50 protein-coding genes, 1 tRNA gene and 1 riboswitch (1 of these 52 running past the window's edge) are annotated in these 57,671 nt (G+C 48.7%); of the genes, 24 read left to right on the top strand and 27 right to left on the bottom strand.

What is annotated here, in order from left to right; translation table 11 throughout:
* From KJA68_RS02845 to bcsS, 3 genes are all read right to left on the bottom strand, one after another.
* A protein-coding gene (locus KJA68_RS02845) for a nucleotide sugar dehydrogenase (RefSeq protein WP_213035418.1) crosses the window boundary here: on the bottom strand, nucleotides 1-115 show its 5' portion. It extends 1,055 nt beyond the left edge of the window; 115 of the gene's 1,170 nt are visible here — the first part of the coding sequence; the start codon lies at nucleotides 113-115; its stop codon lies off the left edge, out of view.
* Nucleotides 116-121: 6 nt separating this feature from the next.
* Nucleotides 122-1,087, bottom strand: coding sequence for a UDP-glucuronic acid decarboxylase family protein (locus KJA68_RS02840; RefSeq protein ID WP_213035417.1), 966 nt, complete (start codon nucleotides 1,085-1,087; stop codon nucleotides 122-124).
* Between the two features lie 276 nt (nucleotides 1,088-1,363).
* Nucleotides 1,364-1,978 (bottom strand): cellulose biosynthesis protein BcsS, encoded by a 615-nt coding sequence (bcsS, locus tag KJA68_RS02835; protein ID WP_213035416.1) that lies wholly within the window; start codon nucleotides 1,976-1,978, stop codon nucleotides 1,364-1,366.
* A gap of 334 nt (nucleotides 1,979-2,312) precedes the next feature.
* On the opposite strand from bcsS, the gene KJA68_RS11085 reads away from it, so the two are divergent.
* Nucleotides 2,313-2,570: an acyltransferase family protein gene (locus tag KJA68_RS11085; RefSeq protein WP_420887621.1), complete on the top strand. Its 258-nt coding sequence runs from the start codon at nucleotides 2,313-2,315 to the stop codon at nucleotides 2,568-2,570.
* Entirely contained in the window at nucleotides 2,471-4,381 is a 1,911-nt protein-coding gene (locus KJA68_RS02830; RefSeq protein WP_420887623.1) for an acyltransferase family protein, read from the top strand. The genes KJA68_RS11085 and KJA68_RS02830 overlap by 100 nt, the downstream gene beginning before the upstream one ends.
* Before the next feature lie 161 nt (nucleotides 4,382-4,542).
* Here KJA68_RS02830 and KJA68_RS02825 read toward each other — a convergent pair whose 3' ends face one another.
* The 8 genes from KJA68_RS02825 to hrpA form a co-directional block, all read right to left on the bottom strand.
* On the bottom strand, nucleotides 4,543-5,478 hold the full coding sequence (locus KJA68_RS02825) for an acyltransferase family protein (protein ID WP_213035414.1): 936 nt from the start codon (nucleotides 5,476-5,478) through the stop codon (nucleotides 4,543-4,545).
* A 266-nt stretch (nucleotides 5,479-5,744) separates the two neighbouring features.
* Nucleotides 5,745-5,821: transfer RNA gene (locus tag KJA68_RS02820), tRNA-Met, on the bottom strand.
* Between the two features lie 317 nt (nucleotides 5,822-6,138).
* Entirely contained in the window at nucleotides 6,139-6,720 is a 582-nt protein-coding gene (locus tag KJA68_RS02815; protein WP_213035413.1) for an SPOR domain-containing protein, read from the bottom strand.
* A gap of 89 nt (nucleotides 6,721-6,809) precedes the next feature.
* Entirely contained in the window at nucleotides 6,810-7,541 is a 732-nt protein-coding gene (locus KJA68_RS02810; RefSeq protein WP_213035412.1) for a type III pantothenate kinase, read from the bottom strand.
* On the bottom strand, nucleotides 7,538-8,527 hold the full coding sequence (locus tag KJA68_RS02805; RefSeq protein ID WP_213035411.1) for a biotin--[acetyl-CoA-carboxylase] ligase: 990 nt from the start codon (nucleotides 8,525-8,527) through the stop codon (nucleotides 7,538-7,540). Before KJA68_RS02805 ends, KJA68_RS02810 begins: the two co-directional genes overlap by 4 nt.
* Nucleotides 8,528-8,561: 34 nt before the next feature.
* Nucleotides 8,562-9,731, bottom strand: a complete 1,170-nt coding sequence (locus KJA68_RS02800; RefSeq protein ID WP_213035410.1) for a patatin-like phospholipase family protein — start codon at nucleotides 9,729-9,731, stop codon at nucleotides 8,562-8,564.
* Between the two features lie 21 nt (nucleotides 9,732-9,752).
* The gene (locus KJA68_RS02795; protein WP_213035409.1) at nucleotides 9,753-10,010 is read right to left on the bottom strand and encodes a hypothetical protein; all 258 of its coding nucleotides are present in this window, start codon (nucleotides 10,008-10,010) and stop codon (nucleotides 9,753-9,755) included.
* 170 nt (nucleotides 10,011-10,180) lie between these two features.
* The gene (gene hrpA, locus KJA68_RS02790) at nucleotides 10,181-13,945 is read right to left on the bottom strand and encodes an ATP-dependent RNA helicase HrpA (protein WP_213035408.1); all 3,765 of its coding nucleotides are present in this window, start codon (nucleotides 13,943-13,945) and stop codon (nucleotides 10,181-10,183) included.
* On the opposite strand from hrpA, the gene KJA68_RS02785 reads away from it, so the two are divergent.
* Nucleotides 13,945-14,178: a hypothetical protein gene (locus KJA68_RS02785; protein ID WP_213035407.1), complete on the top strand. Its 234-nt coding sequence runs from the start codon at nucleotides 13,945-13,947 to the stop codon at nucleotides 14,176-14,178. The genes hrpA and KJA68_RS02785 overlap by 1 nt on opposite strands.
* A gap of 7 nt (nucleotides 14,179-14,185) precedes the next feature.
* Here the strand turns inward: KJA68_RS02785 and pmbA are convergent, their stop codons facing one another.
* The gene (gene pmbA / locus KJA68_RS02780) at nucleotides 14,186-15,541 is read right to left on the bottom strand and encodes a metalloprotease PmbA (RefSeq protein ID WP_213035406.1); all 1,356 of its coding nucleotides are present in this window, start codon (nucleotides 15,539-15,541) and stop codon (nucleotides 14,186-14,188) included.
* Nucleotides 15,542-15,557: 16 nt separating this feature from the next.
* On the opposite strand from pmbA, the gene yjgA reads away from it, so the two are divergent.
* The 6 genes from yjgA (at nucleotide 15,558) to KJA68_RS02750 (ending at nucleotide 22,077) form a co-directional block, all read left to right on the top strand.
* A complete protein-coding gene (gene yjgA, locus KJA68_RS02775; RefSeq protein ID WP_246487040.1) occupies nucleotides 15,558-16,145 on the top strand; it encodes a ribosome biogenesis factor YjgA in 588 nt (195 codons plus the stop codon).
* 145 nt (nucleotides 16,146-16,290) lie between these two features.
* Nucleotides 16,291-16,998, top strand: a complete 708-nt coding sequence (gene aat / locus KJA68_RS02770) for a leucyl/phenylalanyl-tRNA--protein transferase (RefSeq protein ID WP_213035405.1) — start codon at nucleotides 16,291-16,293, stop codon at nucleotides 16,996-16,998.
* Nucleotides 16,982-17,716, top strand: a complete 735-nt coding sequence (locus KJA68_RS02765) for an arginyltransferase (protein WP_213035404.1) — start codon at nucleotides 16,982-16,984, stop codon at nucleotides 17,714-17,716. Before aat ends, KJA68_RS02765 begins: the two co-directional genes overlap by 17 nt.
* 1 nt (nucleotide 17,717) lies before the next feature.
* The gene (locus tag KJA68_RS02760; protein ID WP_213035403.1) at nucleotides 17,718-18,734 is read left to right on the top strand and encodes a quinone-dependent dihydroorotate dehydrogenase; all 1,017 of its coding nucleotides are present in this window, start codon (nucleotides 17,718-17,720) and stop codon (nucleotides 18,732-18,734) included.
* 424 nt (nucleotides 18,735-19,158) lie between these two features.
* The gene (locus KJA68_RS02755; protein ID WP_213035402.1) at nucleotides 19,159-21,462 is read left to right on the top strand and encodes a penicillin-binding protein 1A; all 2,304 of its coding nucleotides are present in this window, start codon (nucleotides 19,159-19,161) and stop codon (nucleotides 21,460-21,462) included.
* A 6-nt stretch (nucleotides 21,463-21,468) separates the two neighbouring features.
* Entirely contained in the window at nucleotides 21,469-22,077 is a 609-nt protein-coding gene (locus tag KJA68_RS02750; protein WP_213035401.1) for a nucleotidyltransferase family protein, read from the top strand.
* A 131-nt stretch (nucleotides 22,078-22,208) separates the two neighbouring features.
* Here the strand turns inward: KJA68_RS02750 and mltA are convergent, their stop codons facing one another.
* Nucleotides 22,209-23,231, bottom strand: a complete 1,023-nt coding sequence (gene mltA, locus KJA68_RS02745) for a murein transglycosylase A (protein WP_246487039.1) — start codon at nucleotides 23,229-23,231, stop codon at nucleotides 22,209-22,211.
* Nucleotides 23,232-23,991: 760 nt separating this feature from the next.
* The gene (locus KJA68_RS02740) at nucleotides 23,992-24,144 is read right to left on the bottom strand and encodes a hypothetical protein (protein WP_213035399.1); all 153 of its coding nucleotides are present in this window, start codon (nucleotides 24,142-24,144) and stop codon (nucleotides 23,992-23,994) included.
* Nucleotides 24,145-24,321: 177 nt separating this feature from the next.
* Here KJA68_RS02740 and KJA68_RS02735 point away from each other — a divergent pair, with 177 nt between their 5' ends.
* A complete protein-coding gene (locus KJA68_RS02735; RefSeq protein ID WP_246487038.1) occupies nucleotides 24,322-25,281 on the top strand; it encodes a magnesium and cobalt transport protein CorA in 960 nt (319 codons plus the stop codon).
* A 40-nt stretch (nucleotides 25,282-25,321) separates the two neighbouring features.
* Here KJA68_RS02735 and ubiA read toward each other — a convergent pair whose 3' ends face one another.
* The 7 genes from ubiA to hemL all read right to left on the bottom strand — a co-directional run bounded on the left by ubiA (nucleotide 25,322) and on the right by hemL (nucleotide 32,498).
* On the bottom strand, nucleotides 25,322-26,185 hold the full coding sequence (gene ubiA, locus KJA68_RS02730; protein ID WP_213035398.1) for a 4-hydroxybenzoate octaprenyltransferase: 864 nt from the start codon (nucleotides 26,183-26,185) through the stop codon (nucleotides 25,322-25,324).
* A complete protein-coding gene (locus tag KJA68_RS02725) occupies nucleotides 26,182-26,802 on the bottom strand; it encodes a chorismate--pyruvate lyase family protein (RefSeq protein WP_213035397.1) in 621 nt (206 codons plus the stop codon). Before KJA68_RS02725 ends, ubiA begins: the two co-directional genes overlap by 4 nt.
* The gene (recG, locus tag KJA68_RS02720; RefSeq protein WP_213035396.1) at nucleotides 26,795-28,840 is read right to left on the bottom strand and encodes an ATP-dependent DNA helicase RecG; all 2,046 of its coding nucleotides are present in this window, start codon (nucleotides 28,838-28,840) and stop codon (nucleotides 26,795-26,797) included. The genes KJA68_RS02725 and recG overlap by 8 nt, the downstream gene beginning before the upstream one ends.
* A gap of 21 nt (nucleotides 28,841-28,861) precedes the next feature.
* Complete coding sequence (locus tag KJA68_RS02715) at nucleotides 28,862-29,251, bottom strand: RidA family protein (protein WP_213035395.1); 390 nt, start codon at nucleotides 29,249-29,251, stop codon at nucleotides 28,862-28,864.
* Nucleotides 29,252-29,434: 183 nt separating this feature from the next.
* A complete protein-coding gene (gene hemB, locus KJA68_RS02710; RefSeq protein ID WP_213035394.1) occupies nucleotides 29,435-30,439 on the bottom strand; it encodes a porphobilinogen synthase in 1,005 nt (334 codons plus the stop codon).
* Between the two features lie 153 nt (nucleotides 30,440-30,592).
* Nucleotides 30,593-31,216: a ribosome biogenesis GTP-binding protein YihA/YsxC gene (gene yihA / locus KJA68_RS02705; protein ID WP_213035393.1), complete on the bottom strand. Its 624-nt coding sequence runs from the start codon at nucleotides 31,214-31,216 to the stop codon at nucleotides 30,593-30,595.
* Nucleotide 31,217: 1 nt separating this feature from the next.
* A complete protein-coding gene (hemL, locus tag KJA68_RS02700) occupies nucleotides 31,218-32,498 on the bottom strand; it encodes a glutamate-1-semialdehyde 2,1-aminomutase (RefSeq protein WP_213035392.1) in 1,281 nt (426 codons plus the stop codon).
* Between the two features lie 359 nt (nucleotides 32,499-32,857).
* A riboswitch (cobalamin riboswitch) is annotated at nucleotides 32,858-33,201 on the top strand.
* A gap of 133 nt (nucleotides 33,202-33,334) precedes the next feature.
* Here hemL and KJA68_RS02695 point away from each other — a divergent pair.
* From KJA68_RS02695 to KJA68_RS02675, 5 genes are all read left to right on the top strand, one after another.
* A complete protein-coding gene (locus KJA68_RS02695; RefSeq protein ID WP_213035391.1) occupies nucleotides 33,335-35,407 on the top strand; it encodes a TonB-dependent receptor in 2,073 nt (690 codons plus the stop codon).
* A 464-nt stretch (nucleotides 35,408-35,871) separates the two neighbouring features.
* Nucleotides 35,872-36,801, top strand: a complete 930-nt coding sequence (locus KJA68_RS02690) for a formylglycine-generating enzyme family protein (protein WP_213035390.1) — start codon at nucleotides 35,872-35,874, stop codon at nucleotides 36,799-36,801.
* 227 nt (nucleotides 36,802-37,028) lie between these two features.
* The gene (locus KJA68_RS02685) at nucleotides 37,029-38,243 is read left to right on the top strand and encodes a formylglycine-generating enzyme family protein (protein WP_213035389.1); all 1,215 of its coding nucleotides are present in this window, start codon (nucleotides 37,029-37,031) and stop codon (nucleotides 38,241-38,243) included.
* 202 nt (nucleotides 38,244-38,445) lie between these two features.
* The gene (locus KJA68_RS02680) at nucleotides 38,446-39,525 is read left to right on the top strand and encodes a formylglycine-generating enzyme family protein (RefSeq protein WP_213035388.1); all 1,080 of its coding nucleotides are present in this window, start codon (nucleotides 38,446-38,448) and stop codon (nucleotides 39,523-39,525) included.
* Nucleotides 39,526-39,859: 334 nt separating this feature from the next.
* On the top strand, nucleotides 39,860-41,017 hold the full coding sequence (locus tag KJA68_RS02675) for a formylglycine-generating enzyme family protein (RefSeq protein WP_213035387.1): 1,158 nt from the start codon (nucleotides 39,860-39,862) through the stop codon (nucleotides 41,015-41,017).
* Nucleotides 41,018-41,311: 294 nt separating this feature from the next.
* Here the strand turns inward: KJA68_RS02675 and KJA68_RS02670 are convergent, their stop codons facing one another.
* A complete protein-coding gene (locus tag KJA68_RS02670) occupies nucleotides 41,312-41,494 on the bottom strand; it encodes a rubredoxin (protein ID WP_213035386.1) in 183 nt (60 codons plus the stop codon).
* 57 nt (nucleotides 41,495-41,551) lie between these two features.
* Between KJA68_RS02670 and thiD the strand changes: the two genes are divergently transcribed.
* The 4 genes from thiD to mepK all read left to right on the top strand — a co-directional run bounded on the left by thiD (nucleotide 41,552) and on the right by mepK (nucleotide 44,577).
* A complete protein-coding gene (thiD, locus tag KJA68_RS02665) occupies nucleotides 41,552-42,388 on the top strand; it encodes a bifunctional hydroxymethylpyrimidine kinase/phosphomethylpyrimidine kinase (RefSeq protein WP_213035385.1) in 837 nt (278 codons plus the stop codon).
* A complete protein-coding gene (thiE, locus tag KJA68_RS02660) occupies nucleotides 42,354-43,016 on the top strand; it encodes a thiamine phosphate synthase (protein ID WP_246487037.1) in 663 nt (220 codons plus the stop codon). Before thiD ends, thiE begins: the two co-directional genes overlap by 35 nt.
* An 83-nt stretch (nucleotides 43,017-43,099) precedes the next feature.
* Nucleotides 43,100-44,011: a L,D-transpeptidase family protein gene (locus tag KJA68_RS02655; protein ID WP_213035384.1), complete on the top strand. Its 912-nt coding sequence runs from the start codon at nucleotides 43,100-43,102 to the stop codon at nucleotides 44,009-44,011.
* Nucleotides 44,008-44,577: a peptidoglycan L,D-endopeptidase MepK gene (gene mepK / locus KJA68_RS02650; RefSeq protein ID WP_246487036.1), complete on the top strand. Its 570-nt coding sequence runs from the start codon at nucleotides 44,008-44,010 to the stop codon at nucleotides 44,575-44,577. Before KJA68_RS02655 ends, mepK begins: the two co-directional genes overlap by 4 nt.
* A gap of 173 nt (nucleotides 44,578-44,750) precedes the next feature.
* On the opposite strand, the gene KJA68_RS02645 is transcribed toward mepK, so the two are convergent.
* From KJA68_RS02645 to hemC, 4 genes are all read right to left on the bottom strand, one after another.
* Nucleotides 44,751-45,929: a heme biosynthesis protein HemY gene (locus KJA68_RS02645; RefSeq protein ID WP_213035383.1), complete on the bottom strand. Its 1,179-nt coding sequence runs from the start codon at nucleotides 45,927-45,929 to the stop codon at nucleotides 44,751-44,753.
* Complete coding sequence (locus tag KJA68_RS02640; protein ID WP_213035382.1) at nucleotides 45,926-47,020, bottom strand: uroporphyrinogen-III C-methyltransferase; 1,095 nt, start codon at nucleotides 47,018-47,020, stop codon at nucleotides 45,926-45,928. The genes KJA68_RS02645 and KJA68_RS02640 overlap by 4 nt, the downstream gene beginning before the upstream one ends.
* Nucleotides 47,017-47,847 carry a uroporphyrinogen-III synthase gene (locus KJA68_RS02635; RefSeq protein ID WP_213035381.1) on the bottom strand — a complete coding sequence of 277 codons (831 nt, stop codon included), beginning with the start codon at nucleotides 47,845-47,847 and terminating at the stop codon, nucleotides 47,017-47,019. Before KJA68_RS02635 ends, KJA68_RS02640 begins: the two co-directional genes overlap by 4 nt.
* A gap of 156 nt (nucleotides 47,848-48,003) precedes the next feature.
* A complete protein-coding gene (gene hemC / locus KJA68_RS02630) occupies nucleotides 48,004-48,957 on the bottom strand; it encodes a hydroxymethylbilane synthase (RefSeq protein WP_213035380.1) in 954 nt (317 codons plus the stop codon).
* Between the two features lie 112 nt (nucleotides 48,958-49,069).
* On the opposite strand from hemC, the gene ppc reads away from it, so the two are divergent.
* Both ppc and argH read left to right on the top strand, forming a co-directional pair.
* Entirely contained in the window at nucleotides 49,070-51,841 is a 2,772-nt protein-coding gene (gene ppc / locus KJA68_RS02625) for a phosphoenolpyruvate carboxylase (RefSeq protein ID WP_213035465.1), read from the top strand.
* A gap of 212 nt (nucleotides 51,842-52,053) precedes the next feature.
* Entirely contained in the window at nucleotides 52,054-53,442 is a 1,389-nt protein-coding gene (gene argH / locus KJA68_RS02620; RefSeq protein WP_213035379.1) for an argininosuccinate lyase, read from the top strand.
* A 57-nt stretch (nucleotides 53,443-53,499) separates the two neighbouring features.
* Here the strand turns inward: argH and grxD are convergent, their stop codons facing one another.
* Nucleotides 53,500-53,808 carry a Grx4 family monothiol glutaredoxin gene (gene grxD / locus KJA68_RS02615; protein ID WP_213035378.1) on the bottom strand — a complete coding sequence of 103 codons (309 nt, stop codon included), beginning with the start codon at nucleotides 53,806-53,808 and terminating at the stop codon, nucleotides 53,500-53,502.
* Nucleotides 53,809-53,965: 157 nt separating this feature from the next.
* Between grxD and ybeY the strand changes: the two genes are divergently transcribed.
* The 3 genes from ybeY (at nucleotide 53,966) to ribD (ending at nucleotide 57,177) form a co-directional block, all read left to right on the top strand.
* Nucleotides 53,966-54,421, top strand: a complete 456-nt coding sequence (ybeY, locus tag KJA68_RS02610) for an rRNA maturation RNase YbeY (protein ID WP_246487035.1) — start codon at nucleotides 53,966-53,968, stop codon at nucleotides 54,419-54,421.
* A gap of 171 nt (nucleotides 54,422-54,592) precedes the next feature.
* Nucleotides 54,593-55,837 (top strand): serine hydroxymethyltransferase, encoded by a 1,245-nt coding sequence (glyA, locus tag KJA68_RS02605; RefSeq protein WP_213035377.1) that lies wholly within the window; start codon nucleotides 54,593-54,595, stop codon nucleotides 55,835-55,837.
* A gap of 206 nt (nucleotides 55,838-56,043) precedes the next feature.
* Nucleotides 56,044-57,177, top strand: a complete 1,134-nt coding sequence (gene ribD, locus KJA68_RS02600) for a bifunctional diaminohydroxyphosphoribosylaminopyrimidine deaminase/5-amino-6-(5-phosphoribosylamino)uracil reductase RibD (RefSeq protein WP_213035376.1) — start codon at nucleotides 56,044-56,046, stop codon at nucleotides 57,175-57,177.
* Nucleotides 57,178-57,671 lie beyond the last annotated feature (494 nt).

Below are 57,671 nucleotides of genomic sequence, written 5' to 3'. Positions count from 1 at the left end.
TCAGCATTGCCACTTTTTCCGGGATAATGTCCAGTGCCACAACTTCATGGCGCTGCGCGAGCAATATTCCGTTTGATAAACCGACGTATCCGGTCCCTGCGATTGCAATTTTCATTCTGGTTTATTGTTGATCTTGGTGTAATACGATTTTTCGAAAATAATCGATGGTTTTCCCTAGCCCTTGATCCAGACTGATTTCCGGGGCCCAGTCAAGATGCCGCCCGGCTAAAGCGATATCCGGTCGCCTCTGCCTGGGGTCGTCAGCGGGAAGCGGCTCGAATACCAGCCTGCTGCGGCTTTCCGGCAATATTGCAAGGATCTTTTCTGCCAGTGCGCGGATCGTGAATTCACCGGGATTCCCCAGATTGACCGGGCCGCTGAAACCCTGAGTGTTATCCATCATACGAATCATACCTTCCACCAGATCATCCACATACTGGAAGCTGCGGGTCTGGGAACCCTCGCCATATACGGTGAGGTTCTGGTTGGTCAATGCCTGGACGATGAAATTTGAGACAACCCTGCCATCATTGGGATGCATGTTGGGGCCGTAGGTATTGAAAATCCGGACTACGCGAATTTCGATGCCATGTTGGCGCTGGTAGTCGAAAAACAGGGTTTCCGCACAGCGCTTGCCTTCATCGTAGCAGGAACGGATGCCAACCGGGTTGACGTGGCCCCAGTAACTTTCTGACTGCGGGTGCTGTTCCGGATCGCCATATACTTCGCTGGTAGAGGCCTGAAGTATGCGCGCCCCGGTACGTTTGGCCAGGCCCAGCATATTCATGGTCCCGAGGACGCTGGTTTTCAGGGTATGTATGGGGTCATGCTGGTAATGTGGAGGGGAAGCAGGACAAGCCAGATTATAGATGCGATCCACTTCCAGATACAGCGGGAAAGTGACGTCATGGCGAATAAACTCGAATTTTGGATTATTCAGCAAGTCGCGGATATTCTCCTTCCGGCCGGTGAACAGGTTGTCCACACAAATTACATCGTGACCTTCTGCCAGGAGTCGTCGGCATAAATGAGATCCAACAAAACCAGCGCCCCCAGTAACCAGGATGCGCAAAGACTGATATTTCATATAGTTGTTTTTTAATACTTGTTTTTCAACTGCTAACGCGAATTATAATCCACTAAAAAATTAGTTACAAATTTCCAATAATTTCTATTCCAGTAATCAATCCGCCGCTAAGTGTCCCTGGAAAGACAGGATACAACAAGGCAGGATACAAACAGTAAAGTGTACTGATATTTGAACAAACGCACTTCAGCAAGCTGGCGTTGACAGGATTGCAGTAATTTCGGACCGAGAAATTCCAGGAACCGCATTTCCATTACAGAAAATGACCACCTGCCATCAGTCAAAATATTTATACAGGCTCATGCCGCCGCTGAATGGGGAGTCGGTGCCGTTATTGGTTGAATAACCCAGATTGAACATGGCTCTCCAGTCGTGGCCTACATTGAAATTACCGACGAACCAGCCATACTGGTTGGACCGGAAATTGGAGTTTCCCTGAATGAGAAGTTCGGGGCCGGTTATGATGCTGGATCCAATCTGGTAACGCGCTCTGGTCCAGTAGTTGCTGTCTGAAGCATATCCGCCCGCCCACAGGGCGGCCTGGGAGTTGTTGAGATTCAGCCGGCTTTCAAACGTAACAGCGGCGGATGTTTTATTCCCTTTCTCGGTGTTGTGCACCTCACCCGGAGACAGAAGGGTATACCGGTTCTGCATGCCCAGATATGCACCCAATGAGTAATGATCTGTGGTTTTTCTGTAGCCGGCAGAATAACCAAGCGCAGGGGCGCTTGCAGTCACTTTGGTTGATCCATCCGTGTAATGATAGGTCATGTAATCCGCCGCGAATCGATGAACGTAACCGTTTGCCAGCTTGCTCCCTTCAAATGGAGTCAGGTATCCTGAATAATAAACACTGTTATATTTGGCCAGGTTGATGCCTGTGTAAATCATGGAGTCATGCGTAGAACTCCCGAAATCCTGTGCAATACTTGCCGCCGGGTGCAGTATTATCAGGGAACTTAAAAATTTAAATGTCAATGATCCGGCTCTATTCATACAAGGTGTACATGTTTTTATCGGTCAATGTTCAATTAAGAATTAACCCCGCCAGAAAGAATTTCATTCATGCCGAGGCTGTTTCCAGTTCATAAATCCGGATGTCCATACGGTCAGGAAAACGCCCGCTGTGCCAATGTTATATTATGATAAACCAAAAGCGCGTAAGCCATGAAATTCATCAGGCAGGATGCAAAGCGGATGGTAATGCCCGGGTAAATTATTTTTGATGAAAGCTCCTGCCGCGTCCCTCTCGCACCCCAAATATCGCCCGGATATCGATGGCTTGCGTGCCATCGCTGTGCTATCCGTTGTTGGTTTCCACGCTTTTCCTGAATGGGTGAACGGTGGATTCATCGGTGTGGACATCTTTTTTGTCATCTCGGGATTTCTCATTCCACTATCCTGTTCGCGAACCTGGAGAACGGGACTTTTCGCTTTGCGGAATTTTACGCGCGACGCATCCGGCGCATTTTTCCAGCGCTGATTCTGGTGCTGATGGCCTGTTTCGTTTTTGGCTGGCTGGTGTTGCTGGCGGATGAATACAAACAGCTAGGCAAGCATATCGCCGGAGGGGCAGGCTTTGTATCCAACTTCCTGTACTGGAACGAGGCGGGATATTTTGACAGCGCTGCAGAAACCAAGCCCTTGCTGCATTTGTGGAGTTTGGGCATCGAGGAGCAGTTTTACATAGTCTGGCCTTTGATGTTATGGGCAGCATGGAAGAAAAAATTCAACCTGTTCTATATTGCGGCGTTCCTGGGCGGCATATCGCTTTATTTCAATATGCAGGGGGCAGGCAAGGATGCCGTTGCGGCCTTCTATTCGCCGCAAACCCGTTTCTGGGAATTGCTGTGCGGAAGCCTGCTGGCATGGTTGACGCTCCATAACCCCAGTGCCTACGCTAACGCAAAGAGCCGGCTTGATGCCGGATTCACCAGGGTTTTTTCCAGGCATGCATCCGGGGCGAACGGCAGTACTCTGAACAACGTGCAGTCCCTGCTGGGTTCCCTGTTGCTGGCCTTTGGGTTTTGGCGGATTACCAAAGAAATTGCCTTCCCGGGCGGGTGGGCATTGCTGCCCACATTGGGCGCGACGTTTATCATTGCCGCGGGCGCACAGGCCTGGATCAATCGGACAATCCTGTCCAGCCGCATGCTGGTATGGTTTGGCCTGATCAGTTTTCCACTGTATCTATGGCATTGGCCCCTGCTGTCGTTTGCACGCATTCTGGAAAGCGAAACTCCGGACAGGAATATCCGCATTGCAGCGGTTGTTCTGGCTGTGGCGCTGGCGTGGCTCACATACCGTGCAGTTGAGAAACCCTTGCGTTTCGGGAAGCATGCCCAGGCAAAAACCATTGCACTGGTCGTGCTGATGTTCGGGATTGCCTGCGCCGGATATATCACCTATCTAAGAGATGGGCTGTTATTCAGAAAAATCATATCATCCCAGCAGAATACTTTGGTCCGCCAGTTATCCGAAATTACAGACGTATGGAAACATTATGACTCTAACTGGCGTTGGGGTAAATGCCTTTCTCCTCCCAACACTACAGCTATTCAACAGAAAATTCGTGATTGCGTAGATTCGCATAGGCCTTTAGTTTTTTTATGGGGGGACTCTTACGCGGCTGCACTTTACCCAGGGCTGTTGAAATTACAGAAAGATCAAGCCAATTCTTTTGGAATTGCTCAATTCACCAACACTGATGCGCCGCCTTTCTTTGACAAAAACAAGAAAGTCACATCCCCAGATACTCAATCTTTATATGATATAAATAGTGAAAAATTGCACATTTTATCCAGAATCCAGCCGTCTATAGTTCTATTGACATGTATGTATAACGGCAAAAATGGTATAAAAAATCAAACACAATTACTTGCTGCACTGGTTTCCACGCATAACCGAATTAAAAGTGTGGCGCCAGATACCACCGTTATTTTTATTGGCCCTGTACCACATTGGAAAGGAGATTGGCAAGGTTCACTGAAAGATGCCATTATTGAGTATGCAAAATCTCACAGAGGTCGGCCACCTCCAGCGTATACCAACTATAGCTTAAGAAAAATGCCAAAAGAATTGGATTCTTTTTTAAAGAATGAGCTGGCCAAGCTGAATATTCAGTATGTTTCTGCTTATGATGCCCTGTGTAGAGAGGATGGGTGCCTGACCAGGGTGGGCGATACATCACGCGAATTAACAGCGATTGACTGGGGACACCTGACTGCTGCAGGATCAGAATTCCTGATCAATCAAATCCGGAACGATATTCTGGAAAAACTAAAAAAACACTGAGATTCATTTGTCTCATTTGAATAAGAGTGCGTTTGCCCGGTATGTTGCGCATGCCAGGAATGGCGCGATCTGCAATGGCGGGAGTGCCAGAACAGGTGTGAAAAAACAGAAAATGCCTGATGCAGCGGATCGATGGTTTTCGTCAGTACTTGATCTTCATTCTAGAAATGCCGCCGGTATCGATTGATCGGTTCCTCAAAATAACGCCAGGACATTGCTGCAAGTGCTGTCGATATCAATATCATCGTCATTGCAGTGCCTATATCCGTCCATGCATTGGTCATGGAAAACAAGGTCTTCAATCTTGGTTCAAGTAAATATTGAACTGCCAAATGGAAGACATAAATTCCATAGCTGATTTTTCCAATACTTATCCAAGTTTTGTTTTGGAGAATTTTCCAGGGGGCACCCTCTGCTCCTTCAGCTGCACGGAGGACAACCCAGGAAGAGAAAATTGCGAGTAACGTTGGCCCTGTATGCGTCAGGATTTCTGATGATCCGAAAATGTGCCCACCAAATGCCGCAATCGTTACTCCTGACCATGCGCAAATTTTGAACCACCAGTCGTTGCTGGATATTTTTCCATGATGCGACAAAAGAGCCAGGAGGGCTCCCAGCATGAGTGCATCCAATGAATATGGGGGGAGTACCCACATGGCAATTTCGGGCACACCCAGGACGGGACATAGGAAGCGGTAGGCCAAAACAGCCGGCACGGCCATCAGAATGGAGGTGAATATTGTTTTTTTCGGCAGGAAAAGCATGACCAAAGGCCATACCAGATAGAACTGGAATTCGACAGCCAGCGACCAGAAATGCGCCACGTATTCTTGCCAGCTATTCGTGATTGCGAAATGAATGTTAGACAGATAGAGAATGTGCCACCAGAATGTTTCCCTTGCGTTGGGCACATTGAAGGCGTACATGAGTAATAGCGCCAGATAAAAAACCGGGGCCAGGCGCAGGAAGCGTTTGATATAGAATTTTTTATGACTCGCCATCGCTCCCTTGCGGATACTGGACAGGATTCCCGCTTGTGCAGCAGGATTTGCGTCATCAGGAAACCACTGATAATAAAGAATACCCGCACTGCCCATCCACCCCAGTGTATTGAGAGAATCCAGTACGGTTTGGGAAGGTAATGGGTGTACATGACAGCAAGTACTAAGATAGCTCGAAGTCCATCCAGCTGTGGCATGTAGGGGGGAGATTTGAAAATGCCAGCTCCTTAATTTCCGGGGCGGATATTTACCATTGCCCCTGTAATAAGATCAAGATACCGGTACGGTCGAGGGAAATTCACTTGGTTCCCTCGGGAAATAAAAAACCCGCAGCGTGTTCATGCATGCGGGTCGCCGGTTACTGGTGGTGATAGGTGGATTTGAACCACCGACCTCAGCGTTATGAGTGCTGCGCTCTAACCACCTGAGCTATATCACCTGAAATTTCTTCCTGAAATCGCCCAATTTCCTGGGCGCCCAAGAATAATCAAATATTTTCCAGATTTTACCGTCGCTTGTCAATGGCACGGCTGGCTGCAATCAGTGCAGGTGCCGGTTCAGGCCGGATTCATACCGATTGAAGTCAAATGGAGGATGGAGCCGGAAAGATTGGATACCATCCCATGATCGCGGTTTTCCCTGGGAATAGGTGATTGCTTGCGCGGATTCATACAGGCTTGCTGCGGAGGGGGCTGGTTTTTATCTGCCACCTGCAAGGTTGGCTAAATCGGTCTGCTACGAGAAACATTCAGCGGCTTATTCTGCAGATGCTTCCTGGTGTTTCAGATCGCCCATGATGGCCGTTTTTATTCCCTGTGCATGAAGGCGGTTCAACGCCTTGCGCGCTGAATTGCTGCTCTGGAATACCCCCAGCGAAATCGCGTTTTTCCACGGACCGGGTTTCTGCACAGTGTAAAAGTTTCGGATATTGCGTTTTTTGAGTTCGGCAATGGTTTTGTCCAGTTTTGCCCGGGTGGGCGCTGGGGGGATGTATACCCAATATCGAACCGGATTTTCAGCTGGCTGCTGAAGCAGTTGGTCTGCCAGTTTTAATGTAGTCAAGGCGGGCGGTTGCTCTGCAGGCCGGGTAATGGCGGCCTTGCCACATTCCGGGCAGGCTCCCGTTTTTTCCGGCATGGTTTGTGCCGCAGGCGGAACCGGGGAAGGCAAGGGGTCGGCCGGTGGCGGGGGAAGAGCATCCAGCAAGCGGATTTTATCCGTGTTCAGCCCTGCTGGGCGTGCATGGTTTTTGTGCTGATCTGTCCAGGGGTCTCCCCATTGAATCAATGCAGCAAAAGCCAGGCTAATCAGAACAAGTACCCCAAATAGCCACTTCATGAGCAAACCGCTTTCTATCAATGACTGTTGCAATGTGCAGGCATCTTGCAAAAAGGCATCCCACTTGTCCAACAGTTCAGGTTCATTCTTCAGGAATTATTTTCTTGGCTGATCAAGTATAAACCGCGCAATACCAGATTATCCACCCGTGAGAATGGCAACCGGAGGTGCGGCTGGATGGTATCCGCCGCGCCGCCACTCAGCAGGCAGCGCACATTTCCAGCTGCAGCCAGTGCATGTTGCTGCAACTGGATGGCTCCAATCGTTGCCTGTACTGAGCCACTGAAAATGGCATCGGCCGTATTGAGGGGGAATTCGCGCCATATCCCGGTTGCCCGTGGCAGTTGGGAGGTACCTGCGGCCAGGCTGTTCTGCATTAAATTTACCCCGGGAAGGATCAGGCCGCCCAGAAATTCTCCTGTGGCAGACAGTGCATCCACGGTCGTTGCGGTGCCGCAATTCACCACCAGACAGGGTGCTCGTTCCTGGTGCCAGGCCGCGATCAGTGCGGCCCAACGGTCGCTGCCCAGCTGGTCAGGGTGCGCATAGCCGTTACGTACACCGCATTGCACGGGTTGAGCGGTGATGAACTCGGCCTGGCAAGGCCAGGAAATGCAGGCTGCGCACAACCGTTGCGCCATATCTTCGCCAGCCACATTGGATATGAATATCCTGTCTGGAGGCGGCAGATCTGCGAATGCAACAGGTAATGCGGATATTTCCCTGTTGTCCAGCACGCCGTGGTGCGACCAGAGGTTTTCTTTTACCGTGGCCCACTTGATTCGGCTATTTCCGGCATCAATCAGCAATAATCTCATCATGCGCGCAAGCCGATTTCCCCTGAATGCAATGTCTGTATCCCGTCTGACGTTTCCAGAATCAGTGCTCCCTCGTCGTTTACCCCCCGGGTAATACCGGTCCGGGTGCTGCCATCCGGTAACAGCAGGCGTACCTTCTGGTCATGGAAAGCATGATGATGCTCCCACTCTTCGCGCAGCACGGGAAAACCGCCTTCGCCGAACCCGGAAAGAATGCTCCGCAACTCACGTAAAATACAAGCAAACAGGCAGTTGCGTTCCGGCACAGGGATGGGTGGCGGGCATGGAAATAGGTCGGCCAGGCTGGATACCGGCTGATTTATTCTGGGCAGAATCTGCGCTGGCAAGGACAGGTTGAGGCCGATGCCTATGACAATCGCACTGGGTCCCAGCATGTCACCCTGTGCCTCGATCAGGATGCCGGCCAGTTTTTCGTTGTTCCTGCCCACGACATCATTCGGCCATTTCAGCCGTGCAGCTGTCATTCCAAGCGAATGCAGGGCACGGATCAGCGCCACTCCAACCGCCAGGCTCAATCCGGACAGCGCCGATACCCCCAGATCGAAACGCCACAGGAGCGAGAAGGTCAGTGCGTTGCCGAGGCCACTATGCCATGCGCGGTCAAATCTCCCTCGCCCATTGCTTTGCCATTCCACCGCCAGCACCGTCCCGCAGGGGGCGCCAAGCTGTGCACGTTGCAGCAGCAGTGTGTTGCTGGACGGAAGGCTGTCGAAAATTTCAATTCGAAATGGATCCAACTGTGCGCCAAGATGCAGGGAAATCAATGCAATATCGAGCCATTGTGGCGGATGGATCAGGCAGTATCCGCGGCCAGGCACGCTATGTAATGTCAGGCCATAATTTTCCATCCCCTGGAGGGCATTGTTTACACTGGCCCGCGATACACCCAGGCGTTGCGCCAGCATTTCCCCGGAGTGATATTGTTCATCCGTCAGCAGACGCAACAGCGCAAATGTAAGCGGCTTCATTCCGGTTCGGGGCGGGTGTCCATGCCAGGTATTTTCATGGTTGCAGGCTTTCCGCAGGTTGCTTCTGCTGGTTTAAAAACATCAGTATTTCTTGCTTCTGGCGGAGCGCATCCTGATATCCCAAGTCGATTAATGCATTACAAAAATTTTTTTCGAATAACAGGTAGCTCATCAGGTTTGCCCCGCTATGGCGCATGGCACCGATCCCGCGTAGCAGAAACCGGATCGCCCAGGGTAAATTCCCGGAGTAAAGCTGGGCAATTTTCTCGATCGCCTGGCTGGGTTTGATGACCAGGACTTCTATATGGCGCAAGCTGGTGTGCTGCCTGGCATCCTCAGGTAATATGCCTATTGTGTGGTTGATGCGGCGTATGCGCTCCAGATCTCCTTTCATGCCATCGAGAAAAATGCTATCCATCACGTGACCGGAAATTTTTGCAAGAGAAGGGTAGTCAGCGATATCGCCGGAGTGGGATTGCTCATTTTCCTTATGCTCCAGGCTGATCACCAGCACGCGGGTAGCGCCAAGATGCAGAGCGGAACTGATTGGAGCTGTCTGGCGCATTGAGCCATCCCCAAAATATTCATGATTCAGCAGGACTGCGGGGAAAATAAATGGAATGGCTGAAGAAGCCAATAAATGTCTGGGTCCGATCGTGGCAGGGATGCCCATGCGGTGTGCGCGTTTCCAGGGCCGGATATCCTCAGCCCCCTGGTAAAAAGTTACCGAGCACCCTGAATCATAGCTCGAGGCGGTGACACTCAGGGCATACAGGTGTCCAGCATCGATATTTTCCTGGATTTTTTCATAGGGCAGCACGGTTTCCAGCATGGCCGCCATCGGTGTATTGTTTAGCAGAGAAACATTGCTTAATCGATCCATGCCCATGCTGCTGGAAATCAGCCCCGCAAACCACAGGGCACTATTTTTGAAAACTCCAACCGGATCGTTCCGATAAATATAGTTGACGTGGGAGTGTTTCCAGATGTCCAGAAGATGTTGCACGCCTTTGCGAAAAGATCGGGCACTCGTTGCCAGCGTGGCAGCATTCAGCGAACCGGATGAAGTTCCGCAGATAATGGGAAAGGGATTGTGGGCATGGCGCGGCAAAAATTCGGCAATCGCCTTGAGCACACCCACCTGATAGGCGACTCGCGCACCTCCTCCGGTCAGAATCAGGCCAAGTTTTTCAGGGGGGCTCATTTGACCGAATGCGTCCGGGATTTACCTGTCTCCGGATTCAATCTCGGCATGCACCATATCCAGTGCATCTTTCAGGGTTTCCTCAGGCAGGTCATTCACATATTTTGAAAGCATTTCGGCCGCTTCAGCTGCTTCCGGAGGCAGACTGAGGGCATCGGTATTGGCTACCAGAACAGCGGCCGCCCCTGCCACCTGCAGCAGGCTGGTACGCTCATTCATCAATATTTCCAGTTCTTCACGAAGCATGGAGGCTTCCTGAGTGTTTAATCTGTCCGACATGTGGCCTCCTTAAAGGGTAAGTGCCAGCCTTTTTGCCAGCGGAGCATGCAAAGCCCGGAAATTCCCTGACGGGAAACTTTCTGTTACCAGAATTGTGAAAATTATACCTGACCCTTACCGGTTTCCCGGTTTTCTTTCACAGGCAGCCTTTTCCTGAAGGAAGGCATGGTTCAGGGTGATAGGGTGGCCCAGAATTTTTCCAGCCTTTTTACCGATACAATCACGGGTGTCTTCAATTCCTGGGCAAACAGCGATACTCTCAATTCCTGTAACAGCCAGCCAAACTCTTCCATACGCGGATTCTGATGGTCCTTCCGTGAACCCGATTTGCGTTGCCAGGCCTGCTGCAGGGGTTGTATTTGCGCAAGCAGGCGAGCATCACGCGCGGCATCGGCCCGTAGTTTGTCCAGCCGCAGGCTGATTGCCTTGAGGTAGCGAGGGATGTGCTGTAAACGCTCGTAAGGAGTGTTTGCGATAAACTCCTTGTGCAGCAGCCATTCGCACTGCGTGCGGATATCCTGGGTGGCTTGCGTGTGTGATTTCGTCGTCAGCATTTTTTTATGCACAAGCTGATATTCCTCAAGGATGGTCCTGACTAACCGTGCGATTTCCTGTGCGATCAGCGGTAACCGGCTTTTGGCCTCGCTGCAGCGGGAAGAAAATTCGGTTTCATTGGTTGGCCATGGGGTATCCAGACAGCTGCGATTAAAAGCTGCTGTCAAAATCTGCTGCCGGAGTTCCTGGAGGTTTCCAATGGGCAAAAACTGTAGTGCCATGGCCTGTAAACCGAGATTTTTTTCCAGGAATTTAATCTGCTCCTTGAGTGCCAGCATGAACAAGCGCCGCAATCCGGCGCAATGGGCGGTCAGTGCTTCGTCGCGTGTATCGAATGCCCGCAAGGATACGGCGTCGCCTTCATCCACCAGCGCATTGAATAGCGTAACTGTTTGTCCGGCACGGGGTATTTCTGTTGTTTCTATAAATTCACCAAGGCCATTTTCTTTCGGGTCCCAGCGGGTGAATCGCCTCATTTCCTGGCCGGTGCCGGAATTCTGCTTGGCGACTGCCGCGACTTTGGGGGCAAGCTCGGCGCGCAGCTGGATAAAATTGCGCGATGCGCCAAGCTGGCGGCCATGTTCGTCGATGACATGGAAATTCATATACAGATGTTCTGGCAACTGTTCCAGCCTGAAGGCATCGGGTGGCACTTCCAGTTGTTTCTGTTCGCGAATGTAGCGTGTCAAGGATGAAAGCAGCGGTACCTCCGAGGGGGGTACGTCACGACAGAACCTTGCGGCGAATTCCGGAACCGGTACCAGATGGCGTCGCAGTTTCTGTGGTAAGGTTTTGATCAATTGCACTACTTTTTCGGCCAGCAGGCCTGGAACGAGATATTCGCAGTATGGAGCGGACACCTGATTGATCAATGCCAGCGGAACCGTGATGTTTATCCCGTCCTCGTTTCTCCCGGGAGAAAAATTATAGGCCAGTGAATAACGGATGTTGTTCATTATCAGGTGCGGCGGGAATTGATCGGTGGTGATACCGGCTGCCTCATGGCGCATCAGGTCGTCACGCCGGAGATACAGCAGGCGCGGACTACCACGTTCCGCTTCTTTGCGCCAGGCCTCGAATGTGATTCCATTGTGTATATGCTGAGGGATGAGGCTGTCGTAAAATGCAAAGATCAATTCCTCATCTACCAGCACGTCAGGCCGACGCGCCTTGTGCTCCAATGCTTCAATTTCTTGGATCAATTGCTGGTTGTGCGCAAAGAAGGGTGCGGGGGTATGCAAGTCCCCGGCTACTAAAGCCTGACGAATAAAGATTTCCCGTGATTCTGCAACATGCATCGGGCCGTAATGCACACGTTTTTTTGGATTGATGACCAGTCCGTACAATGTACTGCGTTCGAATGCAACGACCTGAGCCGCTTTTTTTTCCCAGTGTGGATCAAAATAGTGGCGCTTGATCAAATGCGCTCCCACTTCTTCCAGCCACTCCGGTTCGATGCGCGCCACACAGCGGGCATACAGTCTGGTCGTTTCGGTCAATTCGGCTGCCACAATCCATTTCGGAGGTTTTTTTGCAAGTGCCGAACTGGGGATGATAAAAAATTTTATTTCGCGGGCTCCCTGGTAGTAAGCTTCGCGGTCTACGTTTTTGCAGCCTATATTGCCCAGAAGGCCTGTCAGAAGAGCCTTGTGGATTTGCTCATAGCTGGCGGGCAGTTCATTCAGCCGCATGCCCATTTCTGCGACCTGGACATGCAGCTGATGGTAGAGTTCGTGCCACTCGCGCAGGCGGATGGGCGACAAAAATTTTTCGCGGCACTCAGTTGCCCAGATACGGTTGGATTTTTTATGTTTTACCGCTTTCTGGAACCATGCCCACAAATTTACATAGGCCAGAAAATCGGAGCGTTCGTCATGAAAACGAAGGTGCGCCTCGTCTGCGGCTTTGCGCCATTCGGAGGGGCGATCTCGTGGGTCCTGCAGGGACAGGGCGCTGGCAATGATGAGGATTTCCTGCAGGCATTGATATTTTTTTCCGGCCAGCAGCAGGCGGGAAATTCTTGGGTCGAGCGGCAGTTTTGCAAGTTCTCGTCCCAGGGGGGTTAGCTGCCGTTTTTCGTTGATCGCATTCAATTGCGTCAGTAACTGGTAGCCGTCGGCAATGGATCGTGATCCGGGCGGCTCGATGAAGGGAAACTGCTCGACCGGTCCCAGCCCCAGCGAGCTCATGCGTAAAATTACGGTTGCCAAGGAGACACGGAAGATTTCGGCATCGGTATATTCTGCCCGCGAGAGGAAATCCGCCTCGTCATACAGGCGGATGCAAATCCCGTTCATGACCCTTCCGCAGCGCCCGGCGCGCTGGTTGGCTGCGGCACGCGCAATTTTCTCGATATGCAACTGCTCGATTTTCTGGCGTATGCTGTACCGGTTGATGCGGGCCAGCCCGCTGTCGATCACGTAGCCTATGTTGGGTACCGTCAGGGAGGTTTCAGCAACGTTGGTGGCCAGAACGATCCGGCGTTTGCCGGACGGCCTGAATACGCGATCCTGTTCTGCAGCCGACATGCGTGAGAACAGTGTCAGGATTTCCACTCCGGCAGGATGATGCTTACGCAAGGTTTCTGCGGTTTCGCGGATTTCCCGTTCCCCCGGCAGGAATGCCAGAATGTCACCGCGCAAGCCCTCTGCTGCCAGTTCATCAAGGGCGGCGCTGACCGCCTCTGGAATATCCTGCATTTCGCCTTCTGCATTTTCTTGCAATGGGCGGTGTCGTATTTCGACCGGATAGCTCCGGCCAGTGACCGATATGCTCGGGGCGTCGCCAAAATGGCGTGAGAAGCGTTCCGCATCCAGCGTGGCAGAAGTGATGATGAGCTTCAGGTCGCGACGGCGGGGTAACAGTTGTTTGAAGTATCCCAACAGGAAATCGATGTTCAGGCTACGCTCATGCGCTTCATCAATAATGATGGTGTCGTATTTTTTTAGCAGTCGGTCATTCTGAATTTCAGCCAGAAGAATGCCGTCGGTCATTAATTTAATGCTGGTTTCTGCGGATACCTTATCGTTGAATCGTACCTTGTAGCCTACCAGTCCTCCCAACCCGGTTTTCAGTTCCTGTGCAATCCGGGCAGCCACTGACCGGGCCGCGACGCGGCGTGGCTGGGTGTGTGCGATCATGCCCTCCACACCTCTCCCCAGGTTCAGGCAAATTTTAGGGAGCTGTGTGGTTTTACCGGAACCTGTTTCTCCGCAGACGATGACCACCTGATTGGCCGCTATGGTTTTTTCCAGTTTCTCCCGTTGCAATACCACTGGCAGATCGGGCGGGAATTCGATTGGGGTGAGATGTTTGATACGTGCTGCGCGCAGCGCCGGGAGAGATTCTGTGTGAATGGTGTGGGACAGGGGAGCAGTCATTGTTTGAGATTGTACCCCAATCCTGTATGGCAGAAGAAATCACGCACCCAGAATGCGCTGGCAGCTGCGAGAATACAGGTTTCATCCAGCTTGTTCAGGTTTGTATTCTGGGCCAGAAGGGCAAGGGATGTCTGCCTGGAACAAGAGAGTGCCGGGACATCGGTATTTTGCGCCCGGTTACGGGGCGAGCCAAAGACTTGCTGGCCCCGGGTGTAATGCGTGTTTGCCTGTAGCCATCGGTCATTGCCCCGCTACCGTCATGTGTTCAATTAAAATGGAACCGCACTGCCTGGATCCTTGCACCAGCACATCATTGCCTACAGCAGCAATATGGGTATACATGTCTTTCAGGTTGCCGGCGATGGTGATTTCTTCAACCGGATACTGGATTTCCCCGTTTTCCACCCAGAAACCTGCAGCGCCACGTGAATAATCTCCGGTGATATGATTTACACCCTGCCCAAGCAGTTCCGTGACAAGTAGTCCGCGTCCCATTTGTGTGAGCAATCCTTTGAAATCCAGCTTGCCCGGGCGAAGGATGAGGTTGTGATTGCCGCCGGCATTACCGGTTGTCTTCATACCCAGTTTCCGCGCGGAATAGGTACCCAGAAAATAGCCCTGCAGGATGCCATCCTGAACGATGGAGCGGCGCAGCGTTTTGACACCTTCGTTGTCGAAGGGGCTGCTCGCCAGACCGCGGGCAATATCCGGAATGTCATCAATGCAGATATTTGATGAGAATACCGGTTTGCCCAGTTGGTCAAGCAGGAATGAGGATCTTCGATAGAGACTGCTACCGCTCACTGCACCGACAAAATGGCCGAGCAGGCTGGTGGCCACAGGGGCTTCGAACAGCACGGGAACTTGCATGGTACCGAGTTTCTGCGCATTCAGTCTGCGCACGGTACGTTCTGCGGCGATCTGCCCGATTTTTTCTGCTTCCAGCAGGTCATTTGCGGCACGCGCTTCGCTATACCAGTAATCCCGCTGCATGGAGTGATCCTTGCCGGCGATGACCGCACAGCTGATGCTGTGGCGAGAAGTGGGGTAGCCGCCAATAAAACCCAGGCTGTTGGCATAAATAAACTGGGATTCATGAATGTTTACCGTAGCGCCTTCGGAGTTTTCGATACGCTTGTCGGCGCTAAATGCAGCCTGTTCGCAGGTCCTGGCTATCTCGATGGTGTTTTCCAGATCCAGCAACCAGGGATGGTAGAGATCGAGATCAGGGAATTCGTTTGCCAGCATTTCCGGTTCGGGCAGTCCTGCACAGTCATCGCTCGCAGTATGGCGGGCAATGGATAGGGCAGCATTCACGGTGTCGCGTATAGCCTGAGGGGCAAAATCAGAAGTGCTGGCATTGCCTCGACGCTGATCGATGTACACGGTAATTCCAACGCCTTTGTCACGATTATATTCTATAGTTTCGACCTCGCCCTGGCGTACCGTGATGGATTGGCCGAATCCGTCCGATACTTCCGTCGCAGAGGCAGTGGCTCCCTGCTGACGAGCATACTCGATCATTTCTTGGGCAATCTGGCGCAGGGTATCTTCCGGGTGGGAAAAACGTGGTTCGGATAGGGTGGTTACATTCATAAGGTAAACGCTTTCGTTGGAAAGTTATATCATAACAATATCTATTTATTATTTTGTACCTATGTATCGCTACGACTACAAATCTGAAGACACAGACATCACTCTCAGTAAAACCAAGATCAAGAAGCAGATGCATGATTTGCAGGAGATTGGTGAGCAACTGGCAGAACTCGGTGTCGACCAGTTAAAGCAGTTCAATTTGCCTGATAGCTTGCTGGATGCCATCATGGAAATGAAGCGTATTCATAAATTTGGCGCCCGGCGGCGACAAATGCAATATATCGGGAAGCTGATGCGCGAGGTGGAAACCGGCCCGATTGTTGCTCAGCTGGAAGCTTTGCGGGGCAAGTCGGTTCAGCATATTGCCTGGCTTCACCAACTGGAGCGCTGGAGGGATCGCCTGCTGGAAAGCGATTCTGCTTTAACCGAATTGCTTGCCGATCATCCTGCAGCGGATGCGCAAAGGTTGCGGACGCTGATTCGGAATGCGCTCAGGGAAAAGGAACTTGCAAAGCCGCCAAAGAGCTATCGTGAAATTTTCCAGGTGTTGCGTGAGATTTTTCCGGAGAAGCCATCGCAGGAACAGGAGAATTCGGACATGTGACATTGATCATGGATGGAATGCGTATTATCCAGGAATGGAATAGCTTCTGGGCAGGTGGAGTTCAATGCCGTGCCTGTTAAAACCAGAACTGGGTGGGTTCACCTTGCAGATAATTTTTTCGGACGGTTTTTAGATAGTTGGCTAGATGCAGGATAAGATTGTTTTTCTGGATATGGACACCCCTTTCCCGCCAGTGGAGCAGGCTTTGCGCAGCCCCAATGGTTTGCTGGCGGCAGGAGGCTGTCTATCGGTGGAGCGGTTGCTTGATGCTTACCGGCAGGGCATTTTCCCTTGGTTCAATGAAGGGGAGCCCATTCTCTGGTGGAGTCCTGATCCGCGCATGGTGCTGATTCCAGATGAATTTAAGATTTCGCACTCGCTGCGCAAAACTTTGCGCACCAGAAAGTTTGAAATTCGCACAGATAGCGCTTTTGAGGAGGTCATGCTTGCTTGTGCCGCCCCACGTGGCAATCAGACGGGGACATGGATCCATGCAGATATGATTGCTGCCTATATCAGGCTGCATCACTTAGGCATAGCGCATTCCGTGGAGGCCTGGATGAATGGCAATCTGGTGGGTGGGCTGTATGGTATCAGTATCGGCCGCATGTTTTATGGCGAGTCGATGTTTAGTCGCGTTACGGATGCTTCGAAGATTGCTCTTGCCTATCTGACCGCACAATTGCATAACTGGGGTTATGGCATGATCGACTGTCAGATGAATACTCCCCATCTGGCTTCGCTTGGCGCGAGGGAAATTCCGCGGTCGGAGTTTATGCTCCGTTTGCAGGAATTGATACGCTGTTCAGACACCCTTCTGAAATGGAAATTCGAACATGAACCTGTTGCGTGATATTTCGTTGTCGGAACTGCAGCTGAATCTGACGGTCCCGTATCCATGCAGTTATCTGGTGGATCGGGTAGCGCGTTCGCAGGTCGTCATTCCCAGTTTGCTGATTACTCCAACAGTGTATTCGGAATTGGTCCGACAGGGGTTTCGCCGCAGCGGAACGTGGACCTACAGGCCAAGCTGCGATGCTTGTCAAACCTGCATTCCTGTCCGTGTTCAGGTTGCCTCGTTCATGCCTGACCGTACGCAGCGCCGTACCAGGCAGCGCCACATTGGTCTTGAGACATCGATGCATGCATTGCGGGACAAGGAGGAGCATTTTTGTCTGTATCAGCGTTATCAGAGGGAACGCCACCCGGATGGCGGCATGAAAAATGACAACCGAGAACAATACAGGAATTTTTTGCTCCAAAGCCACGTTGATTCCACGCTGGTAGAGTTTCGCGAAAACGGGGTGTTACGTATGGTGAGTATCATTGATATCCTGGATGATGGACTTTCTTCTGTTTATACATTTTATGAACCGAACGTGGCACAAGCCAGCTATGGCACTTACAATGTCCTGTGGCAGATAGCCAAATGCCTTGAACTGCAGCTGGATTATTTGTATCTGGGATACTGGGTAAAAGGGAGTGATAAAATGGCATATAAAGCCAGGTTTCGTCCGCTGCAAGGATTTGTACAGGGAAAGTGGCAGGAGCTTCCCGGTCACAGGGGATGATATGTATTCCCTGATCAGACCGCTGCTTTTTTCGCTTGACCCAGAAACTGCCCATCATATTACGCTTCAAACACTACAGTTGACCTACCGGCTTGGTTTTTTGCCATTGTTGGCTACCCATTCCCCGGATAATCCTCATCAATTGATGGGGCTGACTTTCCCCAACCAGGTTGGACTGGCTGCCGGACTGGACAAGAACGGTGAATATATTGATGCACTGGCTGCATTGGGTTTTGGTTTCATTGAAATCGGAACCATTACCCCTCGGGCCCAGCAAGGTAATCCCAGGCCGCGTTTGTTCCGATTGCGAGAGGCAGAGGGTATTATTAATCGTATGGGGTTTAACAATCACGGTGTGGATGCTCTGGTTGAAAACGTCAAGCATGCGAAATATCGGGGCATACTCGGAATTAACATAGGTAAAAATTTTGATACTCCGATTGAACATGCCGTTACTGATTATCTGATCGGGTTACGCCGCGTTTATCAACACGCAAGTTATGTCGCCATAAATATTTCTTCGCCCAATACCAGAAATCTGCGTCAATTGCAGGAAGGTAATGAGTTGGATGTTCTGCTCCGGCAGTTGAAGGCAGAGCAAGAAAAACTGGCTGACACACATGGAAAATATGTTCCGCTGGTGCTGAAAATTGCCCCTGATCTCAATAGCGAACAAATTTGTCAGATTGCGCTACTTTTGCAACGTTATCGCATCGATGGTGTCATAGCTACCAATACAACTCTGGCACGTACTGGGGTTGAGCAATTTTCACAACACACTGAGCAAGGCGGGTTAAGTGGAGCACCGCTTCGTGATCGGTCTACCGCAGTAATCCGTGAACTTGCTGCTGCGCTGCAAGGAACGCTGCCCATTATCGGCGTGGGGGGGATTCTTACAGGAGAAGATGCAGTGGAAAAAATTCAAGCGGGTGCAAGGTTGGTGCAGATTTATAGTGGTCTGGTTTATCGTGGCCCCGGGTTGATTAGTGAATGTGTCAAGGCGATTGAGCGCTTCTAAATAGTAGCGCCGTATACGCATGCTCGTGGAATCTTTGCATTCATATCGATCGTTGTCTGTTTGCAGTTTGTTACGACTGATGACTGATTTGGATGGTGCATGCTGTTTTTCGTGGCTTTGTCCTCTCGGGTTGTAATGCCCGGATCGTATGAATTGAGGCGGGGGAGTTTATGTGGTTTGTGTTTGCAGTTTTTGCGCACTAAGATTTTTATATCTTCTAAAATCGTTGAAGCTAAGAATCTGAATCGCTATATCATGATGGCTTGTTTGTCAAGTGGGTTGGGCCGATGCTTGATTCATCTGCAAAGATAGGGAGTGGTCATTATCAGATTTATGATATTTTCGTGTTCCATGAATATTGCTGGGGGGAGGGTCCCTTGCCAGCCTCCAATATTATTATGTCCATAATGGATTCTCATACCCAATGACTTCGCGCTGGTGGTTTTATTCTGCTATAACTGGCATTGCTCTCATTGTTACGCCATTGCTGCTACTGGTGTTTGCGGCAATGGTAATGTACCCAAAATTGCCTTCGCTTGAAGCCTTGACAGATTACCGGCCTAAAATTCCATTACGTGTTTATAGTGCGGAGGGTGTTCTGATTGGGGAGTTTGGTGAGGAGCGTCGTGCGCTCGTGAAGATTGATGCTGTTCCTGATCTGATGAAAAAAGCCGTACTTGCAGCGGAAGATGACCGATTTTATGAACATGGAGGTGTAGATTACATAGGGGTGTTGCGTGCTACTTTGTACAATTTTACTTCCGGGGGCGCCAAGCAGGGTGCCAGCACAATTACCATGCAGGTAGCCCGCAATTTTTTTCTGACAAGAGAGAAAAAATTATCACGTAAATTTAATGAGGTATTGCTTGCCATCAAGATAGAGCACAATTTAAGCAAGGATGAAATCCTTCAGCTTTATATCAATCATATTTATCTTGGGCAGCGTGCCTACGGTTTTGCAGCGGCTGCGCAGGGTTATTTCGGTAAAAGGCTGGATCAGCTAAATCTGCCGGAGATTGCAATGCTGGCGGGGCTTCCGAAGGCCCCGTCCGTTTACAATCCGGTGGTCAACTTTAAGCGCGCCAAACTTCGTCAGGCATATGTTTTGCGTCGAATGAATGAATTGGGTTTCATTACCGCCGAGCAGCATGAAGCAGCACTGCATCAACCGGTTGCAGTTAAGCGTAGTTATCAGGAGTTTTCAGGCAAAGCAGATTATCTGGCAGAAATGGTTCGGCAAGAAGTATTCAAGCGCTATCAGGATGCCATTTATACCCAAGGGATTAAGGTTTATACAACGATTCGACAGAAAGACCAAACAGCAGCCTATGAGGCGCTTCGCAAGGGTGTGATGGAGTATGACCGGCGGCATGGTTATCGTGGGCCGGAGGGTTACATCAATTTAAACAAGGATCAAGTGGAAGAAGAGCTGGAAGAAGCTCTGCAGGATGTCGCAGATAGTGATGATATGATTCCCGCGGTTGCGCTCGAGGTAAGTTCGAAAAATATCCGTGCTTATAGCAAAGGGGGGCAGGTTGTTCATATCAGTGGTGAAGGAATGAATTTTGTCCGCTCCTTCTTGAGCGGACGGGTTGCACTGAACCGGCGCTTACGTCCCGGCTCAATTATTTATGTACAGAAGAATGAGAAAAACATCTGGAAGATTGTTCAGAGGCCGCTGGTTGAAGCTGCTTTCGTTTCCGGGAGCCCGCGTGATGGGGCAATATATGCACTGGTAGGTGGCTTTGATTTTAGTCGTAACCAATTCAATCATGTTACCCAGGCCTGGAGGCAACCCGGTTCAAGTTTTAAGCCCTTCATTTATTCCGCTGCGCTGGAAAAGGGGCTGACTCCTGCTACGGTTATTGAGGATACTCCTTTGGTAATTGATGCAGCAGAAACTGGTAGCGAAATATGGGAGCCAAAGAATTATGATGGAGAGTATGAAGGCCCTATGCGTATGAGGCAAGCCTTGGTCAAATCCAAGAATATGGTTTCGATTCGAATTCTGCAAAAGATTACGCCGCAATATGCACAGGAGTTCATTACCAAATTTGGGTTTGATGCGGCCAGGCACCCTGCATATCTGACCATGGCACTAGGCGCAGGTTCGGTTACCCCGATGCAAATGCTGACGGGGTATTCCGTTTTTGCCAACGGAGGATACCGCATTCCACCTTACTTTATTCAGCGTATTGAAGATGGCAGTGGTAATGTGCTGTATCAGGCTGCACCAGTTCCAGCCGGAGACACTGCCCAGCAGGTCTTGGATGTACGAAATGCATTTACCATGGTAACCATGATGCAGGATGTGGTACGGCACGGAACGGGTTTTCCTGCCATGAAACTGGGACGTAACGATTTAGCGGGTAAGACCGGAACGACAAATGATTCGATGGATGCCTGGTTTTGTGGTTTTCATCCGACAGTAGTTGGGATTGCCTGGATGGGTTTTGATAATCCGCGCAGTCTGGGCGGCCGGGAAACCGGTGGCGGCGCGGCACTACCCATGTGGATGGATTATATGGGGAAAATTCTTAAAAATTCCCCTGAAATTGCTTACACGATGCCGGAAAATATGGTCGCTGCACGTATCAATAATGATGGTTTCCCGGACGAGAATGGGGAAAAGGTTGAATATTTTTACCAGGAAAATCTGCCGCAGGAACAACCTGCTTTTCCACCGCTGAATTCGCTTATGGAAAACATAATGAATCGCTTATTTTAAATTTACATGAGCAAAGATCATTTACATCGGCGTGACCTGATGCGAGAGCAGCTTGCTTATGATGCTGCGCGTTTAATGGCTGAAGGAGGCATAACGGATTATGCATTCGCTAAGCGTAAGGCTGCCAAACAGAAAGGAATTGCAGATACACAGCATTTGCCTAGCAATAATGAAATCGAAATGGCCTTGCGCAGCTTCCGTGCATTGTATCAAAGTGAAAGCTATCCGCTTGTCCTGTATCAATTACGCCAGCAGGCATTTGCCACGATGCATTTATTGAAGCAGTTCCATCCTTTTCTTACCGGTTCCGTGTTGGATGGTACGGCAGGAGAGCAATCCGATATTAATCTTTTAATTTTTTCCGATGACGAAAAAGCTTTGATGATGTTTTTGCTCAACCATAATCTGTCTTTCGAAGGGGGAGTATGGGATGCGCATTTGACGGGCAAACAGAAAGATGTACCCAGTTTTATGATAAGGACTGAAACCGGTGTGCCGGTGCATATTGCGGTTCTGCCTGAGAGCGCAAGGCATAGTGGTAGCTACAGGACGGGGAAATATGCTGATATGGGGGCGGTGAAGCAGTTATTGGAAGCGCATTTGGAAGGCGGGTAGTTGTTTTGCAGAGTTGCCGACCGCTAATGATCCGGATCGATTTTGAAATTGCAGGTTATGATTATCCAGCAGGCATTTTCTCAAAGATGCCTGCTGGATAATACTTTTGATTTTTGAGTCAGAATGAATTCTTAATTCAATATCGGCTCCCCTCCTCTGGGGAACAGAACCCATAACCGACCCTGTTGTTTCATTTTTCCTGCTTGGATGGCAGCAGATTCTCCGAAACCCCAGAAAAAATCTGCACGTACCGCACCCTTAATGGCGCCTCCAGTGTCCTGGGCTAAAACCAGGCGATTCAGCGGTGCGCTATCGTTCGGATAGGTGGTAGAGAGGAAGACAGGCGTTCCCAGTGGAATGGTGCGCGGGTCGATGGCAATGCTGTATTCACTGGTGAGCGGTACGCCCAGTGCACCCAGTGGCGCCGGGGTATTGTCCGGTAATTCCCTCAGAAAGACGTAACTTGGATTCTGTTTAAGCAGTGAATCTATTTGATCCGGATGTTTTTCAGCCCATGACTTAATACCTTGCATGGAAGCTTCTTCTAGTTTTAGTGCGCCTGAATCAACCAGTTTTTTGCCGATAGATACATAGGGATGACCGTTCTGATCCGCATACCCGACTTTCATTTGTCTGCCGTCCGGTAGTTCAACGCGCCCAGAACCCTGGATCTGCAGGAAGAAAAGATCAACTGCATTATCCGCCCAGAACAATTCCTGTCCTGTAAGCGGACTGGTTTCATGATTAATTTCTGCACGGCTGTAGTAAGGTACGATGCGTTTATCCTGTAAGCGTCCGCGCAATCGCAGACCTTTGAGTTGCGGATATGCATTAGCCAGGTCAATCGCAAGCAGGTCAATTGGCGCGGCATATAAAGGAAACTTGAACTGCGGTGTTTTGGTGCGGCTTCCCTTGAGTAAAGGCTCATAATATCCGGTGATGACTCCAAGTTCGCTGCCATCAGGATTACGTACTTGATAAGGAGTAAACCATTCTTCATAAAATGCATGCAGGGTAGCATTATCATTTTTTTCCAGCTTTTCGGCTCGAGCGCACACTTCTTTCCAGTGAGGTTTATTTTTCAGTACACGACAGCTTTGCATAAAGGCTGGCTTGGTCGGGGTCAGGTCTGTCGTTCCCCAGTCTGGCAACATTTCCCATTTGCTGACTGTAAATAATGGGGCAGGGGATTCTTGAAATAATGGAGCAGGTGGTTCCTGGATGGGAACTTGGGTCACTTTGGGAGGTGGTTCAGCCGGTTGAGGTGCGGGTACCTTTGGGGGGGGAGTGGAACAGGCAGAGAGGAATAATGTCAGTATCAGGGCCAGTCTGTTTCTGTTTTCTATGATCTCAAGAGGGTTCATGGTTCGGTGTTAAAGATTTTTTGTATTGGATTATGTTTATGCGAATGCTTTTGAGAAAGCATTCAAGGTGGTCCATGCCTGGCAAGCATAGGGTAGGTTGCCTCCATATTATGGTGCTTGTTTCGTATCCTTTTTGATGATTTGGAACGTAGCCTGAATGACCGGATAAAGAAACTTGGGGTGGAATCTCTTAAACATTCTCGAAATCATATTTCGCAAAGGGCCCATTGAATATGGTTGGCATAAATTCATGGACTGCATGATTGATTGGCAATCCCCCACGCGATTTAGAATAGTCAATGGTGTATTTCATGTGCCCTGAATTTTACCCGTTTCTTGCAAACTTGGCCTGTGGATTGGATGGTCTTACAGTCTATTTTCTTAATGTCTATGCGGTATCGTTGAATCGTCTGATTTGAGGCAGCCAGCTTTTCAATGGTGTCATGAATTGGGACGGGGATAGAAAAGAATTATGGGGAGTTGCCAGATTTGAGTAGATCGGGCAGCAGGTTCATGGGGGTGATGCCCCTGGCCGGAGAAAGATACATAATTAAAAAATAGATAATTGTTCCAGATGTTCTGGTGTGCGTACAGTTTGCTTGGGGTCGCAGCCGGGAAAGTGGATTGTTGCATTGAAAGGATTGTGGATGAAGCGGCTGTTCTGGGATTTGCCGGCACTCTCTTTGGGAAGCCGGTCAGCCATGAAGTGTGAGGTTCATGGTTCTGTAGCAATCTGACATTTTTTCAGATAGGGATTTTTCGGCGCCAAGTTGTCATAAAATGTGGTCAATTTACAATTGATAATAATGATATTGGGCACGATAAATACCAGAAGAGCGGTGGCCTGCCAAGTTTGTCATGTAGTCAATACAGGGAAAAGATGATGATTCATGCCTATGGACTCAGTAATGGTAGCCTGAATAAAATTTATCTGGATGAAACGATTGGTCGCAATCCTGATTTTCCGGTATGGATTGATATTGTGGCACCTAATGATGAGGAGCGGGAATGGATAAAACGGACCTATAATTTATCTTTGCCTAGACCTGAGCATCTGCGTGATATAGAGGCAAGTGCAAGATTTTACAAGGAGAATGATGAGGTGCATTTGCGCTCGGATTTTCTGCTTGGTAAAGAAAGCCGTTCACGTAGTGTCACTGTGGCTTTTGTGCTGTTTGCCAATATTCTGTTCAGCGTACATGAGGAAGATTTACCCGTGTTTTATCAAATGCGTATGGTCAACCATGGGGTAAGTGATTTAACAGACTGCAAGGATGTACTGATTGATCTGTATTCCATGGATGTCGAGATTTCTGCCGATGCACTGGAAGAGGTGTATGGCGAGCTAGGGGAGGTGAGCAGCAAGGTTCTGAATTCCAGGCTCAGCAATAAACATGCTGCCTCTGTATTAGTCAGCATTGCGCACGCTGAACATCTCAATGGGCGGATTCGCCGTAATTTGATGGATACTCGCCGGGCAATTTCTTTTTTGATGCGCAGTAAATTGTTCACTTTGACGCAGCTTAAAGACGTGCGTCAGATCATTCGGGATATCGATTCTTTGGATGGGCACACCAGCTTTCTGTTTGATAAGATTAACTTTTTGATGGATGCAACTATCAGTTTTATCAATGTAAACCAAAACAAGGTGGTGCGACTGTTTTCAGTGGCATCAGTGGCATTGTTGCCACCCGTGCTTATTGCATCCATCTATGGCATGAACTTCAAGCATGTCCCCGAGTTCAGCTGGGAACTAGGGTACCCTTTTGCATTACTATTGATGTTGCTGTCCTCGGCAGTACCGTTCTGGGTTTTCTATAAAAAGAACTGGTTGAAATAGGGTGTTATAAAATTTGGTTATTCAAGGGGATTCATCCCGTTTATGATTTGAAATAACCTAGAACAATACCGATAAATATTGCAGCCCCAAACCAGTTATTGTGCAAGAACGCTTTGAAGCAAGCTTCGCGGTAGCGATGCCGGATCAGGATGTAGTGATAGATCGCAATGCCTGCAGCGAATAGCAAGCCGCAGTAGTAGAGCATTCCCAGTTTTAGCATGCTGCCTATAACGGTTAGGATAGCTAGTGTGGAACTATAACAGAGCATTATTGCAGTAATATCGTATTTGCCGAAAAAAAGCGCGGAGGAATGGATGCCGATGAGAATGTCGTCGTCTCGGTCTACCATTGCATATTCGGTGTCATAAGCGATCGCCCAAAACATATTGGCGATCATTAACCACCACGCAATATCTGGAATGCTGCCAAGTTGCGCTGCAAAAGCCATCGGGATGCCGAATCCGAAAGCTATGCCAAGGTATGCTTGGGGAATGGCCAAATAACGTTTGGTATAGGGGTAACTGGCAGCAAGAAACAGGGCCGGTATAGACAAGAGTAGTGTGAGTTTATTGAGTGGTAAAATTAATAGAAAGGCAAGAAACGATAATCCAGCCGCGAGCCATAGCGCCTCCTTGGGTGCAAGCTGCCCATTGGTAAGGGGGCGGTCTTTTGTGCGTTCTACATGTTTATCGAAATTCCGGTCTGCATAATCATTGATCACACAGCCAGCTGATCGCATTAAAATAGTTCCGAATACAAAAATGGCGACAATATTCCAGTCCGGTTGACCATTACCCGATATCCATATTCCCCATAGTGTAGGCCATAGCAGCAGCAGAATCCCGATGGGGCGGTTGAGCCTTGTCAGCTGGATATATAAATTGATTCGCCTGGATAAGGTCATTTCTTTAGATTGAGGATGTCTGGTAAAAAAATTTCAGTAACCAATAATGGGGCGCGGTGAAGAATGAATAATGAGCGCCTGGCCCATAGTTTTTGGGGCAGAATATTCAGGGCACTAATGGCTCGTTGATATAGCGGATGGTTGGGTCTGGTTGCGTGAAAATGTAGAGCAGAGCGTTGCACTAATGGGTGTGCAAACAGTAATTCTCCAAGTGGGCGACTGCCCAAGTGCCGCAGCGCATGCCATGGGCCCCGTAGATGTTGCGCCGTAACTACGCTATGCGCATATACGACAGGGAGATCATCCGCATACAGGAAAACCTCACGGGTATATATTTTTTGCCGGGCGGGTAAGCCAAGAAGTATCGCTTCATCGTATGTGGCGGATGCCATGCAATTTTGCACGTTATGTACGGTAAATTTATCGCAACGTTCCTGTATGCGTAAAGTAAGGGATCCTTGTGTGCGCAACCAATGTGCATATGGCCTGTCAATAACCGGTAGAATGGTATGCCAGGTTTCGATGTGGGAAATGGATTTTTCCTTGCGATTGATTTTTGCACGCTTGCGGAAAACGTGGTGTACAGGTTCACTGTTTGTTACATAAATATCAGACATACAGATAATCTTGCTTGTTTGACACCCAGCGTTGTAAGTGGGCACGTGCTTCCTGTTGAAAGTTGCATAGCATTTCGTCAGCAATTGTTCGCGCGCACTGGAGTAAGGCAGTATCTTGCGTGATATCGGCAAAGCGCAGCATGGGAATTCCATGCTGGCGTGCACCCAATAATTCCCCAGGGCCGCGCAAATTTAAATCCTGTCGGGCAATTTCGAAACCATCAGTATTTTCGTATATGATTTTCAGGCGTGCCCGTGCTAATTCAGAAAGCGGCTCCTGAAACAGCAATATGCATAGGCTTTGTGTAGTACCGCGCCCTATGCGTCCACGCAACTGGTGCAGCTGGGCAAGCCCCATTCTTTCAGCATGTTCGATTACCATGATGCTGGCATTGGGTACATCCACTCCTACTTCGATCACAGTGGTTGCAATGAGGAGATGGGTCTCCCCCATTTTGAATGCAGTCATTGAACGGGTTTTATTGGCAGCATCCAGCTTCCCATGAATCAGGTCTACACGCAGATCAGGAAGCGCTTGAACCAGGTGCTGGTGTGTTTCCAGAACGGTCTGCAGTTCCAATGTGTCTGATCCATCAATCAGCGGGCATATCCAATAGGCTTGCTGTCCTGAAAGACAAGCCTGATGAATGCGTTCCAGTACTTCATCGCGCCTGTTGTCATGCACAAGCTTGGTGATGACAGGGGTGCGTCCTGGCGGCAATTCATCTATTACTGAGATGTCGAGATCAGTGTAGTAGCTCATTGCCAAGGTTCGGGGAATAGGCGTTGCGCTCATCATCAACTGGTGGGGTTCTCCTCCCTTGTTACGGAGTGATAATCGTTGCTGCACACCGAATTTATGCTGTTCATCCACGATAATCAAGCCTAAATTGGGGAACAGGACTTGATTTTGGAATAGTGCATGTGTACCGATAGCCAGTTGTGTACCGCCTTGCGCAATTTTATTCAGGGCTTCCTGTTTTTCCTTTTTTCTTAAGCTTCCGGAAAGCCATGCAGGGCTGATGCCAAGGGGAAACAGCCAATTGCACAATTTATGATAGTGCTGTTCGGCAAGGATTTCCGTGGGAGCCATCAATGCCACCTGATAACCGTTTTCTATTGCTTGCAATGCAGCAAGTAGTGCAACGATAGTCTTCCCGCTCCCTACGTCACCTTGAAGCAGGCGTTGCATTGGGTAGGGCTGCTCAAGATCATGGCTGATTTCCAGGTAGGTATTCTGCTGAGCAGTAGTCAGGCTAAAGGGTAAAGCCCGCAGCAGTTGCCGGGTAAGGTGACCGAGTGCCTTCAAACGTGGTGCATTGCGGTTGAGCCGCTGGCGGTAATGCACCCGCATGGAAAGTTGCTGCGCCAGCAATTCATCAAATTTGATTCGTTGCCAGGCGGGATGAATGCGTCCAATCAATGTATCTTTATCTGTATCGGGAGGAGGATTATGCAGTAAGTGTATGCTATCGGCAAAGCCGGACAGTTTCAAGCGGCTGAGCAGATTTTTCGGGAGGGTTTCTGATAGTTCAATATCGTTCAGGGCGGCTTGAATATGCCTGTGCAGGGTTGTTTGTTGCAGGCCAGCGGTCGTGGGATATACAGGTGTAAGGGTTTGTTTTAAGGGTGTGCTGTTGACCACGCTGCGGCATTTTGGATGTACCATTTCCATGCCCCAATATCCGGCCCGTACCTCTCCCAGGGCGCGGATTCTTTGTCCTACCTTGAGCTGTTTTTGCTGGGTTGGATAGAAATTCAGAAACCGGAGGTGCACTATGCCACTGTGGTCCTGCAATTGACATATTAGGCTGAGGCGCGGCCGGAACGTGACCTCGCTGTAGATGATTGTACCTTCAACATGTGCGCTTGTTCCCTGCTTCAGTTCGCTGATTTGCGAAATACGGGTTTCATCCTCGTAGCGTGATGGTAAATGCAATACCAGGTCAAAGCGGTTGTGAATCCCAAGTTTTTTAAACTTGGCCAGCGTGATCGAAGGAGTGCTGCCGGGAAACAGGTTTGAAAGACTGCATTTCATTGGTAGCACAAAGCAGGTAACCTAGCCCTGAATACATAATATGCCATCCATTTCTACTAATGCGTTACGTGGTAATGCCGCTACTCCTACGACTGCTCGCGCTGGATAGGGGTGCTGAAAATATGTTGTCATGATTTCATTCACTTTGACGAAGTTGTCCATGCTGGTTATGTAAACATTAAGTTTTACCATATCGTTCAGGCTGCCACCGGCAGCATCAGCTACTGCGCGGAGATTTTGAAATACCCGATGGATCTGGGCTTCTATGCCTTCTTCCATCTGCATGGACTCGGGATTCAATCCGATCTGGCCAGATAAATAGACCATACCCCCGATGCAAACAGCTTGGGAGTAGATGCCGATTGCGGCTGGTGCGTCAAGGGTTTGGATGATTTTTTTATTTGGATTCATTTGCCTCTCCTGAATATTGCTGGACATGAATTAGTGGGTATCAAATATGATGGGAGCAATAAAATTTGGTTTGATTGTACCCAGATAGCAAGGAATCCATAATATATTCAAACCAAACAATCCTTGCGCCTGAAAGCGGTTTTTTGAGTTTGCACCGGAGCGGCACGAAACCCTTCCTGCAAGTTATCTTTGTTTTAACCATCGTGCTGCATCGAGTGCAAAATACGTCAGAATACCATCTGCGCCAGCCCGCTTGAACGAAAGGAGGGATTCTAGTACGCAAGCCTGTTCGTTCAGCCAGCCATTTTGTGAAGCTGCCTTTAGCATGGCATATTCACCACTTACCTGATAGACGAATGTGGGAGTCTTGAATTCGCTCTTGATGCGATGAACGATGTCCAGATAAGGCATGCCTGGTTTGACCATTACCATGTCCGCTCCTTCCTGTAAATCCAGGCCCACCTCCCATAGCGCTTCATCCGAGTTTGCAGGATCCATCTGGTAAGTATATTTGTTACTTGTGCCCAGATTTGCGCTGGAGCCTACTGCATCTCGAAATGGCCCGTAGAAGCTGGATGCATATTTGGCTGAGTATGCCATGATCCGGGTGTGATTGCAGCCCTTGCGGTCAAGGGCTACCCGTATAGCCGCAATGCGTCCGTCCATCATATCCGAAGGGGCGACCACGTCAGCGCCGGCATGCGCGTGGATTTGTGCCTGCTGAGCCAGCATACTGACAGTTTCGTCGTTCAAAACATAGCCGTGATGATCGATCAGACCGTCTTGTCCGTGACTGGTATACGGGTCAAGGGCAATATCCGTCATCAGGCCCAGTTCAGGAAAATGCCGTTTGAGCGTGGCTACCACACGTGGTACGAGACCATCCGGATTCAGCGCTTCGCGTGCATCCTCTGTTTTTAGAGCCGCGTCTATTACAGGAAATAACGCGAGTACGGGTATGCCCAGCTTGACGCATTCCTCGGCTTGTACCAGTAGTCTGTCTAGGGTTTGGCGCTGAACCCCTGGCATGGATGCCACCGCTTCTTCACGGTTCGCACCGTCCAATACAAATACTGGGTAAATCAGATCTGAAGCAGTCAGCTCATGCTCTCGCATCAGGGCGCGGGAAAATGGGTCACGACGCATGCGTCGCATCCGTTTGTGTGGGAATTGTCCAAGTATATGCATAGATTAAAGTCCAAAATTTTTTATTTGCGTTGGAACTCTTTCATTATTGTTTCATCTTATGTTGCAGATGATGCAATGTCGTCTCCCGCTTTTCCTCCCTGAGCGGGGTGTTTTGACTTAAAAGTCAAGGCATTTACGCCCCTGGTCTTTACTTTATTGACCAGGGGTTTTTTTTGTCTGGAAATCAGCAGAAAACCAACTGGCAATAACTTCTTCCGCTTCATCCATGCCTGTTTTTTTCAGGCTGGAAAATAGCTGAACCGAACAAAATGGAAAAAATTTTGCGAGGTGCAGTCGAACCCGGTCCAAGGTTAGAGAAGCCTGCTGGCGGCTTAGTTTGTCTGATTTGGACAGCAGCACATGTACAGGCTTGCCAGTAGGTTTAAGCCACTCCAGCATTTGTTCATCCAACTGGGTAAGAGGATGCCGTGCATCCATTATGACAACCAGCCCGCATAATGACCTACGCGTCTGGATATATCCGCTCAGCAATGCTTCCCAGTGCGATTTTATTCCTGGAGGTACTTTAGCATAACCATAACCCGGCAAATCCACCAGAAATCGATTCTCGCCCAAATCAAAATAGTTCAGATGCTGCGTACGTCCTGGAGTTTTACTGGTATACGCCAGACGCACCTGATTAGTTAGCGTATTGATGGCACTGGATTTCCCTGCATTTGAGCGCCCGGCGAAGGCCACTTCCTTACCCATGTGAATGGGCAAATCGCGTAATTGATTAACGGTAGTAAAAAATGCTGCGCTTGAAAAAATTCCCATTTTACCAAGTTGAAAAAATATTTTTAGCGGCTGTTATGGTTTGCTCGATATCTGCGTCCGTGTGGGCATAGGAAACGAATCCTGCTTCGAATGCTGATGGCGCCATGTATATACCTTTGTTCAGCATGGCATGGAAGAAGCGATTGAAAGCCTCCTTGCTGGATGACATGACTTCGGTATAAGAGGTCGGTGGGGTGGAAAGGAAATATATACCGAACATACCCCCGATCGACTGCGCAGAAAAAGCGATATTGTGTTCATGGGCTGCCTGCTGCAGGCCAGCTGCCAGGTTGCGTGACAGAGTGTTTAGGCGTTCGTAGAATCCAGGTTGCTGTACCAGTTTAAGGGTAGCAAGACCTGCTGCAATTGCGACCGGGTTCCCGGAAAGAGTGCCGGCCTGGTACACTGGCCCGATGGGCGCCAGATATTGCATTATGTCATGTCGTCCTCCGAGTGCAGCGGCAGGCAGACCCCCACCCATTACCTTGCCCAGTGTGACCAGATCAGGGCGGATACCATAATATCCCGCTGCGCCCTGCAGGCTGACTCGGAATCCAGTCATTACCTCGTCGAGAATAAGCACCGCACCGTGTTTTGTACAGAGCGTACGTAATGCATCCAGAAACTCGCGTTTGGGAAGAATCAGGTTCATGTTGCCTGCGACCGGTTCAACGATTACTGCAGCAATTTCTTTTCCTATTTCGTCAAAAGTCTGTTCCAGGCCAGCCACATCGTTGTAATTAAGTACTGTAGTCAGCGCCGCGATTTCTGCAGGTACCCCCGATGAACTTGGTTGGCCGAAAGTCAGTGCGCCGGAGCCTGCCTTCACCAGAAGGCCATCAGAATGACCGTGGTAGCAACCTTCAAATTTAATAATCCGGCTTCGGCCGGTAAATCCTCGTGCCAAACGGATTGCGGTCATGGTGGCTTCGGTGCCAGAACTGAGCATGCGTACCATATCTATACATGGAACAAGCTTGCATAATAATTCGGCCATTTCCAGTTCGGCTTCAGTGGGCGCCCCAAAACCTAAACCATGAGCGGCAGCATCCTGAACTGCGGCAATAACTGCGGGATGACAGTGTCCAGCAATCATTGGCCCCCATGATCCGACATAATCGATGTAACGCGTGTTGTCGGCATCCCAAACATATGCACCTTGTCCGCGCTTGAAAAACAGAGGGACGCCGCCAACTGATTTGAAAGCGCGTACTGGCGAATTGACTCCGCCGGGGATGAGGTGTTGTGATTGTTCAAACAGATATGCGTTGCGTGAGTCCATGAACGGGGTCCTAAATCCAGTGTTGCATTAAAAACATTTATGAATAATAGCGTTGATTTTATCATGTTGCCGAGATGCACTTTAGCAAGATGAAATTACACCAATAAAATTAGGTTCATTTAATTTTGAAAGGGTCTGATACAAAGTAATGTCGAGAAAATTCAAGCTGAGTGAGGATTGATTACATGCAGCTTTTGCCATGGAAGGTAATGCAAGTCCATGCTGAATATTACGTAGCGCCCTGGGAAATTGCAATCTTCATGGATGTAGAGGTTTGCCCCTTTGTGCTGGAGGAATTATAAAGGGGGATTCGTTTTGGGAGGCTCCGGCATGGAGCAAACCGTGTGGTCACGTCTGATATAATGCGCGCCGCTTTGGGTGCCAGATTGCTAGTATCGTCTGGTTAAACGGGAAACAGGTGAGGGAGTTCGATCTCTTAAAGCCTGTGCTGCCCCCGCAACGGTAAGCAGGTGCGGGCGTGTCAATAATCTGGTAGATCAAAATTTGCGTGAAGATTGCTTTGCGTTCATCAGATAGGTAATTTTATTCTGGCGCAAAGGATTTCGTTGCCAGGAATTAGATTCTGGTAAATGGTAAAAGCGCATGCGGATCCACATTCAGGTTAAGCCACTGTGAGCAATCATGGGAAGGCGATGCGTCTAGTCCTGCAAGCCCGGATACCGGCCTTGAGCACAGGAATCTCAATAGAGGTTCTTTGGGTCGGCAAGTGCTGAGAGTCATAGTGGCTGATGGAAGGTATGCCGCTTCAATCAATTAGCATTTTCCGTGTTTGAACATTCCAACGGGGAGCCTTGGAATCTGCTCAGGATATCATAATGAAATGTCAAAAATTGGTTGCCGCCATTTTGGGTGGGGCTACCACGTTTGCTTATGCAATAACCGAAGACCCTGTCCTTGAAACAATTGTTGTCACGGGGATGCGATTCGAAGAACCGTTCGCAGACCAGCTTTCAGGCATATCCGTTATCACGCGGGATATGATCAACGAAAGCAGTGCGCGCACCATTCCAGAGTTACTTACGCAGCATGCAGGTATTTTAGCGCGGGATTTATTTGGAAACAATGCTTCATCTACCACGGTTGATATGCGTGGATTTGGTGCGGCTGCCGGGCAAAATACCTTAATTCTGCTGGATGGGCGGCGTATTACTGATGTTGATCTTTCTGGGGTTCAGTGGTCGGCTATTCCATTCGCCTCCATCGAACGTATTGAGGTGATGCGTGGTAGTGGCTCGGTTTTGTATGGTGACGGTGCTACAAACGGCGTTATTAATATCATCACAAAGTCGCCTGCACAAGCAGGGAAATCCGGCAAGATCAGTGTAAAAGCTGGTAGCTATGGAATGGCCGAGGTCCAGGCGAATGCGAATTATTTTTCAGGGCAAACAGGTTTTGATATCACAGCCAGTCGATTTAACACTGATGGATATCGGGCGAATAATCAAAATGAACAGACCAATGTCCAGGCAAATACACGATGGAAATTTAGTGCAGGTGAGCTGGCATTGAAATTGGGCATTGACCGGCAGGAAATCCGCCTGCCTGGTGCACGTTTGGTTCAACCGGATGCCGGGATCAATCTGGTGGAAACGGATCCCCGCGGTACGGCCACCCCACTGGATTACGCCAGTCGTGATGGCAATTGGGTTGCTGTTGAATGGAAGCAGCGTTTTTCTGAAGCGGATGTCAATATAGGAGTGGCACGGCGCACCAAGAATCAAAAATCTTTTTTTGATTTTAATGGGTTTCCGAATTACCGGGACGGAGATATGCACATGACTTCGTTTACACCCCGGATCAAGCTACCGCATGCATTAGGAGGGGGGAGTATTTTAGTAGCAGGAATGGATCTGTATCGCTGGAATTATGATTTGCAAACGTCTAACTCTCCCATGAATATCGGACAGCCAATCAATCAGATATTCTCCACCCAGAAAAATAGTGCCTGGTATTTACAAAATACGACTTATATTTCCCAGGCAACATCCCTGTTGGCCGGGATGCGGAATGAACGGGTTTCTATGAATGCTTATGATGTTTACAATGATGCTGCTCCCGGTGGAATTTTTGGTTCTGCTGCTCCACCGGGTTATTTCGCAAGATCGAGAAATGCTTATGAACTAGGCTTGCACCATAAGCTTTCTGATAATTTTTCGTTGAACGGAAAAATTGGGCGGGGTTTCCGATTTGCAAATATCGATGAAATTTATGAATCGTCACCATCGTTTTCCAATCAGTTTCAATTTTTACGCCCACAGTCCTCAGACACCTATGAAATCAGCGCAGAGCATCGCTTGGGTAAAGGAAGATGGAGGATGTCCATTTTCAATATCAAGGTGCGGGACGAAATCCATCTGGATCCATATAGTACAGGTATTGGCAATACCAATCTGCCACCGACCTTGCGCAGGGGGATGGAACTGGATGGAAAGTGGAAGGTATCTCCCTGGTTGGTAGTAAATGCTGCTTATACATATATCAATGCAAAATTTTTAAGTGGAACCTTAGATGGCGGCGTATTTACACAAACCAATGTAAATCTTGCTGACAAGAAAGTACCCCTGGTGCCTGTCAGTAAGCTGAATCTGGGCCTGGCTTGGACTGTTCACGAAAAAACTTTCTTGAATGCATCCATTGTTTATGTTGGTTCTCAATTTATGGATAACGACCAGGCCAATAGTTTTGGCACCAAAATCCCGGCTTATACGATTGCTGATATCAAGCTGATACATACAAAAGGCCCGTGGCAGGTAAGTGCGACCGTGAATAATTTGTTTGACAGAGATTATTATAATTATGCGGTAAGTAGCCAGTTTGTTCCAGGAAGATATAACGCGTACCCATTGCCGGGGCGGATGCTATTCCTGGGGCTGAGTTACCAAGAGTAATGCATATTTTGGTGGGTAACGAAAAAATGTTCCAGCCCACCAGGATGATTACCGTTTCCCAGCGTTTTGCATCCATCTTGCACGCGAAAATTTGTGTCGGCGAGGTTGCCTGATTCCATTTCAGGGGATTTTCAGGGTTGGAATGATAAATGGCTTTTGTCTATAAGCAGATGAACGGATGCTTGTGCCGTAACTGTAGGGCAGGCCTTTGGCCGGATGGGTGTGTGTTGGCAAATACGGGAAATATTAGCTGCGTGTCATTATTCATCATTGACTGTAGAGAATGTCTTGGGCTATCCTGCAAAATGGCCCGGGTTTTATGGATAACCCGGAATATTAATCAGGTCTGGCTGGAGTTTTGCATTGGATTAATTAAGGATAGACCGTGCTACGGTGCCTTTATGGCCCTTTGATTGCGGAAATATCAGTCCCTGCGACTGCATTCATTAAGCCACGGAGATATCATGAGCGATGATCAAAAAACGATTGAAGAGTTGAACCAGCCGATGGGCATAGAGTGCTGGTCGGTCGAGCAAATACAACAAGCACAAAAAGATGCAGCTAGGGCAGCAGGGCTGGAAGATACAGTGTTCCGTGATGGTGAGAATACCCCGGAGATGGTGGTGCTTCCTGCGGGTAGCTACGGTATGGGTGAGTTATTCGACAAGCATGAGGTTGTTTTTGCGCGGCCATTTGCGGTAGGAAGATACCCGGTTACGGTGGAAGAGTGGAAACTTTTTACCGAAAGGCTGCGACCCAAGGCAGAAAAATTACCTGGCATTGGTCCCGGATACCTCGCTGGTACAGGCACCGTACGCGGTTTCCACAAAACTCTGCTTAAGGCTCCAGGGAAGGCAACAGATTTGCATCATGAGGTATTAAGTTATATCAAAGAGACAAACAGCGAGTTACCGGTAACTAATGTTAACTGGTTTGATGCACAGGATTATGTTCGCTGGTTATCAACCCAGACGGGGCATACTTATCGACTTTTATCGGAAGCGGAATGGGAATATGCCTGTCGTGCAGGGACAGTCACAGATTATTTTTGGGGCGATGAGATTGGTCAAAACAATTGTAATTGTGAGGGTAGCGGAAGCGAATGGAGTGCTAAAAGCGCTTCTCCTGTGAATAGCTTTAGGCCCAATGCATTCGGTTTGTATGACATGCTGGGCAATGCATGGGAATGGGTAGAGGATGTATGGCATGATGATTACGATGGTGCTCCGAATGATGGAACCGCATGGAAATATGGCGGAAATCGCCAGTGGCGTGTGATACGTGGAGGTTGTTGGGATAGTGACCCGCGTGATGCGCGCGCACCTCTTCGATTGTGGATTGAGCCTTCAATTCGAAATTATGGCATCGGTTTCCGTGTTGCAAGAGCGCTGTAACAGGCGGATACATAACATAACTTGATGCGGTCAACGGGATATCATTTTCCAATCAGTTGTGATTACGGATTGCGTTACTATATAGAGCGAATATCCAGATTATTTTAAAATAGTTATTTTAGGCGCTAATCAGGTTGCGTGGGTTTTTATTCAGCATATTATTGTCGAAATAATTGGGCATTGTGAACACAACCAAATTTTAAGAAACATGCAAGGAGGAAGATCGGGTGATTGATCAGGAAGGACAAAAATATCAGGAGACCGAACGTATCCAGTTAGCCACTTTGCTACTGGAAGCGGATATTGATTGTTACATTGTTATTGATGGCGAGGATCAAGGTTTGCTGGAAAGGGATTGTCCGCGCACCTTTGATCTGCCACTGGGTTATCCACTAATTCATGCTTCTACGAAAGATGGCTTGGTGGGAATAGAATGGGTGCAGCCGCTTTATCGTGAAGAAACTATCGAGCATAGCATCCGTCTCGCTGAACAGCATGCTTTCGAACGAGCAAAGCTGGAGGAGGAAATGCGCCATCCACTGGGTATTGAATGTCTTTCGGTGGAGCAGATAAAGCAAATGCAAATTGAGGCGGCAAAAAAAGCAGGGGTTGCTCCGGAGTTCAGCGATGGTCCCGGTTTTCCGGAAATGGTGGTAATTCCAGCGGGCAGCTATCGAATGGGCGAGGAATCTGATAAGCATAAAGTAACTATTTCTCGCTCCTTTGCTGTCGGGAAATATCCAGTTACCGTTGAGGAGTGGTATCGATTTGCTGATGCCAAAAGTATAGTCAAACAAGAGCCAATGAGTATCCTGTTTGGCGCAGAAGGTGATGGCAGTGAGGTGAAACCTTACGTTGAGCCAGAATATCCTCCTCATCGCCCATCGGATAATGGGTGGGTGGGCACTACTCTACCAGTAACCAATGTCAGTTGGTTTGATGCCCAAGACTACGTGCGCTGGTTATCTGCCGAGACGGGGCAGACTTATCGTCTGTTGACTGAATCGGAATGGGAATATGTCTGCCGGGCGGGATCAATGACGGAATATTACTGGGGAGACGAACTGGGCGCAAATAATTGTAATTGCCAGGATAGCGGAAGTAAATGGAGCTGCAAGCGTGCTTCAGGAGTGGGTAGTTTCGCCCCGAATGTGTTTGGTGTGCATGACATGCTGGGAAATGTTTGGGAATGGGTACAAGATCACTGGCATAATAATTACGAGGGGGCTCCATCAGATGAAAGCGCATGGACTTATGGGGGTAATCAGCAGAGCCGGGTGGTCCGGGGAGGATCATGGGATTGCGGTCCGCGTCTTGCGCGTTCTGCAAGCCGTGCCAGGGCTGTAACATCCAGTCGATACGATGATTTCGGGTTCCGGGTAGCCAGCATGCTGGATGTGCCGGATGTTGATGCCGATAAAGAAAGCGAATCCAGTTTTTAAAGACATCCTGGTAGTGATGGCTACATAAATAAGTGCTGATCTTTTAATTAGGTTGCGGATTGTTCTGATAGGAAGCGCAAGCGACAAGTTATGTTCCTGTTATGTGTTCTTAGTTGTCAGAAGCCAGTCGGGCAGGAAAAACCGATATGGCATCCGGAATAAAAATGGATGGAGAGCGACAGGGGAGAATCGGGTGACTAACATGGGGAAACAGAAAGTACAGGAATCCGAATGCTGGCAGAAAGCGGTTTTGCTACTTAAAACCGATATGGATTGCCGCCTCATGGTTAATGACGATAATTATGGAGCACTTCAGAAAAATACTCCTTTTGCTATTGAGTTGCCTTTTGGTGCACATGTAATCAATGTCATTACTCAGGATGGGTTGTTGGAAAAAGAGTGGACGCAAAATATTAGCTCGAAAGAACAGGTTGTTCATTTGGTCTGCCTTGCGGATGATTATGACCGGTTACGAGCAGTACGTGAAGCAGAAGTTCGTGAGCCATTGGGTATTGAATGTTGGCCTGAGGGAAGGATTCAGCAAGAACAAATGTTGGCTGCATTGGGAGCAGGGCTCGATCCAGTTTTTCGCGATACTCCGGTTACTCCGGAAATGGTAGTGATACCTGCAGGTAGTTATCGCAGGGGAAATGCAAATAATAAATTTAAGGTTAATATTGTTTGTTCTTTTGCAATAGGCAAATATCCAGTGACGGTGGCAGATTGGAAATATTATGTCGAGAATAGCGGAGTTTCGTATGTTCCATCGGATAATGGCTGGGAAGGAGACACTCTCCCGGTCACCAATGTCAATTGGTATGATGCTCAAAACTATGTCCGCTGGCTGTCAGCCCATACTTGCAAAACTTATCGTTTGTTGTCTGAAGCGGAGTGGGAATATGCAAGTCGTGCCGGGACTGTGACGGAATATTATTGGGGCGATGAAATAGGTCATAATAACTGTAATTGCCAGGATAGCGGGAGTGAATGGAGCCGGAGGTCTGCTTCTCCAGTCGGAAGCTTTAAGCCCAATGCTTTTGGTATATATGATATGCTAGGAAATGTATGGGAGTGGTTGGAAGACATCTGGCATGATAATTACGAAGAATCCCCGACTGACGGTGGAGCATGGGTTGTCGGAGGAAATCCGCTTGGGCGTGTTATGCGGGGAGGTTCTTGGAGCAGTTTCCCGCAATATGCGCGCTGTGCCCACCGCCTTGGGAGTGTCCCCTCTGTAAGAAATTGTAATTTCGGCCTTCGCCTGGCGAGAACCTTGCCGTAAAACGGTAAATAATTGCATGGTGGATCCTGAATATCAGAGCAGATACTGCCCTGGTTTTAAAGTGATGGACGGGGTTTCCTAGAAGATTTTTGTTCAGATTGACTTCAAGTCAATCGTTGGCTTGTCTCCCTGATTTTTCATGTAGGTAACGGTGTTGTGTGTCTGGGCGCGAAGGATGGCCGTGATGGCTACGGATGATATTCGGGCTGATTGTGCCCGAATCTTTTAAAGAAAAGAGCCTGTGGCAAGAAATGAATGACGGTGGGTATATTGCCTGCGTTCCAGAATCTCTACTTTTCAATATCTCAACTTTTTTAACACAGGATGGTTATGAATGAGCAAGGAATTGCATAAAGAGTATTTTCAACAGCAAAATGCTCACAACCTTGATGAAAATCCTTCCAGCAGAAAAGGTTCAGCAAATCAAAACATCTGCCTGTCGCTAGAGAGCGATATGGATTGTCGTCTCATGATCAATGGTCAAGATCAAGGGCAATTGGATAAAAACATATCCAGAATGTTTTTCTTACCTGCTGGAAGTCACCTCATTAATGCTCAAACATGCGATGGCCTAATAGAAGATGAGTGGGTGCAGGCATTGAAGAATGAGGATATCTCCTTTTTCATTAGGATGGCGGAAGAGCATGGACAGGCGCAGTCCGTGTTTTTGGAACAGAGGGATGAATTAAAAGGGCCAATAGGCATAGAGTGCTGGACAATCACGGAAATACAACAAGCCGCAATTGCAGCAGCAAAAGAGGCGGGAACTACCCATATTTTTCGCGATGGACCGGATGCCCCAGAAATGGTAGTGATACCCAGGGGAAGTTTTCGTATGGGCGAAGTATCGAATAAGCATAAAGTCACTATTGCCCATTCTTTTGCTGTGAGCCGATATCCAGTCACGGTAGCCGAATGGAGGCAATTCGTTGCATCTGGCGGATGTTCTTATTCCCCTGCAGATAATGGATGGCCTGGTGACAACCTACCGGTAACCAATGTTAATTTTGTGCATGCACAAGCCTATGTGCGATGGCTATCGACGAAGACGGGCAAAAACTACCGCTTATTGTCAGAAGCAGAATGGGAATATGCGTGTCGTGCTGGGTCGGCGACGGAGTATTACTGGGGAGATGAGCTTGGAAAAAACAATTGCAATTGCCAGGATAGCAAGAGCGAATGGAGTTGTCGGCGTGCCTCGCCGGTGGGCAGTTTTTCACCAAACAAGTTTGGTTTGCATGACATGCTAGGAAATGTGTGGGAATGGGTTGAAGATGCATGGCATGATACCTACAATGGGGCTCCTACGGATGGAAGCGCTTGGTTGTCCGATGGCGCAGTGAGCACACTTGGCAATCAGGAATGGCGGGTTCTGCGCGGAGGATCCTGGATGATTGACCCAAGAGATGCCCGTTGTGCTGTTCGTTTCATGTGTGACCAGTTGAACCGTAATGCTTATACAGGGATTCGTGTTGCTAGAACATTATCATGATGTGGGGTGTATTCCTGGTGATCCGACTGTATTATTCAAACTTCAAAACGGCATGGTTTGTATCTAATTAAGCGGTACGTGGGTAATAACATAATTCAAGTGCTTACGGTTGGAATTACGCCCGCAGTATAAGCTGCATCATTTGCAGTGTATCTCTAATTTAAAAGCTCAGCGTCATCGTGGGGCTGGCCGTACATCATCAGGTGCATTGGGTTCTGCTATGAAATTCTGGTGCAGAAGTTTTCTGTAATTATTAAGGATGCAAATGCAGGGGATGTTTTTTTAGATTGCCCGCTAGAATTCAACCATTTCAAAGTCTTCCTTTCGAGCCCCGCATTCCGGGCATGTCCAGTTCAGAGGGACATCCTCCCATCGCGTACCAGGCGGTATGCCGTCTTCCGGAGAGCCGGATGCCTCATCATACAGCCAGCCACAAATCAGGCACATGTAGGTTTTGTATTCAGCGTTCGGAATCATGACGAGCAATTTCAGTTAAAATTACAATTTTGACATTTTACAATGACCAATACTCCCATGTCCGTTATTCCGCCTGTTGTCCTTGCTTTTGGTGCTACCGATCCCTGCGGAGGGGCAGGCTTGCAGGCTGATATTCTGACTATAGCCAGCATGGGATGTCACCCATTGTCGGTAGTGACGGCAGTCACGGTACAAGATACCGGTGGCGTGGATGATGTTCTGCCAATTGATGCTGAGTGGGTATCCGACCAGGCACGTGCGGTGCTGGAAGATATGCCAGTGGCAGCATTTAAGATCGGCTTGCTGGGAAGTGTGGAGAATATCGCTGCGATCGCAGAGGTGATTTCGGATTATCCGGACATCCCTTTGGTGTTTGATCCAGTTCTTGCGTCTGGCCGTGGTGATGAACTGACCAATGATGATATGCTGGATGCGTTGCGCGAATTGCTATTGCCGCAGACTACCATTCTGACACCTAACAGCATAGAGGCGCGCCGCATTATCCAAGATGAAGAAAATGACGAGGATAACCCCGACCTTGCAGAGTGTGCCAAGCGTATTCTCCAGCTTGGGTGTGAATATGTTCTTGTAACTGGAACGCACGAGCACACGCCACAGGTGATTAACACTTTGTATGGCGAGAATGGAGTTGTGCGAAGTGATAGCTGGATGCGATTATCAGGAATTTACCATGGCTCTGGTTGTACACTGGCTTCGGCTATAGCTTCGCTTTTGGCAAATGGGTTACCAATGAATGAAGCAGTTAAGGAGGCCCAAGAGTTTACTTGGCAGGCATTACAATATGCTTTTCGTCCAGGCATGGGACAGCATATTCCTGACCGTTTATTTTGGGCGCGGGATGACGAAGAGGATGACACTGGCGGCCACCATTAAAGGCGTGTATGCGATTACGCCTGATTGTGTTGATTCTGCGGATTTACTCCATCGGGCGCGCATGGCGCTGGCAGGGGGAGCAAAGATTCTGCAATATCGTAATAAATCTGCAAATTGTGAACAAAGAGTGGAGCAGGCACACGCGCTGCGTATGTTGACTAGAGAGTTCGGTGCGCTATTTATTGTAAATGATGATGCACGTCTTGCGGCTCATGTGGATGCTGATGGGGTGCATGTAGGAGCAACGGATGATGGCGTTGAAGTAGCCCGCACCCTTTTGGGTATGCAGAAGATTATTGGTGTTTCTTGTTATAACCATTTGACCTTGGCGCACGATGCAGTGAATGCAGGTGCGGATTATGTGGCATTTGGAGCATTTTTCCCTTCCGCTGTTAAGCCTGGGGCGGCTGTAGCAACAGTCGGGCTGCTGCAGCAGGCACGCAGGGAGTTGAATATCCCACTGGTGGCAATAGGTGGCATCACGCTGCATAATGCAGGAATGTTGCTGCACGCCGGGGCAAGTGCGCTGGCAATGATTTCAGCTTTATTTCAAACTGAAGATATTACGGATGCTGTAAAAAAAATGTCCAGTCTGTTTGAACTGTACCCGCAGAATGGCATCAGCTGATGAGGATATTTTTGGCATATCAGAAGATCTTTTGTGCGTTTTTGGGAATCGTTCTATCGACCTTGGCGTTGGGCGAAAATCGAATGCATGTTCGGCCTGTAGCAGTAGTTGCTCAACCTAAAGATGTAACTTTAATCGCAGGGGTGCCAGATGCAGGAATATTCTCATATGAACTTGTAGGTGGCGAGTTTGAATACTTGGTGCAAAAAGGGGATTCCCTGACCAGTATTGGTGCGCGCCTGGGAGTGGAGCCATCTACTCTTGCTCGGATGAACAAAATTAAGAGAAACAGCCTGCTGTATCCGGGCAAGCGGTTGCAGATTGAGAACCGGCACATCGTGCCGGAACGACTGACAGATGGCCTGTTGATTAACCTGCCACAGCGGCTTCTGTATTATTTTGGGTCAGGAACGCTGATCGCTCATTACCCAGTAGGCCTGGGTTCGTGGGCCTGGCCAACTCCAACGGGCAGCTTCAATGTGCTTGATATTCAGGAAAACAAGGTGTGGTATGTACCTAAATCAATTCAGGAGGAAATGCGGCGAGAAGGGAAGCCTGTACGGGCACAAGTGCCCCCTGGGTCAGAAAACCCGCTGGGCAAGTTTTGGATCGGGCTTAGTCTGCCTGCAATTGGTATTCACGGAACTAATGCGCCAGCAAGTGTCTACCATTTTCAGAGCCATGGCTGTATTCGCCTGCACCCGGATGATATTGCTGCACTTGTTCAGCGGGTACGTAAAAATATGCAGGGCAAGATCATCTATGCACCGGTGTTATTGGCTCGTATAAGTGATGGACGTATTTTCCTGGAAGTAAATCGGGATGTTTATAGAAAGAATAGTGACCCGCTATCTGTTGTAGAACATTTAGCCCGCACCCAAGGGCTAACCGCCATGATTGACTGGGAAAAAGTGAGAGAAGTTATTCAATTAAAGGATGGGGTGGCTCGTGAAGTGGGGCTGCATACTCCAGTGCCATTAGGAGAAACGCAATGAACGAAATGAGAAAACACCAAAGCCGCCGTGAATTTCTAAGGTTTGGGTTGTTAGTGGCTGTTGCCGGGTTGGTGGCGCCGTTTCCCGCTCAGGCCGCAATGCGTGAAATCGCTGCCAGAGAACGCTCCCTGGCTTTGTATAATACACATACAGGGGAAAGCCTGAACACTGTCTACTGGGCAGAGGGTGCATATATTCCTCAAGCACTGTCCGAGATCAACTACGTTCTTCGGGATCATCGAAATAACGAAATAAAAAGCATATCCCCAGAGCTTCTTGATTTGGTGCGTGAGATTAACAGCATGGTCGGTGGAAACCAGCCTGTCCAGATTATTTCTGGGTATCGCTCGCCAACAACCAATAAAAAGCTTGCAGCTTTGAGCAATGGGGTGGCGAAACATAGCATGCATCTGGATGGGAAGGCGATTGATATCCGTGTTCCCGGGCGTGAGCTTGTGCATGTACGCAGCGCTGCTTTAAGACTGCAAGGTGGCGGGGTAGGCTTTTATCCCAAATCTGACTTCGTGCATGTGGATGTGGGTAGAGTACGGCAGTGGCAGGGTTGAGAACGGAATGGCGTTGTACAACCATACAGATAAGAGAAGCGGGGTAAATCAGAACAGACTTTAAGGTTTGTGACTATCACTGAAATAGTGGATCAGCGGACAATATGTCCCAGTCATGCCTGTGGTGACAATGGCAAAAACCTAAGGTCTGGGTAGCCCCAAGGAAAAACGCTTTATTTTCCTTGCGCTAATGACATGGCTTTTTGAAAATATTTAAATGCCTCGTCTGGTTGTTGCAGTTTTTCTGCCAAATGACCTAAGGTTGTATATGCATCGATACTTGGCGTGATGCTATTACTCGCATCCAGATAATTTTGGGCTTTGCTCCACAATTTTTGCTGAAGGCATAGTTTACCCAATACCAACAGCAACCCGGCATCATCCGGGTGTTGTTTAAGCCAGCGTTCAGCCTGTTCAATCTGGCACACTGTTTCATCTGCCAGGCAGTCTCCATACAGCAACACCAAATCCCGGTCCCATTCCTGGTTCAATTTATCCGTTACAATTTGTCTGGCGCTACGACAATCTCCCTGATAGATCAGGGCACGTGCTATAGCTGCTACAACTTTTGGGAGTCTTTTGAATTCTTGAGGGCTATTTTTCCAAAGTGCTAACAGTGTCGGTGCATCCAGTGTGTGTGCGCGAATTTTTTCAAGCAAAGCCTGCTGGCGAATCTGCATGGCAGCGCTGGAGTCCATGGCGTCCTGCTTTTCCAGCTGATTGGTCATGTCCAGTACCGCATCCCAGTTGCCGGCCTGTTGCTGCGCGCGAAGTTCGAGCAGGAGTGCGCCCGTATGCCCTTTTACGCCGCTGTTACGCAATTCCGTCAGAGCATGAAGAGCGGCTTGCGGCTGGTGTTGATCGAGGCTGAATTTTGCCTGGGCCATTAAATGCATGGTAGATATTTCTGTTGACTTTCCATCGGATGCTGCGAGGTAGGTGTCACGTCTGCTGAATTCGCGCAGTTCATGTGCTGAGCGCGCTGCAATGACAGAGTTGAGGCTGGAGTTCTCGCCCAGCTTCATTGCCCGTACCGCTGCTTTTTCCGCAAGTGCATAACGTCCTTCGAAAAAAGCGTTCAGCGCTTCCATCATGGCAGCATGTGCTTTGCTGTGAGAGCGCTCAATTCGGGATTGACGTATATAGGCGGGGAGACGGATGGCAGAAAGAACCAGACGCACCGTGAAATATCCCATTATGAACAGGGTTAGCAATAATATCAGAAACAGGATAAGAGATATTTCAAGGCGGTAAGGTGGATATAAAAGCAGCAAGTACCCGGGATTCTGTGCAGCCAACTTCAATGCCACTGCTAGCGAGAATAATCCCAGCAGCCATACTAGGAATTTCATCGTGAAACCTTACCAAGAGAGGAGCGATAGTTCCGTACCGCTTCCAGACTTGCGCTTACATCAGGCAATTCGATGTCAATGCTGGACTCCCACAGACTTTGCAAGTTGAAAACGAAGAGTTTGCCAGCAGTGCTTGTGATGTCAAAATATTGTTCAACCCACTTTTTTGCTGTTTGCAAGTCATGCTTATAGATTGCTTCGTCGTGAGACAATAAAGCAAGGCGTGCAGATAGAAGGCGTAATTTCAAATTCTCCCGCAAAAAAAAACTTTGTGCGGGAGGTAGCAACGGAAGTTCATTTTTGTACATATTTTCAATACGCACAAAGCGCTTTATGTCTCCCCACATTTCGCGAATTAGTTTTTTCCATGTATTCTCTTCGCCTGCTGGCGGGACTATCGTGATTTCTTTTTCCAGAGAAGCGTGGGCGATATCCTGAATTAAAGGCAAACTGTCGATTTTTTCGATCAGGTTATCAAGGCGGAAGTTTATATCCTGCACGTCTACATCAGGTAGTGTGCGCAATTTATCGATGTCATGACTTATAGCTCTGCGCAATTCATTAAAAGCAGCACGATCCATGCGCTTCAGGCGATCATCAGCTTGCTGCAGGGCAATTAGAGCGGCCTTTACATTCGCAGAAAGTTGCAACTGTTGACCTGCGATCATCAGCATCTGTTCTACTTCCGCCAATACTGTTTCATCGCGACTTTCAGTCAGATCCTGATAGAAGGATTCCAGTGCAGCTCGCTGACTCTGCGCTTCGGCAGAGTGGGTTTCCAGTACGCTTACTTTTACAGAAAGTTCCCGCATGGATTCTTGTATCTGCTTCGTCAGGACCTGGTTGGCCTTATTATTGCCATCCATGTCAGCTAAACGGCGGGCTAAATCCTTTTGCATATCATTTAACTGCAAATGTGCGTCAAACCACTGCCATAAAAATACCGCCAGTATTACAGCCAGGAGTATCTGCTGAATACTCAGGCTAGCCAGGAATTTTCCTGCCGGAGTTGTCGGTGCAGTGGATCCCTCCTGCAATGGATCCGATGTGGCAGGGTGGGTTGGTTTAGGTGGAAATGCTTGACCGGTCATGATTTTTTTCCAGGTCTGCGTGAAGCATTATTTTGCGTATGTGCCCATGCGATTAAGCCAGACATCAAGCCGTCGTCTCCTGCACTTGTCAGTATCACATTGCTCCAGCCCAGCTGGTTCGCGACTTCGGCAATGCGAATGTGCGGGACAAATATGGGAACCATCGTGAGTTCTTGTTTCTCAATATTATTGACCATATCATTTAAATAACCCATTGCTTCGCTACTGGTTATGATAATGGCATCGGGGTGGGTTGCAATCAATTGGGTAGCGTCCTGAGTTGGTTTATTGCGCTGGTAGCATGTGACATATTCTACCCGGGCGCCACGTGATTTCAGGGTGTCACCCAGTAACTCGCGCCCGCCATTGCCGCGAAAAATGACCACATTTTGGCCGGCAACGTGCTGTAACTCAGGCAATGCAAGCAAAGCTTCACTATCAAAACGGTCATGTGGTGCAAGAATGTTTTCAAGGCCGTAACCACGTAATGCGCGTACGCTCCCCTGTCCTACAGTTGCAATTTTTAATGAGGCTGGAAATTTTACTTGCCGCCTAATGTCGATTTCTTCTTTTTTCTCGTCTGTATTCAGGATGGCTTGCATGCCATAAAGTACAGCATTGGGGCTGATAAAAATTGCCAAGTTAAATTCGTGGAGACGCTTAGCGAGCGAATATAAAGGTGCCAAGTCAAGCACCGGGCTGATTTCCAGCAGGGGGAAAAGCGTGGCATGGCCCCCTGCCATTTCAATGCACTGGGCCAATTTTTCTGCCTGCCCGCGCGGGCGGGTTACTACAATATTCAGGCCGGTTAGTGGTCGTTTTTGCATTATTTTCTGCAGCAATTCTGGTTGCCTTGCAGAGGCCGAGCGGGGACGAAAAAGGGGATCAGGCAAAAATGATCCCCACATTTCCATGGAGTAGGAGTCTTCATCTGATTAAAATGAATGGCCATTCGCTATCCGTGCCACTTGCTTTAAAAAAGCTTATTTTAAATCCTGAGATGCGAGAATTTCTTCTGCTCCTTGCATGCGCAAAGCTTGTGCCACAGCATTGCCCAATGCTTCTGGATCATCGGTCGTACCATATAATTCAGCGTGCGCCATACGTTTTCCATCAGGGCTTCCGACAAAGCCACGCAAGCGGAGTTTACTGTCAATAATTTCGGCAAAACCGCCTAGTGGTACCTGACAGTTGCCTGCAAGCGCACGGCTTAAGGCTCGCTCCGCTTTGACACATGCCGCGGTATCGGCATCATGCAGCGGTCTGAGCAATACCTCCAAATCCGGGCGTGAACTGAGGCATTCGATAGCAAGCGCGCCTTGGCCTACTGCTGGTAGACTGCTTTCAGGGGAAATGAAAGCACGGATACGATCGTTCAAGCCTAAACGCTTCAAACCGGCAGCAGCAAGGATGATGGCAGAGTACCTGCCCTCATCCAGTTTGCGTAAGCGTGTCTGCACATTGCCGCGTAAAGATTCAATCTTCAGATGCGGAAAACATGCGCGTAACTGGCTCTCACGACGCAAGCTTGAAGTCCCGACTATGCTTCCAGGAGGCAGTTCTTCAAGATTAGCATACAGGTTGGATATGAAAGCATCGCGTGCGTCTTCCCGCTTACTAATGCAGGCGATCATAAATCCTGGTGGTAAATGCATAGGAACATCCTTTAGCGAATGTACCGCAATATCTGCCCATCCATCCTGTAATGCGGTTTCAAGCTCTTTTACGAATAAGCCTTTGCCGCCGATTTTTGAGAGAGTTACATCAAGAAGCTGGTCTCCCTGAGTCGTCATGCCCGATATGCTGATTTCGGTTTGTTGGTATAATGCGCGTAGCTGGTCACGGATAAATTCTGCCTGCCACATTGCCAACGCGCTTTCACGTGATACGATCACAAGTTTTGCGGGGGCGGTTTGCGCCTGAGATACCTGATTCATTTGTTTTCCTGAATCTTTAGTTAAAAATCCGATTGTGCCGAATTCTAACATGAGCCTACTGTGTACGCCTTAACCGTATGATGTGGAAAAACCTGTTTTAAAGATGAATACCATGAACCTGCCAGCCATTCCTGCCGATCTTTCCTTTAAAGACATGCCGTTACGTGAAGATATTCGTCTGCTCGGACGTATCCTTGGTGATACATTGCGCGAGCAGGAAGGGGAGAGAACCTTTGATATAGTCGAAAACGTTCGGCGCTGCGCCGTGTTGTTCAGAAAGACCCAGGATGATCGCGATGGTCAGCAATTGGAATCAATCCTCGATGCCTTGTCCCCTCGTGATACGTTGTCGGTGGTCAGGGCCTTCAGTTATTTTTCACAACTTTCCAATATTGCTGAAGATCTGCATCACAACCGCCGCCGTCGCGCCCACTTTACAGCGGGTTCTCCCCCACAGGAAGGAAGTCTGCAACTTGCACTCGACCGGATACAAGAAAAGCATATTTCTGCTGAGACGATACAGGCTTTTTTTGATAAGGCACTAATTTCCCCTGTTCTTACAGCGCATCCAACCGAGGTGCAGCGGAAGAGCATTCGAGATTGTCAGCTGATTATTGCCAGTCTGCTATCCGATCGGGATCGGATCAATATGACTCCTGACGAACTGGCTGACAATGAAGAAGCGTTGCGCCGGTTCGTGCTGATCTTGTGGCATACCCGTATGTTGCGAACATCGAAGCTAACCGTGCCGGATGAGGTAAAGAATGGGTTGGCGTATTACCGCTATACTTTTTTCAGCGAAATACCCAAGATTTATGCCAGCCTTGAAAAACAGATAGAAGATCGTTTCGGTAAACGGTTGCACATCCCTCCGTTTCTGCGTGTTGGCAGCTGGATTGGTGGCGACCGTGATGGTAACCCATTTGTTACCCATCAGGTTATGCTGGATACAGTAATGCGTCATTCAGCTACCACACTGGAATATTATTTGTCGGAAACCCATCTTCTTGGAAAGAGACTGAGTCTTTCTACCCATTTGGTGAATGTTAGCAAGGAACTGGAGGAATTTGCCGCTCAGTCACCAGATAAAGCGGTAAGCCGTGAAGATGAGCCATACCGTCGGGCATTGATTTCCGTATATTCGCGTTTAGTCGCAACATCAAAACAGTTCGGACATCATGTCAAGCATTTGCAGCCGGTTGGTCAGAATGCCAAGCCATATGCAGATGCGCAAGAGTATATAGCTGATCTCGATATTATTATTCATTCGCTTGAGCAGCACGGCGCGTTATATCTGGCACGTGGACGAGTGGCTTGTCTTCGCCGTGCTGTAGAGGTGTTTGGGTTCCATCTTGCTCCACTCGATATGCGTCAGCATAGCGGGGTGCATGAGCAAGTGATTGGAGAGGTTCTTGCTATCGCAGGTAATTCCAATTATGCCCATCTGGATGAAGCAGGCCGCTGTAGTGTATTGATTGCTGCATTGCAGGCAGGAAAGACATTGGTCAATGAACTGGAAGGATATTCAGATACGGTAAAAAGTGAACTGCAACTGATGCAAGTCGCAGCAAAAATTCACAGTCAATTCGGGCATGTTGCGCTACCCAATTATATTATCTCCAAAACGGATGCAGTAAGCGATCTACTTGAAGTGGCTTTAATGCTGCAACAGGTTGGTTTGCTGGAAAATCGTGATCGTCTGCATGTAAATATTATTCCGCTATTTGAAACGATTGCTGATTTGCGTTCCTGTGGGAAGATTATGCATGAACTGTTTTCTCTCCCGTTTTATCGCGAATTGCTAAAAAGCCGTGGCAATACACAGGAAGTCATGCTCGGTTATTCAGATAGCAATAAAGATGGCGGCTACCTCACTGCCAATTGGGAACTATATAAAGCGGAACTGGAGCTGGTTAACGTATTTGAAAAACATGGTATTGAGCTGCGACTTTTCCACGGGCGGGGCGGCACAGTAGGACGTGGCGGAGGACCGAGCTACGAGGCAATTCTTGCGCAGCCACCAGGTAGCGTAAATGCTCAGATTCGCATTACTGAGCAGGGCGAGGTAATTGCCAGTAAATATTCCGATCATGAGATCGGAAGGCGTAATCTGGAAATTCTTATCGCTGCCACCATGGAAGCAACACTTCTGCACCCTCAGCACGACCAAAACAACAGCGTTATGCCCGAATATCTGCGAATCGGGGAGGAACTTAGTTCGGATGCTTTTGCATCCTATCGCCAATTGGTGTATGAAACTCCTGGATTCAATGATTATTTTTTTGCATCTACGCCTATACGTGAAATTGCGGAACTTAATATTGGTAGCCGACCCTCTTCGCGCAAGGCTACCAACAACATTGAGGATTTGCGCGCCATACCATGGGTCTTCAGCTGGAGCCTGAACCGCATTTTATTGCCGGGCTGGTATGGGTTTGGCAGCGCGGTTCAAAAATTTGTCGCAAGGGAAGGCGAATCCGGGTTACAGCAGTTGCAAGCTATGTATAAGAACTGGGCATTTTTCCGTGGTCTGCTTTCCAATATGGACATGGTTCTGTCCAAGACGGATATGGGCATTGCCTCACGTTATGCCGAACTGGTGCCGGATGAAACGTTGCGTCACTCCATCTTCAGTAGAATTGAAGAGGAATGGCAATGTACTGTGGATATGCTGTTTGCCATTACCGGCGCAACTACCTTGCTGGAAAGTAACCCAACCCTTGCGCGCAGCCTGGCTACAAGGACTCCATATATAGACCCGCTTAATCACCTGCAGGTGGGACTATTGCATCGCCACCGTTCCGGTGATACGAACAATCTTGTGAAGCGTGCAATTCATCTGACGATTAATGGAATTGCAGCAGGATTGAGGAATAGCGGCTAATCGGTAATGCTTGCAATGTTTGTTTGTAAATATTTTAATTATACAGTTTAGCCATATTTTTGCACAAAGTGAATGAGCGAGAGCCTGTTCTTATGTGTTTTTGAGTTAAATATAATTGTTTGATGCCAATTTCTTCGGCATCCGGATGGATCTGTTTGTATTTATCTCGGTTGTAAGCTATTTTGATGAGTTGCTACTCAGGATAAGAAACGATGACAACGCAAGACAATAAAACCTGGTCGGGGCGATTCTCCGAACCTGTTGACGAATTGGTGAAGCGTTATACTGCTTCAGTGGAGTTTGATAAGCGACTGGCGCCATTTGATATTCAGGCTTCGCTTGCTCATGCAACGATGCTTGAGGCTTGCGGTATCATTGCGACGCAGGATTTGACCGATATTCGCAGAGGCTTGATGCAGATCAAACAGGAGATTCTTGAAGGGAAATTTTCCTGGTTGCTGGATCTTGAGGATGTGCATCTTAATATAGAAAATCGCTTAACCGCGCTAGTTGGCGATGCGGGCAAGCGCTTGCATACAGGACGTTCCCGCAATGACCAAGTGGCAACAGATGTGCGCCTATATTTACGTCATGCTATTGATGAGCTGCAAGAGGGGATCCGCGATCTGCAATACTCCATACTGGATCTTGCTGCCCGGCACATTCGAACCATAATGCCGGGTTATACCCATTTGCAGGTTGCACAGCCAGTGAGTTTCGCACACCACCTGATGGCATATTTCGAGATGCTTAAGCGTGATGCGGAACGTATTGCTGATTGTCGCAAGCGAGTGAATCGTTTGCCGCTTGGTGCAGCTGCACTTGCAGGTACCAGTTATCCGATCAAGCGGGAGATGGTTGCCGAGCTTCTCGGTTTTGACGGGGTGAGTGAAAACTCGCTGGATGCGGTATCCGATCGGGATTTTATTATTGAATTTACCGCGTGTGCAGCATTAATCATGACACATTTGTCTCGCTTTTCCGAAGAACTGATCCTCTGGATGAATCCCCGGCTGGGTTTCATTGATATCGCCGATCGTTTCTGTACAGGCTCTTCAATAATGCCCCAGAAAAAAAATCCAGATGTGCCTGAGCTAGTGCGCGGTAAAACAGGCCGGGTGAACGGCAATCTTGTAAGCTTGCTAACTTTAATGAAAAGTCAGCCACTTGCCTATAATAAGGACAACCAGGAAGACAAAGAGCCCTTATTTGACAGTGTTGATACCCTAACCCAGACCTTACGTATCTTTTCTGACATGGTAAGGGGAATTACGGTCAAGCCGGATGCTATGCGTAGTGCTGCGATGCAGGGTTATGCCACGGCTACTGATCTGGCGGACTATCTTGTGAAGAAAGGTCTGCCTTTTCGCGATGCGCATGAAGCGGTTGCGCTGGCAGTACGTTTTGCTGAACAAAATAGTTGCGATCTGAGTGAATTAACGCTGGAGAAATTAAAAGAGTTTTCCCCCCTTGTTGCGGATGATGTTTATTCTGTGCTTACACTGGAAGGTTCTCTGGCCAGCCGTGATCATATCGGTGGCACAGCACCCAGGCAGGTTGAGGCAGCCATTACCAAGGCTCGCAAGGATCTGGAAGGATGAATTAAATAAAAAAAGGCGACCAGAAGGTCGCCTAAAATATGCGTCAAGCGCACGTATTTATGAATTGAGCAGCTTCTGAAGATCTCCGCTCCTATACATTTCACTGATGATGTCAGAGCCACCAATAAAATTGCCATTGACATAGAGCTGAGGAATCGTTGGCCAGTCTGAGTATTCCTTGATTCCTTGACGGATTTCTGGGTCAGAAAGTACGTCCACGCTAAATAGTCCCGTTACGCCACATGCCTTGAGAATTTGCACTACATTGGCGGAAAATCCACATTGAGGAGCCCCCGGGGTGCCTTTCATATACAGCACAATAGGGTTGCTGGTAACTTGTTGCTTGATGAGCTCTTGTACGTCCATATATACCCTCGATAATTTAGTTAATGATTAACCGAAGCATATTATCAGCACGTTTGCAGCCGGGTCAAGAATTCGCAGATTTAAAAGTAAAGCTTGATTAACAGGATGCAGGTACAGGCTGCGCAGTATTCATCAATTTATTTTTGGATGTAAAATCATGGCCATATATAAATTATCCATGTCAGTGCAGTATGCAACTGATAGGGGTAGCCTGCCCACACGCCCGCAGTTTCGTCGTTGGGTTAAAGTAGCGCAGCAGCGCAATCTTCAAATTGTCCTGCGTATCGTAGATGAACAGGAAGGCCTTGCGCTGAATTCAAAATATCGAGGCAGGAATTATGCAACGAACGTGCTTACGTTTACATATTCCGATAATGAATTTTCTCCAGGAGGCATGGATATACAGTACGGAGATATTGTAATCTGCGCGCCGGTGGTGGAGCGTGAAGCCAGTGAGCAAGGCAAGGCTTTGCAGGCGCATTATGCTCATCTTGTTATTCATGCTACCCTGCATTTGCAAGGGTATGACCATGAAAGTGAACATGATGCAGTACGGATGGAGGCATTAGAGAGCAAGTTGATGGAAAAATTAAAATATGCCAATCCATATTGAAGGATGCCCTTCGGTACGGGTGTTTCTACTATTTTAAAGATGCGGCATATTGATTTGAATGCAGAAAATCTCCTGGTGCAGACGGGAATGGGCAGGGTGCAACAAGTTTGTTTGCAGTTAACGTGATAATATCCACAATTTCATACCTTCATTAACTTAAAGGAATTCTGCATGTTCTCCAATCAAAATACCATTGCTCATGCTGACCCTGAATTATGGGTGGCGATCCAGAGTGAAAGTCGCCGTCAGGAAGATCACATTGAACTGATTGCATCGGAAAATTACACCAGCCCGGCAGTGATGGAGGCTCAGGGGAGCAAGCTGACGAACAAATACGCTGAAGGATATCCAGGAAAGCGTTATTACGGCGGATGTGAATATGTGGATATAGCGGAGCAGCTGGCGATTGACCGTGTGAAAGCTTTATTTGGTGCAGAATACGCCAATGTGCAACCCCATTCCGGTTCACAAGCCAATCAGGCGGTTTATATGTCGGTGCTTAAGCCTGGGGACACCATCCTTGGGATGTCGCTTGCACATGGCGGTCATCTGACCCATGGCTCATCGGTAAACGTGAGTGGCAAATTATATCGCGCTATCGCTTACGGCTTGAATGAAAATGAAGAAATTGACTACGATGCAGTAGAAAAACTGGCCCAGGAGCATAAGCCCAAGATGATCGTTGCGGGTGCTTCTGCTTACGCACTGGTGATTGACTGGAAGCGGTTTCGCGCCATAGCGGACAGCGTGGGCGCATATTTGTTCGTGGATATGGCACATTACGCAGGTTTGATTGCTGCTGGCTGTTATCCCAGCCCGGTTGGAATAGCCGATTTTGTTACCAGTACTACGCATAAGACTTTGCGCGGTCCGCGGGGAGGAATTATCCTGGCCAAGGCAGAATTTGAGAAGCCACTGAATTCCACGATATTCCCAGGAATTCAGGGAGGACCTCTGATGCATGTGATTGCTGCCAAGGCTGTAGCGTTTAAGGAAGCAATGAGCAAGGAATTCAGGGAATACCAGAAACAGGTGATTGACAATGCCAGGGTAATGGCGAAGGTGCTGCAGGAACGCGGTTTGCGTATCGTGTCCGGTCGTACCGATTGTCATATGTTTTTGGTAGACCTGCAATCTATGAATATAACCGGCAAGGAAGCTGAAGCGGTGCTGGGTCGTGCCCATATTACTGTCAATAAGAATGCAATTCCTAATGATCCACAGAAACCTTTTGTTACCAGTGGAATTCGGATTGGCAGTGCGGCTATGACTACTCGCGGTTTTAAGGAGCTGGAGGCAGAACAGCTTGCGCATTTGGTCGCAGATATTCTGAATGCGCCTAATGATGATGTGGTGATTGTACGAGCAGTAGCAGGGGTGAATGAATTATGCGTGAAATTTCCGGTATATGGATAAACCGTACCAGAAATAAAGCGTGCAAGAAAGGAACCGTGGTTTCGCGATTTTTTTGTTTGAGCCGCGTCCTGATGTTGAGTACCTCAATCCATGCTGTGTTTGTCTGGAGCATTTTCAATGTTCTTGTGCGGGCTGGTATCAGGTTTGACCGTGTGATAGCTTGTTTCAGGAAAAATAGGTCGGTTGTATAATGCAAGCAAGTATATATGTTGTCCGAACAGGATAGCAGGTGGATGGCAGTTGCTCTGCAACTGGCTGAGCGCGGCCTGTATACCACCTGTCCGAATCCAAGGGTTGGCTGCGTGCTGGTTCGCGATGGCCAGATTGTCGGGGAAGGATGGCATAGGTATGCAGGAGAGCCACATGCCGAGATACATGCTTTGCATGCCGCCGGTCAATCTGCGCGTGGGGCAACTGCCTATGTTACGCTGGAACCCTGTAGCCATCATGGACGTACTCCTCCCTGCGCCGATGCCCTGGTGAGTGCGGGAGTCAAGCGGGTGGTGGCCGCAGTCAAAGATCCGAATCCGCAGGTAGCAGGTCAGGGTATGAATAAGCTGCGCGCTGCAGGTATCGAGATTGATTGCGGGTTAATGGAAAACGTAGCCCGTGAATTGAATATCGGTTTTTTTTCGCGTATGTCACGCGGATTACCCTGGTTACGAAGCAAAATCGCCATGAGTCTGGATGGGCGCACAGCGTTGAGGAATGGCGCAAGCCAGTGGATATCCTGCACAGGTTCACGGCAGGATGTACAGCGCTGGCGCGGGCGCTCCTGCGCGGTGCTTACCGGAATTGGAACGGTACTGGCGGATGATCCCCGCCTTACTCTGCGCGAACCACAGCTGACCGCGCAGGAATCTGAAAATGGTAACCGTAAGACCCGATCTGTTTCGGGTTCTCTTCGTGTAGTGCTGGATAGCCGACTTCAGTTGCCGGTCACCGCTCGTATTTTGCACGGTGGCAATGTGCGGGTTTACACGGTGACGCATGATTCACAGAAAATTGCTGCCCTTGAAAAAGTGGGGGCGCAAGTTGTTGTGTTGCCAGATGTCAGTGGCCGTGTGGATTTAAATGCAGCCTTGCGTGATCTGGCTGCAAATGGCTGTAACGAAGTACTGGTCGAGGCGGGGGCGGTTTTGAATGGTGCTTTGCTTCAGGCTGGGCTTGTGGATGAATTATTGATTTATGTGGCACCTCAGCTGCTGGGGGATATGGCTCGTGGCATAGCGGAATTGGGTGAATTGACCAGATTGGATCAACGCATAGAGCTCGAATGGCAGGATGTGCGAAATGTCGGCATGGATTTGCGTATCCTGGCTCGTGTGAAGCGCAAATAAAAAATACCAGGTAGTGACCATTCCGTTGTTACAGGGAAAATTCATTCGATTACTCAGGTTCATGATTTTTGCAACTTAAATATAAACGTTCCTTTTAGAATCTGGCTGAAGTTAATTTAGTTTCCTGCCTTAGAGAAAAACTGTACGAAATGACTTTTGCATTTGACGGGAATGCGTGTTCTGACTGCGTGATGGTGTACATATTGGCGGGCATAGGATTCATTAGGTCAAGCTTCTGTCATGATGTACAAATAGTTTGCCGGATGGGCGTTCATAAAATGACTGGCATACCTGATATGCCGAAGTTATACCGAAACGGGAGAAATTTCTGTATTTAGTATCAGGTGGCCCGTAAAAATATTGATCCGGCCTTATAAAGATTGAACTTTTAAGTATTCGGTGTCTCCAAACGAGCATGGAAAAAGAAGACGCGCGATACCAAACGCTGGAACAGTTGCACGAGAGGCGAAAGCAAGTCATCCGGCTGCACAAAA

Source organism: Candidatus Nitrotoga fabula (assembly GCF_905221025.1).
In the GTDB taxonomy this organism is placed as follows: domain Bacteria; phylum Pseudomonadota; class Gammaproteobacteria; order Burkholderiales; family Gallionellaceae; genus Nitrotoga; species Nitrotoga fabula.
The sequence above is the reverse complement of the archived record's forward strand: the minus strand, read 5'-3'. Positions and strand labels throughout refer to the sequence as shown.

Coding starts and splice junctions, on each gene's coding strand:
- KJA68_RS02740 (WP_213035399.1), bottom strand. CDS start 24,144: ATGGCTGACCGGCTTCCCAAAGAGAGTGCCGGCAAATCCCAGAACAGC.
- KJA68_RS02810 (WP_213035412.1), bottom strand. CDS start 7,541: ATGATGAGATTATTGCTGATTGATGCCGGAAATAGCCGAATCAAGTGG.
- mepK (WP_246487036.1), top strand. CDS start 44,008: ATGAACGAAATGAGAAAACACCAAAGCCGCCGTGAATTTCTAAGGTTT.
- KJA68_RS02735 (WP_246487038.1), top strand. CDS start 24,322: ATGATGATTCATGCCTATGGACTCAGTAATGGTAGCCTGAATAAAATT.
- hemL (WP_213035392.1), bottom strand. CDS start 32,498: ATGGACTCACGCAACGCATATCTGTTTGAACAATCACAACACCTCATC.
- KJA68_RS02715 (WP_213035395.1), bottom strand. CDS start 29,251: ATGAATCCAAATAAAAAAATCATCCAAACCCTTGACGCACCAGCCGCA.
- KJA68_RS02765 (WP_213035404.1), top strand. CDS start 16,982: ATGAACCTGTTGCGTGATATTTCGTTGTCGGAACTGCAGCTGAATCTG.
- KJA68_RS02645 (WP_213035383.1), bottom strand. CDS start 45,929: ATGAAATTCCTAGTATGGCTGCTGGGATTATTCTCGCTAGCAGTGGCA.
- hemB (WP_213035394.1), bottom strand. CDS start 30,439: ATGCATATACTTGGACAATTCCCACACAAACGGATGCGACGCATGCGT.
- pmbA (WP_213035406.1), bottom strand. CDS start 15,541: ATGAATGTAACCACCCTATCCGAACCACGTTTTTCCCACCCGGAAGAT.
- ybeY (WP_246487035.1), top strand. CDS start 53,966: ATGGCCATATATAAATTATCCATGTCAGTGCAGTATGCAACTGATAGG.
- glyA (WP_213035377.1), top strand. CDS start 54,593: ATGTTCTCCAATCAAAATACCATTGCTCATGCTGACCCTGAATTATGG.
- ppc (WP_213035465.1), top strand. CDS start 49,070: ATGAACCTGCCAGCCATTCCTGCCGATCTTTCCTTTAAAGACATGCCG.
- KJA68_RS02800 (WP_213035410.1), bottom strand. CDS start 9,731: ATGAGCCCCCCTGAAAAACTTGGCCTGATTCTGACCGGAGGAGGTGCG.
- ubiA (WP_213035398.1), bottom strand. CDS start 26,185: ATGACCTTATCCAGGCGAATCAATTTATATATCCAGCTGACAAGGCTC.
- hemC (WP_213035380.1), bottom strand. CDS start 48,957: ATGAATCAGGTATCTCAGGCGCAAACCGCCCCCGCAAAACTTGTGATC.
- argH (WP_213035379.1), top strand. CDS start 52,054: ATGACAACGCAAGACAATAAAACCTGGTCGGGGCGATTCTCCGAACCT.
- KJA68_RS02695 (WP_213035391.1), top strand. CDS start 33,335: ATGAAATGTCAAAAATTGGTTGCCGCCATTTTGGGTGGGGCTACCACG.
- ribD (WP_213035376.1), top strand. CDS start 56,044: ATGTTGTCCGAACAGGATAGCAGGTGGATGGCAGTTGCTCTGCAACTG.
- KJA68_RS02815 (WP_213035413.1), bottom strand. CDS start 6,720: ATGAAGTGGCTATTTGGGGTACTTGTTCTGATTAGCCTGGCTTTTGCT.
- KJA68_RS02825 (WP_213035414.1), bottom strand. CDS start 5,478: ATGGGCAGTGCGGGTATTCTTTATTATCAGTGGTTTCCTGATGACGCA.
- KJA68_RS02675 (WP_213035387.1), top strand. CDS start 39,860: ATGAGCAAGGAATTGCATAAAGAGTATTTTCAACAGCAAAATGCTCAC.
- KJA68_RS02760 (WP_213035403.1), top strand. CDS start 17,718: ATGTATTCCCTGATCAGACCGCTGCTTTTTTCGCTTGACCCAGAAACT.
- mltA (WP_246487039.1), bottom strand. CDS start 23,231: ATGTTGCCAGACTGGGGAACGACAGACCTGACCCCGACCAAGCCAGCC.
- KJA68_RS02805 (WP_213035411.1), bottom strand. CDS start 8,527: ATGAAGCCGCTTACATTTGCGCTGTTGCGTCTGCTGACGGATGAACAA.
- thiE (WP_246487037.1), top strand. CDS start 42,354: ATGACGAAGAGGATGACACTGGCGGCCACCATTAAAGGCGTGTATGCG.
- KJA68_RS02640 (WP_213035382.1), bottom strand. CDS start 47,020: ATGACCGGTCAAGCATTTCCACCTAAACCAACCCACCCTGCCACATCG.
- KJA68_RS02725 (WP_213035397.1), bottom strand. CDS start 26,802: ATGTCTGATATTTATGTAACAAACAGTGAACCTGTACACCACGTTTTC.
- KJA68_RS02755 (WP_213035402.1), top strand. CDS start 19,159: ATGACTTCGCGCTGGTGGTTTTATTCTGCTATAACTGGCATTGCTCTC.
- KJA68_RS11085 (WP_420887621.1), top strand. CDS start 2,313: ATGAAAGCTCCTGCCGCGTCCCTCTCGCACCCCAAATATCGCCCGGAT.
- thiD (WP_213035385.1), top strand. CDS start 41,552: ATGTCCGTTATTCCGCCTGTTGTCCTTGCTTTTGGTGCTACCGATCCC.
- recG (WP_213035396.1), bottom strand. CDS start 28,840: ATGAAATGCAGTCTTTCAAACCTGTTTCCCGGCAGCACTCCTTCGATC.
- KJA68_RS02655 (WP_213035384.1), top strand. CDS start 43,100: ATGCATGTTCGGCCTGTAGCAGTAGTTGCTCAACCTAAAGATGTAACT.
- yihA (WP_213035393.1), bottom strand. CDS start 31,216: ATGGGAATTTTTTCAAGCGCAGCATTTTTTACTACCGTTAATCAATTA.
- KJA68_RS02840 (WP_213035417.1), bottom strand. CDS start 1,087: ATGAAATATCAGTCTTTGCGCATCCTGGTTACTGGGGGCGCTGGTTTT.
- KJA68_RS02795 (WP_213035409.1), bottom strand. CDS start 10,010: ATGTCGGACAGATTAAACACTCAGGAAGCCTCCATGCTTCGTGAAGAA.
- KJA68_RS02670 (WP_213035386.1), bottom strand. CDS start 41,494: ATGATTCCGAACGCTGAATACAAAACCTACATGTGCCTGATTTGTGGC.
- aat (WP_213035405.1), top strand. CDS start 16,291: ATGCAGGATAAGATTGTTTTTCTGGATATGGACACCCCTTTCCCGCCA.
- KJA68_RS02680 (WP_213035388.1), top strand. CDS start 38,446: ATGGGGAAACAGAAAGTACAGGAATCCGAATGCTGGCAGAAAGCGGTT.
- KJA68_RS02750 (WP_213035401.1), top strand. CDS start 21,469: ATGAGCAAAGATCATTTACATCGGCGTGACCTGATGCGAGAGCAGCTT.
- bcsS (WP_213035416.1), bottom strand. CDS start 1,978: ATGATTTACACAGGCATCAACCTGGCCAAATATAACAGTGTTTATTAT.
- KJA68_RS02690 (WP_213035390.1), top strand. CDS start 35,872: ATGAGCGATGATCAAAAAACGATTGAAGAGTTGAACCAGCCGATGGGC.
- KJA68_RS02635 (WP_213035381.1), bottom strand. CDS start 47,847: ATGCAAAAACGACCACTAACCGGCCTGAATATTGTAGTAACCCGCCCG.
- hrpA (WP_213035408.1), bottom strand. CDS start 13,945: ATGACTGCTCCCCTGTCCCACACCATTCACACAGAATCTCTCCCGGCG.
- grxD (WP_213035378.1), bottom strand. CDS start 53,808: ATGGACGTACAAGAGCTCATCAAGCAACAAGTTACCAGCAACCCTATT.